The 56,966-nt window shown below is 41.1% G+C and carries 67 protein-coding genes, 1 pseudogene and 1 riboswitch (2 of these 69 cut by a window edge); of the genes and pseudogenes, 53 read left to right on the top strand and 15 right to left on the bottom strand.

The genetic code is table 11. The annotated features are described in order from the left end of the window. Positions 1-949 carry the 5' portion of an N-acetylglucosamine-specific PTS transporter subunit IIBC gene (gene nagE, locus HC179_RS17675; RefSeq protein ID WP_168865510.1) on the bottom strand. It extends 407 nt beyond the left edge of the window, so the window shows 949 of its 1,356 coding nt (coding positions 1-949); the start codon lies at positions 947-949; its stop codon lies beyond the left edge, outside the window. A gap of 204 nt (positions 950-1,153) precedes the next feature. Here nagE and nagA point away from each other — a divergent pair, with 204 nt between their 5' ends. The 28 genes and pseudogenes from nagA to HC179_RS17535 all read left to right on the top strand — a co-directional run bounded on the left by nagA (position 1,154) and on the right by HC179_RS17535 (position 25,008). Then, positions 1,154-2,344, top strand: a complete 1,191-nt coding sequence (gene nagA / locus HC179_RS17670; RefSeq protein WP_168865509.1) for an N-acetylglucosamine-6-phosphate deacetylase — start codon at positions 1,154-1,156, stop codon at positions 2,342-2,344. A 5-nt stretch (positions 2,345-2,349) separates the two neighbouring features. Next, positions 2,350-3,087 (top strand): glucosamine-6-phosphate deaminase, encoded by a 738-nt coding sequence (nagB, locus tag HC179_RS17665; RefSeq protein ID WP_168865508.1) that lies wholly within the window; start codon positions 2,350-2,352, stop codon positions 3,085-3,087. 19 nt (positions 3,088-3,106) lie between these two features. After that, positions 3,107-3,835 (top strand): GntR family transcriptional regulator, encoded by a 729-nt coding sequence (locus tag HC179_RS17660; RefSeq protein ID WP_148988908.1) that lies wholly within the window; start codon positions 3,107-3,109, stop codon positions 3,833-3,835. 15 nt (positions 3,836-3,850) lie between these two features. Then, the gene (locus HC179_RS17655; protein ID WP_168865507.1) at positions 3,851-4,585 is read left to right on the top strand and encodes a sugar isomerase domain-containing protein; all 735 of its coding nucleotides are present in this window, start codon (positions 3,851-3,853) and stop codon (positions 4,583-4,585) included. Between the two features lie 326 nt (positions 4,586-4,911). After that, entirely contained in the window at positions 4,912-5,448 is a 537-nt protein-coding gene (locus tag HC179_RS17650; protein ID WP_168865506.1) for a ribonuclease FAU-1 family protein, read from the top strand. Beyond that, positions 5,449-5,981 (top strand): annotated as a pseudogene (locus HC179_RS17645) (GNAT family N-acetyltransferase). 40 nt (positions 5,982-6,021) lie between these two features. Then, positions 6,022-6,858 (top strand): GNAT family N-acetyltransferase, encoded by an 837-nt coding sequence (locus HC179_RS17640; RefSeq protein ID WP_168865505.1) that lies wholly within the window; start codon positions 6,022-6,024, stop codon positions 6,856-6,858. A 25-nt stretch (positions 6,859-6,883) separates the two neighbouring features. Continuing rightward, positions 6,884-7,261, top strand: coding sequence for a hypothetical protein (locus tag HC179_RS17635; protein WP_168865504.1), 378 nt, complete (start codon positions 6,884-6,886; stop codon positions 7,259-7,261). Positions 7,262-7,329: 68 nt separating this feature from the next. Then, positions 7,330-8,058 carry a hypothetical protein gene (locus HC179_RS17630; RefSeq protein WP_168865503.1) on the top strand — a complete coding sequence of 243 codons (729 nt, stop codon included), beginning with the start codon at positions 7,330-7,332 and terminating at the stop codon, positions 8,056-8,058. A gap of 14 nt (positions 8,059-8,072) precedes the next feature. Further along, positions 8,073-8,651 (top strand): GNAT family N-acetyltransferase, encoded by a 579-nt coding sequence (locus HC179_RS17625; RefSeq protein WP_168865502.1) that lies wholly within the window; start codon positions 8,073-8,075, stop codon positions 8,649-8,651. A 161-nt stretch (positions 8,652-8,812) separates the two neighbouring features. After that, positions 8,813-9,289 (top strand): DUF2975 domain-containing protein, encoded by a 477-nt coding sequence (locus HC179_RS17620; protein ID WP_168865501.1) that lies wholly within the window; start codon positions 8,813-8,815, stop codon positions 9,287-9,289. Between the two features lie 10 nt (positions 9,290-9,299). Beyond that, positions 9,300-9,512, top strand: coding sequence for a helix-turn-helix domain-containing protein (locus HC179_RS17615; RefSeq protein WP_148988898.1), 213 nt, complete (start codon positions 9,300-9,302; stop codon positions 9,510-9,512). A 5-nt stretch (positions 9,513-9,517) separates the two neighbouring features. Next, the gene (locus HC179_RS17610) at positions 9,518-9,799 is read left to right on the top strand and encodes a hypothetical protein (RefSeq protein ID WP_168865500.1); all 282 of its coding nucleotides are present in this window, start codon (positions 9,518-9,520) and stop codon (positions 9,797-9,799) included. 500 nt (positions 9,800-10,299) lie between these two features. Beyond that, positions 10,300-11,667, top strand: coding sequence for a 23S rRNA (uracil(1939)-C(5))-methyltransferase RlmD (gene rlmD, locus HC179_RS17605; protein ID WP_168865499.1), 1,368 nt, complete (start codon positions 10,300-10,302; stop codon positions 11,665-11,667). Positions 11,668-12,045: 378 nt separating this feature from the next. After that, positions 12,046-12,795 (top strand): GNAT family N-acetyltransferase, encoded by a 750-nt coding sequence (locus HC179_RS17600; protein ID WP_168865498.1) that lies wholly within the window; start codon positions 12,046-12,048, stop codon positions 12,793-12,795. 171 nt (positions 12,796-12,966) lie between these two features. Beyond that, positions 12,967-13,746, top strand: a complete 780-nt coding sequence (locus HC179_RS17595; RefSeq protein WP_168865497.1) for an IclR family transcriptional regulator — start codon at positions 12,967-12,969, stop codon at positions 13,744-13,746. Between the two features lie 15 nt (positions 13,747-13,761). Further along, positions 13,762-14,715, top strand: coding sequence for a S66 peptidase family protein (locus HC179_RS17590; protein ID WP_168865496.1), 954 nt, complete (start codon positions 13,762-13,764; stop codon positions 14,713-14,715). Between the two features lie 71 nt (positions 14,716-14,786). Next, positions 14,787-16,580: an ABC transporter substrate-binding protein gene (locus HC179_RS17585; protein WP_168865495.1), complete on the top strand. Its 1,794-nt coding sequence runs from the start codon at positions 14,787-14,789 to the stop codon at positions 16,578-16,580. A gap of 63 nt (positions 16,581-16,643) precedes the next feature. Then, positions 16,644-17,618, top strand: coding sequence for an ABC transporter permease (locus HC179_RS17580; RefSeq protein WP_168865494.1), 975 nt, complete (start codon positions 16,644-16,646; stop codon positions 17,616-17,618). Positions 17,619-17,629: 11 nt separating this feature from the next. Beyond that, positions 17,630-18,502, top strand: a complete 873-nt coding sequence (locus HC179_RS17575) for an ABC transporter permease (protein WP_168865493.1) — start codon at positions 17,630-17,632, stop codon at positions 18,500-18,502. Further along, the gene (locus HC179_RS17570; RefSeq protein ID WP_205825377.1) at positions 18,503-19,462 is read left to right on the top strand and encodes an ABC transporter ATP-binding protein; all 960 of its coding nucleotides are present in this window, start codon (positions 18,503-18,505) and stop codon (positions 19,460-19,462) included. Between the two features lies 1 nt (position 19,463). Beyond that, the gene (locus HC179_RS17565) at positions 19,464-20,462 is read left to right on the top strand and encodes an ABC transporter ATP-binding protein (RefSeq protein WP_168865492.1); all 999 of its coding nucleotides are present in this window, start codon (positions 19,464-19,466) and stop codon (positions 20,460-20,462) included. Between the two features lie 7 nt (positions 20,463-20,469). Further along, complete coding sequence (locus tag HC179_RS17560; RefSeq protein ID WP_168865491.1) at positions 20,470-21,666, top strand: M20 family metallopeptidase; 1,197 nt, start codon at positions 20,470-20,472, stop codon at positions 21,664-21,666. Between the two features lie 118 nt (positions 21,667-21,784). After that, positions 21,785-22,609, top strand: coding sequence for a creatininase family protein (locus HC179_RS17555; protein WP_168865490.1), 825 nt, complete (start codon positions 21,785-21,787; stop codon positions 22,607-22,609). Positions 22,610-22,892: 283 nt separating this feature from the next. Further along, entirely contained in the window at positions 22,893-23,609 is a 717-nt protein-coding gene (locus HC179_RS17550) for an NAD(P)H-dependent oxidoreductase (RefSeq protein WP_168865489.1), read from the top strand. A gap of 61 nt (positions 23,610-23,670) precedes the next feature. Next, entirely contained in the window at positions 23,671-23,997 is a 327-nt protein-coding gene (locus tag HC179_RS17545) for a winged helix-turn-helix transcriptional regulator (protein WP_168865488.1), read from the top strand. A gap of 65 nt (positions 23,998-24,062) precedes the next feature. After that, positions 24,063-24,353, top strand: a complete 291-nt coding sequence (locus HC179_RS17540; protein ID WP_168865487.1) for a DUF6407 family protein — start codon at positions 24,063-24,065, stop codon at positions 24,351-24,353. 145 nt (positions 24,354-24,498) lie between these two features. Beyond that, positions 24,499-25,008, top strand: coding sequence for a hypothetical protein (locus HC179_RS17535; RefSeq protein WP_168865486.1), 510 nt, complete (start codon positions 24,499-24,501; stop codon positions 25,006-25,008). A 39-nt stretch (positions 25,009-25,047) separates the two neighbouring features. Here the strand turns inward: HC179_RS17535 and HC179_RS17530 are convergent, their stop codons facing one another. Continuing rightward, entirely contained in the window at positions 25,048-25,884 is an 837-nt protein-coding gene (locus tag HC179_RS17530; protein WP_168865485.1) for an LSm family protein, read from the bottom strand. 210 nt (positions 25,885-26,094) lie between these two features. Here HC179_RS17530 and HC179_RS17525 point away from each other — a divergent pair, with 210 nt between their 5' ends. From HC179_RS17525 to HC179_RS17480, 10 genes are all read left to right on the top strand, one after another. Next, on the top strand, positions 26,095-26,511 hold the full coding sequence (locus HC179_RS17525; protein WP_346775157.1) for a hypothetical protein: 417 nt from the start codon (positions 26,095-26,097) through the stop codon (positions 26,509-26,511). A gap of 50 nt (positions 26,512-26,561) precedes the next feature. Next, positions 26,562-27,026: a hypothetical protein gene (locus HC179_RS17520; RefSeq protein WP_168865484.1), complete on the top strand. Its 465-nt coding sequence runs from the start codon at positions 26,562-26,564 to the stop codon at positions 27,024-27,026. A 30-nt stretch (positions 27,027-27,056) separates the two neighbouring features. Further along, positions 27,057-27,857, top strand: coding sequence for a hypothetical protein (locus tag HC179_RS17515; protein WP_346775156.1), 801 nt, complete (start codon positions 27,057-27,059; stop codon positions 27,855-27,857). 14 nt (positions 27,858-27,871) lie between these two features. Beyond that, complete coding sequence (locus HC179_RS17510) at positions 27,872-28,219, top strand: hypothetical protein (RefSeq protein WP_240948571.1); 348 nt, start codon at positions 27,872-27,874, stop codon at positions 28,217-28,219. Positions 28,220-28,242: 23 nt separating this feature from the next. After that, a complete protein-coding gene (locus HC179_RS17505; protein WP_168865483.1) occupies positions 28,243-28,551 on the top strand; it encodes a hypothetical protein in 309 nt (102 codons plus the stop codon). A gap of 15 nt (positions 28,552-28,566) precedes the next feature. After that, positions 28,567-32,238, top strand: coding sequence for a multicopper oxidase domain-containing protein (locus HC179_RS17500; protein ID WP_168865482.1), 3,672 nt, complete (start codon positions 28,567-28,569; stop codon positions 32,236-32,238). Positions 32,239-32,251: 13 nt separating this feature from the next. Continuing rightward, complete coding sequence (locus HC179_RS17495; protein WP_168865481.1) at positions 32,252-32,866, top strand: SCO family protein; 615 nt, start codon at positions 32,252-32,254, stop codon at positions 32,864-32,866. Positions 32,867-33,133: 267 nt separating this feature from the next. Next, positions 33,134-34,102 carry a tRNA dihydrouridine synthase gene (locus tag HC179_RS17490; protein ID WP_168865631.1) on the top strand — a complete coding sequence of 323 codons (969 nt, stop codon included), beginning with the start codon at positions 33,134-33,136 and terminating at the stop codon, positions 34,100-34,102. Between the two features lie 188 nt (positions 34,103-34,290). Then, complete coding sequence (locus HC179_RS17485; RefSeq protein WP_168865480.1) at positions 34,291-34,479, top strand: hypothetical protein; 189 nt, start codon at positions 34,291-34,293, stop codon at positions 34,477-34,479. A gap of 72 nt (positions 34,480-34,551) precedes the next feature. Continuing rightward, the gene (locus tag HC179_RS17480; RefSeq protein ID WP_168865479.1) at positions 34,552-34,998 is read left to right on the top strand and encodes a staygreen family protein; all 447 of its coding nucleotides are present in this window, start codon (positions 34,552-34,554) and stop codon (positions 34,996-34,998) included. A gap of 91 nt (positions 34,999-35,089) precedes the next feature. On the opposite strand, the gene HC179_RS17475 is transcribed toward HC179_RS17480, so the two are convergent. From HC179_RS17475 to HC179_RS17465, 3 genes are all read right to left on the bottom strand, one after another. Further along, positions 35,090-36,289, bottom strand: a complete 1,200-nt coding sequence (locus tag HC179_RS17475) for an MFS transporter (RefSeq protein ID WP_168865478.1) — start codon at positions 36,287-36,289, stop codon at positions 35,090-35,092. Positions 36,290-36,454: 165 nt separating this feature from the next. Next, complete coding sequence (locus HC179_RS17470; RefSeq protein ID WP_168865477.1) at positions 36,455-36,760, bottom strand: ArsR/SmtB family transcription factor; 306 nt, start codon at positions 36,758-36,760, stop codon at positions 36,455-36,457. A 27-nt stretch (positions 36,761-36,787) separates the two neighbouring features. After that, positions 36,788-37,552 carry an SDR family NAD(P)-dependent oxidoreductase gene (locus tag HC179_RS17465; protein WP_168865476.1) on the bottom strand — a complete coding sequence of 255 codons (765 nt, stop codon included), beginning with the start codon at positions 37,550-37,552 and terminating at the stop codon, positions 36,788-36,790. Between the two features lie 443 nt (positions 37,553-37,995). Between HC179_RS17465 and helD the strand changes: the two genes are divergently transcribed. Further along, the gene (gene helD, locus HC179_RS17460; RefSeq protein ID WP_168865475.1) at positions 37,996-40,314 is read left to right on the top strand and encodes an RNA polymerase recycling motor HelD; all 2,319 of its coding nucleotides are present in this window, start codon (positions 37,996-37,998) and stop codon (positions 40,312-40,314) included. Positions 40,315-40,406: 92 nt separating this feature from the next. Here helD and HC179_RS17455 read toward each other — a convergent pair whose 3' ends face one another. Next, positions 40,407-40,841, bottom strand: a complete 435-nt coding sequence (locus HC179_RS17455) for a hypothetical protein (protein ID WP_168865474.1) — start codon at positions 40,839-40,841, stop codon at positions 40,407-40,409. A 188-nt stretch (positions 40,842-41,029) separates the two neighbouring features. On the opposite strand from HC179_RS17455, the gene HC179_RS17450 reads away from it, so the two are divergent. Then, complete coding sequence (locus HC179_RS17450; RefSeq protein ID WP_205825381.1) at positions 41,030-41,872, top strand: helix-turn-helix domain-containing protein; 843 nt, start codon at positions 41,030-41,032, stop codon at positions 41,870-41,872. A gap of 848 nt (positions 41,873-42,720) precedes the next feature. After that, a complete protein-coding gene (locus HC179_RS17445) occupies positions 42,721-43,221 on the top strand; it encodes a hypothetical protein (protein WP_168865472.1) in 501 nt (166 codons plus the stop codon). 49 nt (positions 43,222-43,270) lie between these two features. Here the strand turns inward: HC179_RS17445 and HC179_RS17440 are convergent, their stop codons facing one another. Continuing rightward, complete coding sequence (locus HC179_RS17440) at positions 43,271-43,795, bottom strand: GNAT family N-acetyltransferase (RefSeq protein WP_168865471.1); 525 nt, start codon at positions 43,793-43,795, stop codon at positions 43,271-43,273. 18 nt (positions 43,796-43,813) lie between these two features. Next, positions 43,814-44,236, bottom strand: coding sequence for a FosM family fosfomycin resistance protein (fosM, locus tag HC179_RS17435; protein ID WP_168865470.1), 423 nt, complete (start codon positions 44,234-44,236; stop codon positions 43,814-43,816). A gap of 285 nt (positions 44,237-44,521) precedes the next feature. Here fosM and HC179_RS17430 point away from each other — a divergent pair, with 285 nt between their 5' ends. Continuing rightward, a complete protein-coding gene (locus HC179_RS17430; protein ID WP_205825376.1) occupies positions 44,522-44,950 on the top strand; it encodes a hypothetical protein in 429 nt (142 codons plus the stop codon). Positions 44,951-44,970: 20 nt separating this feature from the next. Further along, complete coding sequence (locus HC179_RS17425) at positions 44,971-45,693, top strand: class I SAM-dependent methyltransferase (protein WP_168865468.1); 723 nt, start codon at positions 44,971-44,973, stop codon at positions 45,691-45,693. A 21-nt stretch (positions 45,694-45,714) separates the two neighbouring features. Here HC179_RS17425 and HC179_RS17420 read toward each other — a convergent pair whose 3' ends face one another. Together HC179_RS17420 and HC179_RS17415 are read right to left on the bottom strand one after the other, a co-directional pair. After that, positions 45,715-46,269, bottom strand: a complete 555-nt coding sequence (locus HC179_RS17420) for a DUF3231 family protein (RefSeq protein WP_168865467.1) — start codon at positions 46,267-46,269, stop codon at positions 45,715-45,717. 127 nt (positions 46,270-46,396) lie between these two features. Continuing rightward, positions 46,397-46,957, bottom strand: coding sequence for an AAA family ATPase (locus HC179_RS17415; RefSeq protein WP_168865466.1), 561 nt, complete (start codon positions 46,955-46,957; stop codon positions 46,397-46,399). Positions 46,958-47,595: 638 nt separating this feature from the next. On the opposite strand from HC179_RS17415, the gene HC179_RS17410 reads away from it, so the two are divergent. The 3 genes from HC179_RS17410 to HC179_RS17400 all read left to right on the top strand — a co-directional run bounded on the left by HC179_RS17410 (position 47,596) and on the right by HC179_RS17400 (position 49,542). Continuing rightward, entirely contained in the window at positions 47,596-47,955 is a 360-nt protein-coding gene (locus tag HC179_RS17410) for a DUF3221 domain-containing protein (RefSeq protein ID WP_168865465.1), read from the top strand. Between the two features lie 786 nt (positions 47,956-48,741). After that, a complete protein-coding gene (locus tag HC179_RS17405) occupies positions 48,742-49,173 on the top strand; it encodes a hypothetical protein (RefSeq protein WP_168865464.1) in 432 nt (143 codons plus the stop codon). A 96-nt stretch (positions 49,174-49,269) separates the two neighbouring features. Beyond that, positions 49,270-49,542 carry a spore coat protein gene (locus HC179_RS17400; protein ID WP_205825380.1) on the top strand — a complete coding sequence of 91 codons (273 nt, stop codon included), beginning with the start codon at positions 49,270-49,272 and terminating at the stop codon, positions 49,540-49,542. Between the two features lie 88 nt (positions 49,543-49,630). On the opposite strand, the gene HC179_RS17395 is transcribed toward HC179_RS17400, so the two are convergent. Beyond that, positions 49,631-50,464, bottom strand: coding sequence for an undecaprenyl-diphosphate phosphatase (locus HC179_RS17395; protein WP_168865630.1), 834 nt, complete (start codon positions 50,462-50,464; stop codon positions 49,631-49,633). 269 nt (positions 50,465-50,733) lie between these two features. After that, positions 50,734-51,162: a stage III sporulation protein AH gene (locus HC179_RS17390; protein ID WP_240948570.1), complete on the bottom strand. Its 429-nt coding sequence runs from the start codon at positions 51,160-51,162 to the stop codon at positions 50,734-50,736. 232 nt (positions 51,163-51,394) lie between these two features. Here HC179_RS17390 and HC179_RS17385 point away from each other — a divergent pair, with 232 nt between their 5' ends. The 4 genes from HC179_RS17385 (at position 51,395) to HC179_RS17370 (ending at position 54,263) form a co-directional block, all read left to right on the top strand. Continuing rightward, on the top strand, positions 51,395-51,751 hold the full coding sequence (locus HC179_RS17385; protein WP_168865462.1) for a YciI family protein: 357 nt from the start codon (positions 51,395-51,397) through the stop codon (positions 51,749-51,751). Positions 51,752-51,878: 127 nt separating this feature from the next. Further along, a complete protein-coding gene (locus tag HC179_RS17380) occupies positions 51,879-52,415 on the top strand; it encodes an isochorismatase family protein (protein WP_168865461.1) in 537 nt (178 codons plus the stop codon). Positions 52,416-52,779: 364 nt separating this feature from the next. Then, positions 52,780-53,073: a PadR family transcriptional regulator gene (locus HC179_RS17375; RefSeq protein WP_168865628.1), complete on the top strand. Its 294-nt coding sequence runs from the start codon at positions 52,780-52,782 to the stop codon at positions 53,071-53,073. After that, positions 53,070-54,263, top strand: a complete 1,194-nt coding sequence (locus HC179_RS17370) for a DUF2812 domain-containing protein (RefSeq protein WP_168865460.1) — start codon at positions 53,070-53,072, stop codon at positions 54,261-54,263. The genes HC179_RS17375 and HC179_RS17370 overlap by 4 nt, the downstream gene beginning before the upstream one ends. Positions 54,264-54,340: 77 nt before the next feature. On the opposite strand, the gene HC179_RS17365 is transcribed toward HC179_RS17370, so the two are convergent. Together HC179_RS17365 and HC179_RS17360 are read right to left on the bottom strand one after the other, a co-directional pair. Beyond that, a complete protein-coding gene (locus tag HC179_RS17365; protein WP_168865459.1) occupies positions 54,341-54,826 on the bottom strand; it encodes a hypothetical protein in 486 nt (161 codons plus the stop codon). Beyond that, entirely contained in the window at positions 54,826-55,032 is a 207-nt protein-coding gene (locus tag HC179_RS17360) for a helix-turn-helix transcriptional regulator (protein ID WP_168865458.1), read from the bottom strand. The genes HC179_RS17365 and HC179_RS17360 overlap by 1 nt, the downstream gene beginning before the upstream one ends. A 172-nt stretch (positions 55,033-55,204) precedes the next feature. Here HC179_RS17360 and HC179_RS21090 point away from each other — a divergent pair, with 172 nt between their 5' ends. After that, positions 55,205-55,537: a hypothetical protein gene (locus tag HC179_RS21090; protein ID WP_240948569.1), complete on the top strand. Its 333-nt coding sequence runs from the start codon at positions 55,205-55,207 to the stop codon at positions 55,535-55,537. Next, complete coding sequence (locus HC179_RS21085) at positions 55,521-55,910, top strand: hypothetical protein (protein ID WP_240948568.1); 390 nt, start codon at positions 55,521-55,523, stop codon at positions 55,908-55,910. The genes HC179_RS21090 and HC179_RS21085 overlap by 17 nt, the downstream gene beginning before the upstream one ends. A gap of 114 nt (positions 55,911-56,024) precedes the next feature. Here HC179_RS21085 and HC179_RS17350 read toward each other — a convergent pair whose 3' ends face one another. Then, positions 56,025-56,366, bottom strand: a complete 342-nt coding sequence (locus tag HC179_RS17350; protein ID WP_168865457.1) for a hypothetical protein — start codon at positions 56,364-56,366, stop codon at positions 56,025-56,027. 157 nt (positions 56,367-56,523) lie between these two features. Between HC179_RS17350 and HC179_RS17345 the strand changes: the two genes are divergently transcribed. Further along, complete coding sequence (locus HC179_RS17345; RefSeq protein WP_168865456.1) at positions 56,524-56,763, top strand: hypothetical protein; 240 nt, start codon at positions 56,524-56,526, stop codon at positions 56,761-56,763. Between the two features lie 128 nt (positions 56,764-56,891). Further along, a riboswitch (TPP riboswitch) is annotated at positions 56,892-56,966 on the top strand (it continues 29 nt past the right edge of the window).

Here is a 56,966-nt window from a genome sequence, read left to right as displayed (position 1 = left end):
AGTCAATGGCACCGGCAGAGAATCCAAAACCATGCTTTATATCCAATAAGTAAACAATAACCATGGAACTTGCTGTTAATAATGCATGTATGACGTATAAAAACGGAGCCAGGAACATGAAAGTAAACTCAATCGGCTCTGTAATACCAGTTAAAAATGATGTAAAGGCGATACCAATCAGCATTCCTGATACAGCTTTACGGCGGTGTTTTTTTGCTGTTGCAACCATCGCTAACGCTGCAGCAGGTAAACCGAACATCATGACAGGGAAGAAACCGGCCATAAAGATACCAGCTGTCGGGTCACCTGCAAAGAATCGATTTAAATCCCCAGTCGCACCATTATATTCTCCAAATACAAACCATACTAAACTATTGAGTACATGGTGCAACCCTATCGGAATGAGTAGGCGATTCAAGAATCCGAAGATACCAACACCGACTGCTCCTGCATCTATGATCCATTGGCCGATGTTGTTAATAAATTCTTGGATCGGTGCCCAAATGACTCCAAATATTCCAGCTAAGATTACCATTACAGTAGCGGTAATGATAGGAACAAATCGTCTACCTGCGAAAAAACCAAGCCAATCAGGCATTTTTATATCATGAAACCTGTTGTAAAGCAATCCTGCTACAACCCCTGATATTATCCCGCCTAGTACGGCCATATCAATATCTTCATTGATTGCTTGGGTGCCACTAACTAATACCAAGTATCCTATAGCAGCAGCCAATGCCGCAGATCCATTATTATCTTTGGCGAAACCAATCGCTATCCCAATAGCAAAAATAAGCGCAAGATTAGCAAATACTGCGTTCCCTGCGTTTGCAATAAATTCAATACCCAATAAGTCCTCTTGTCCAATTCTTAATAATATTGCTGCAGCAGGAAGCACAGCAATCGGCAACATTAGTGATTTCCCGATTCTTTGTAAAAAACCAATCATTTTTATCAATACTCCTTTATATTATGAAAGTGCTTGCAATGAAGTAATACTAGCACAACTTTCGTATAGTTGTCTATACCAATAAAATTGGGAATATCTTATACTTATGAGGAAACACATCAAGTAATATAGTTATAAGTGGTATATACAACTATACATTATTCTGTTAGAATTAACATACGATAATTGTGAAAGGAGACATCTATGAGTACTATCATAAATAGTTATGCCCTGCTTTCTGTCAATCTAATAAAAGAGAAAACAATTCAACAAAATGGATTTATCAAAGTTAAAGAAGGAAAAATTTTTGAAATAGGAGCCATGGATCAATACCAAAACACTGAAAATATCAAGGAAATTCGTTTTTCCTCCGATCTGTTTGCTTCCCCAGGTTTCATAGACATCCATATACACGGTTTAAACGGAGCTGACACAATGGATGCTTCTGAAGAATCCTTGAAAACAATGTGTGAAACACTGCCACAGGAAGGTACAACTAGCTTTTTAGCTACAACAATTACCCAAGAGCGATCTGATATTGAATCAGCCTTACGCACAGTAAATAACTATTTAAAAAAAGGTACGAATCAATCAATAGGCAGTGAATTACTTGGAATACATTTGGAAGGTCCATTTATATCCCCAAAACGCGCTGGCGCACAGCCATTGGAACATATTGTGAAGCCAGATATCCAACTTTTTGAAAGCTGGCAAGAGGAGTCCGGAAACCATATTAAAGTGGTTACCATGGCACCAGAGCAGCCAAACGGTGTAGAATTTGTCCATCATTTAACGAAAAATAAGATCATCACTTCCATTGGACACTCTGATGCTGTTTATCATGAGATGCTCGATGCTATGGAAGCAGGTGCAGAGCACGTTACACATTTTTACAACGGTATGCGAGGTAGCCATCATCGCGAACCAGGTGTTGTGGGTGCAGGTCTTGCCCATGAGGAGCTTTTAATCGAAATGATAGCTGACGGTATTCACGTTCACCCTGCTGTCGTAAAAGCAACCTATCTTGCAAAGGGACCAGATAGAATTCTGTTAATAACGGATTCCATGAGAGCAAAGTGGCTGGAGGATGGAGAATATGAATTGGGTGGACAAAAAGTCGCAGTGGCAAACAACACTGCACTACTTGAAAATGGCACACTTGCGGGTAGTGTTCTAAAAATGAATGAAGGCTTGAGAAATATGAAAGAATTCACAGGCTGTGCATTAGAGGAAGCCGTCAGAATGGCTTCAACCAACCCTGCTAAAAGGCTCAATGTTTGGGAAAGAAAAGGAAGTATCGAAGTTGGGAAAGATGCTGATATTGTAATCATGAATCAAAATTTTGAAGTGAAGATGACCTTTTGCAATGGTCAATTAGTTTATAAAGGAGAGTAGGCCTGATGGATATTATCACCGCTATTACCTATGACGACCTAAGTCAAATAGCTGCAGAAATCATTATTAAAAAAGTTAAAAAGAACCCAAACCTTGTAATAGGAATGGCAACAGGAAGCACACCAACAAAACTCTACGAATATTTGATAAAAGACTATAAGGAGAACAGTACCTCCTATGAAGGTATAACTACCTTTAATCTGGATGAATATGTTGGTTTAGATAAAAATGATGCGAACAGTTATTACGAATATATGAATAAAAACTTATTCAAACATATCAACATTAATAGAGAAAATACTCATATTCCGAACGGAAAAGCAGAAGATCTTGAAAAAGAATGCAGAAATTATGAACTGAAACTCCAAAACAAAGGTCCTGCAGATATCCAGATTTTAGGTTTGGGGGAAAATGGACATATTGGTTTCAATGAACCTGGAACCAGTTTTGACAGCAAAACTCATGTTGTGAAACTTACAGAATCGACTAGAAAAGCGAATGCCCGTTTTTTTGAAACAATGGAAAGTGTTCCACATCACGCTATCACAATGGGTATAAATTCCATTATGAATGCGAAAGAAATACTGCTATTAGTTTCTGGAAAGAACAAGGCAAAAGCTTATGACCAACTGATAAATGGCAGTGTTTCAGACTCATTTCCTGCATCTATCCTAAGAAAGCATCCTTGTGTTAAAATTATTGCAGACAATACGGTTCGTCAAAACTCTAGTATCATTGCTTGAAAGGAGATAAACAGGGTAAATGATTGATAAAAGTTCCCCCATACCATTTTATTACCAGCTAGAATCTTTCATTAAGGATCAAATTAACTCAGGTACTTTAGTTCCTGGAGAAACTATACCTTCAGAGAGAGAATATGCCAAAGCTTATGGAATAAGCAGAATGACCGTCAGGCAAGCCATTAATTCACTGGTAACCGAGGGGCTTCTCTATCGTAAAAAGGGAAGCGGCACTTTTGTAGCAAATAAAAAAATTGAACAGCCGCTTCAAGGGTTGACCTCTTTTACAGAGGATATGAAAAAACGGGGGATGAACCCCACAAGTGAATTGATCCATTTTGAAATAGTGCCAGCCTCCATTCATATAGCTGATGAACTTCATATTAAGGAACATGCACCTGTATATGAGATAAAAAGGATACGTTTGGCTGATGGTGAACCGATGGCACTTGAGACAAATTACCTCTCTGCCAATTTAGTAAAAGGACTAACGGAAGAAGTAGCAAACACTTCCCTTTATGCTTATATCGAAGAAAAGCTGAACCTTGAAATTGCCCATGCAGATCAAATGATTGAATCCATACAAGCTTCTAGTGAAGATGCCAAACTTTTAAAAATTAATAAAGATCATCCAATGTTATACATTAAGCGAAACACTTTTCTACAAGATGGGACTCCTCTAGAACTAGTAAAATCCCACTATAGGGGTGACAGATACAAATTCTACATCAAAATGAAGAGATTTGAATAGTAAGGGAGAGATATCATGGATACAAGTTATTTATCAGCTGTTCAACAGCTCCTGACAAAAGTGGAGGAAAAAAACAGTATTGAAATGGAGCAGTCATCCTCTCTCCTTGCTGACTGCTTTGGTAATGAAGGTATTCTACATGTTTTTGGATGCGGCCACTCCCACATGATCGCTGAAGAAGTATTTTATAGGGCAGGTGGAATTGTCCCAATTAGACCATTATTGGTGGAAAATCTCATGCTGCATAAGGGAGCGCTGCGTTCCTCTGATTTAGAGAAAGACCCCTTGTTCGCAAAAACCTTTCTACCCTCCCAACCATTCCAACCCAATGACGTTTTATTGGTTGTCTCCACATCTGGAAGAAATCCTGTTCCGATAGATGTTGCACAGTATGGGAAAAAGATGGGAATGAAAGTCATGACAATATCGTCCCATGCCTACCACACCCTTCCTTCTCGTCATTCTACGGATTTACATTTAGCGGCTGCAGCTGATATTGCACTTGATAATCTTATCCCTATAGGAGACGCCTTAATAACATTACATAATCATCATTCAACAAATAGGTTAGGGCCAGGGTCCACAATCATAAATGCAGCCATCCTGAATCAAATAATTGTGAATGCCGTTCAACTTCTTATTAAAAAAGGGATGAAGATTCCGATATTTAAAAGCGGGAATGTTGACGGTTCTGAGGAGCACAATAACGAATTGATAAATAAGTATGGCAAGAGAATTGAACTCTTCTGATGTAGTATTGCCCGCCTCTTCAGGTGCATAGAAAAAGAGCCTGCTGTCATGCTCAGGCTCTTTTCCATATAACAACTCAGAAAACTCACCCTATATCTCCAAGCGTACTAATCCCAAAGGCTTCTTTCTTTACTGAAGAAAAAAGCGAAGCTCCAACCGCTTCATTTTTTTGAGATAAACATCTGCGTCTAGTAAAGAAGCCGTAAGAGCCACCGAACGAAAAACCACCTAAAGTATACAAAAAACCATTTGAAATCGACGGCAATTCACATATTGTAAGTTGTGGGTGGGTCGCTGTACCCCTACAACCCACTAGGAGGATACCGATGCTGAAACGACGACACGGAGACCGCTCTGAATGGAAGCGAATTTTAAAAAGGGAATACTCACAGAAATTTTTGGATACAGATGCCTTTAGAGGGTATGTTACTTTAATTTATATACATAAAGTTATCAAGCCTTTAACTGTTAACTATGATGAAAAGAGTATTTGCATCGTCGATGATGGATATATGTGGCTTCAGCACTTTCCAAGCAATGAACATTACTCCTTAACGACCATGTTTGATGCGAGTGGCGAGGTCGTTCAATGGTATATCGATATCACGAATGAGAATGGAATAGAAAATAACCTTCCTTACACGGATGACCTGTTTTTAGACATTATTGTTCTTTCATCAGGAGAAGTAATCCAAAAAGATGCAGATGAGCTGGAGGAAGCATACACCAAAGGTACGATTAATCAGGCCCAATACCAGCTGGCATGGGCAGAAGCAAACAAAATTAATCAACAGATTGAAAATAATGACTTTGAGTTACTGGGGCTGACAAAATCCCACTTGAAGATTTTATTGGAGGAATAGATGTATATAACTATCAGGCAAGAAAGACAAGAAGATTATATAATCACAGAACATGTAGTGAAACGTCTTTTGAACAAGCAGAATACAGCGACCAAAAGGAACACTTCCTTGTACAGCGACTTAGAAGATCGGATGCATTTATACCTGAGCTGTCTTTAGTTGCGATAGATGAAAAGAAGGAGATAGTTGGCCATATTCTGTTGACTAAGATAAGAATAGTAAATCAGAGTGAAGAGAGTGCCTCTCTTGCTCTAGCTCCTGTTTCAGTTACCCCAGAGTATCAAAGAAAGGGAATTGGCAGTACCCTCATTCGTGAAGCTATTCAAAGAGCGTGTGAACTTGGGTATAAATCTATCATTGTCCTGGGTCATAAAGATTACTATCCTAATTTCGGCTTCAAAAGGGCGGATCTATGGGAAATTTCTGCACCATTTCCTGTGTCATCAGAATCTTTCATGGCACTTGAATTAAAAGAAGGAGCTCTTCAACATGTACATGGGACGGTTGTTTATCCGAAGGAATTTATGGAATAGAAAAAATCTATATTTAATACAAACTAAAGAGGTGTAAACCATGCTAACGAAAGAACAGCTTCAAGAAATTAAAGAACTCCAATCCGTATGTGAAAAAGAGGCCGGGTTCGATCTGAAACTGAATGAAGATATGCTTGAAACCCGCGATGAAAACAGCAAAGAAGACTTCTTTCATTATGAAGATGGGCAACTTGTTGGTTTTCTTGGGTGTTACGGGTTTGGGAATAAAATAGAGATGACTGGTATGGTTCATCCTGATTATCGTAGAAAAGGAATTTTTACAAAAATGTTTACTGAAGCAATGACAGAGGTGAAAAAGCGAGAGATCTCGACTGTTTTGCTAAATGCGCCTAGCTCCTCTCAAAGTGCGAAGGAGTTTCTAAAAAGTATCCCTTGTTCATTCGAAGTGGCTGAGTACCAAATGAAATGGGAAACAGGCGAATTAATGGATGATCCTGCTGTAAACATTAGACCATCTACTTCTCAAGAGGATTTTGATGCGGAAATTCAACTGGAAGTGGCCTGCTTTGGTTTTACAAAACAAGAAGCGCAGAGCTTTAATCAACGAATGAAAGAACTCAACTGCGAGGACATGTTTATCATAGAAGCGGAAGGTCGAACTGCAGGGAAAATCCGTGTATCCGAAACAAACGGGGAAGCGTGGATCTATGGTTTTGCTGTATTTCCAGAGCTACAAGGCAAAGGAATTGGACGGAAAGCTTTATCTAAAGTGGTGAAAATGAAGACAGAAAAAGGGCTGCCTGTCTTTTTGGAAGTAGAAGCGAGGAATGCACATGCGCTGAAACTCTATGAATCTTGTGGATTTAGGAGTTATCATTCGCAGGATTATTATAAGTACCAGGCGGAGTCTTTATAATTTGCTAGCCCTTAGGAGGAAAATCATGTTAAAACGACTCACCATCATTAGTCTTATAGCAGTCATCCTAGGAATATACGCATACAGTAGCAAGTTTTATTTACCGACTCTGCCAATAGAATCCGTAAGTAAAAAGGAAGTCGTGCAATCTATCAATGAAGCTTCAGACCCCATCGTGAAAATTGCAAATGAGGATGGGTATGATTGGTTTATTACACGAGCAGGTCCGGGAGAATACAGGGAACCCCTTAAAGAAATGATAGGTGACCATGGATGGGAGTTTGTGACCCAAGATGGCAGTGGGTACTTTTTTGAAAAAGGGGACGAGAAGTTGATCGTTACCACCAAAATGTGGACAGGAAATTATGTGATGGTGAAGGTGCCTCAAGGATGGGAAGAGTGATGGATTCTATTTTATAAATGGGCCAGTGTGCCTGTCCTCTCAGTCCCAAAAAGAAAGGAGGCCAACCAGTGGGAAAATTACTCTTCCTCTTTATCTTAGGAACAATTGGCATGACCCTACGCTTTTTAATTGTGGGAGAGTTTGAATGGAATCAGGTATTTATTCTATTTATATTTCCAATTGGAGCTTTCGTGGTTTGGTTTATACATAGATGGATGGTAAGCAGAGATGTTAACTATATTCCGTCAAATACGGATGAAACTTGGAATACGCACATGGGTGAACGGTATTCGACTGGCGTGAAACAACTTTATAAACGAAAGAAGAAAGTTGCGGTATACCGCCGCTTCTACCAACATCGTTGGCAGCATTGGGTCAATGAAGTGGTGGAAGGTGACGGTAATTGGTATATGAATCTTTCCTTTGAACTGGCTGTAGGGGGTAAAGTCGAATTTGTGGAGAAGCGAAGCAGTTTATTCAAAAATAACACCAATTGGATAATGGTGCGCGATGGCGAGCCGGTTGGAAAAGTGAAAACTGAATTCTCCATGAAGAATGCCGCAAAGCTTAAAGAAGCATTAACAGTAGAAATAGAAGATAAAGTGATATACTATCAATCTTTTGGAATCGGGTCGGCAACAGATGTGCTGATAGATGACCATGTGATTGCGAAAGGAATACGGTCTGAAGTGTTACGGTCGAAATACCACTTTGAATTAGTCGATGATGACTATACAAAACTGGAAGAGATATTAGTAATGGGTTTTATTTTATTTAATTATGTCCATAAACAGTAGGAGGGAGAATACAAATGACCAACACAAAACCAATCTTGAAAGACTTCCCATCTGAATTCACTACAGACAGACTCTTAATTAGAATGCCTTTGCCGGGAGACGGTCCTGCGGTACATGAGGCTATCAATCATTCTCTTCCTGAGCTGAAGCCGTGGATGATTTTCGCGCAACAAGAACAGAGAGTGGAGGATGTGGAAGCAAATATAAGGGAGAGCCATGCTCAGTTTTTACAACGAAAGGATCTAAGGCTCATGGTTTTCTTAAAAGAAACCGGTGAATTCGTGGCATCGTCGGGGTTGCATCGGATCGACTGGTCCATTCCGAAGTTTGAGATTGGCTATTGGATCGATTCCAGGCACAGTGGCAAGGGCTACATAACGGAAGCGGTGGAAGGAATCAGCCAGTTTGCATTTGAACAGCTGGGGGCCAATCGTGTGGAAATCCGCTGCGATTCTAAGAACGTGAAAAGCCGCGCGGTGGCTGAAAGAGCAGGATATACATTAGAGGGGATATTAGAAAACAGTGAGCGCGATGTAAACGGGGAATTGCGGGATACGTGTGTGTTTGCGAAAGTGAAATCCCAAGTCATTTAGGAGAGACAAGCGAGTAAAGAGCTTGTCTTTTTTTTGGGAGAAATGGGTCACGGTGTGCCTTTCCCTTCTGATCAAGAATATTAAATAATAATATATTTTTATTGAAAAACAATAAATAAAGTGGTAAATTCTATTTATAATGATGAAGCGAGGTGCTTTTGATGAAGCATGGTTCTACACTTTTTTTGAAAATAGCGGTATTTCTTATTGGGTCGCCGGTTTTTATTTTAAGTATAATTGGTTTGGTATCGTTGGTAAAAGATCCGGCAAATCCTGAATACGCGTATATTCTTTACCCAATTGTAACGGGGATGTTCTTGACCACAATCCCTTTTTATTTTGCATTGTATCAGGCGCTGAAGCTTTTGGGGTATATTGATAAAAACGACGCTTTCTCGCAATTTTCGGTGGAAGCATTGAAGAAAATCAAATTTTGTGCGATAACAATCAGTTGTGTGTATGTTGTCATCATGCCATTTATTTTTCTATTAGCAGATAAAGATGATGCGCCTGGAGCAATCATCATGGGCGCGGTTCCGATCTTTGCCTCTATCGTAATTGCCGTGTTCGCTGCGGTCCTTCAAAGGCTATTACAAGTAGCCATCGACATAAAATCCGAAAATGATTTAACAGTGTGAGGTGAAGACAATGGCTATAATCATAAATATTGATGTCATGTTGGCAAAAAGAAAAATGAGCGTCACCGAACTCTCTGAAAGAGTCGGAATAACCATGGCAAACCTCTCCATCCTCAAGAATGGCAAGGCCAAAGCCATCCGTTTCTCCACCCTCGAGGCAGTCTGCAAAGCTCTCGACTGCCAACCGGGAGACATATTGGAATATAGGCCCGAGGAGGAGTAGTTAATTTGGGGAGCATTCTGAGAATTATTACAATTCCGTTGGTTGTTGTGCACCTTTTAATAGCGTATTTTTGGATTTTCGACTGGGAGAAGTTAGTGACAGAAGTTGGTCGGATTAGTTGGGTCGGGTCTATTATTATAGGGATTGTGATTGTTATCATCAATCGAAAATCAATGACCACTGACCAGAAGGTAAGCAAAAGAATAGTCGCTGCAACTACTTTTATGACTATATTATTGGGGATATTTGCATTGATGATTGAGTTAATAACTAGTTCAATGCCTTAGCATTGAAATGTGGTTTGCGAATGGAGGTTTCTATCGCTTGAGCGGAGCGGTTGAAACCTCTTTTTTAGTGTGAAGTTGTAGAAGGTTGCCGTGGAAAGGTAGAAGGTCGTTTGGGAAATATAGAAGTAGACATGGGAAATGTAGAAGGTCGCCGGAAAAAGGTAGAAGGTGAAGGTTAAAAGGTAGAATACACGGAAACCAAAGAGTACATCTAAGGACCTTTTTATCAAAATCTAGAGGAAGCACTGCGAACCATCTTTCTTTGCGAAGTTGTAGAAGGTTTGGATAAAAAGGTAGAACATCGGTTGGGAAATGTAGAAGAAAACCTAGGAAATGTAGAAGCTCCCCTGAACAAGGTAGAAGGTGAAGCTAAAAAGGTAGAAGGGTGTTTCAGCAAAAAATAAACCCCAGCAGAAGTAACCCACCACCCTAACTGGCAAGCCCAACCTCCATATGGTACAATCGGAACAGCGATTTTAACGTGAAGGAAGAGAAATCAAATGACAGTACCTGTTCAAAAAAACGAATACTACGATGTCACCGTCCAGGGCTTAACGCATGACGGTGCCGGCGTAGCAAAAATAGATGGCTTTCCTATTTTCGTCCAAAATGCCCTACCGGATGAGCAAATCAAAGTCAAAATAATCAAAGTGAAAAAAGGCTACGCATTCGGTCGACTCGAGGAAATCCACAAGACAAGCCCTTATCGTGTCGATGCACCGTGCCCGATTTACAAGCAATGTGGAGGCTGTCAGCTTCAGCACCTTAGCTATGAAGGTCAGCTTGTCGCCAAGCAAAAGCAAGTCAAAGATGTCCTCGAACGCATTGGACACCTAAAAAACGTGCCGGTTCATCCTGTACTTGGCATGGACCACAACCCTTGGCGCTACCGAAACAAAGCGCAGGTTCCAATTGGGGAGCGCGAAGGCGGACTGATTGCAGGCTTCTACCAACAGCGCAGCCACGAAATCATCGATATGAAGGAATGTTTAATCCAGCAGGAAATTAACGACCACGTCGTTCAGACGGTCCGTGAAATCTGTGACAAGCATGGCGTGCGTGCTTATAACGAAAAAACTCACAAAGGCGTGCTCCGACATGTGATGGCCCGTTATGGATTAGTGACTGGCGAAGTGATGGTTGTGCTTATCACCCGCACTCCAGACATCCCAAACCGCAAAGCAATTGTGGAAGAAATAACAGCGGCCCTACCGGAAGTGAAATCCGTTGTGCAGAACGTAAACACCAAGAAAACGAACGTGATTTTCGGCGAGGAAACTCGTGTACTTTGGGGGAATGAATATATCTATGACTTCATTGGCGACATCAAGTTTGCCATATCCGCTAGGTCCTTCTACCAGGTCAACCCGGAGCAAACGAAAGTGCTGTATGAAAAAGCCCTGGAATATGCAGACTTAAGCGGTGAAGAGAGTGTCATAGACGCTTACTGTGGGATCGGGACCATCTCCTTGTTCCTGGCCCAAAAAGCGAAAAAAGTGTTCGGAGTCGAAATCGTCCCAGAAGCGATTGAGGATGCAAAACGCAACGCAGAGCTGAACGGAATTACCAATGCAGAATTCAAAGTTGGAGAAGCGGAAGTCGTTATCCCGAAATGGTATAAGGAAGGCAACACAGCCGATGTGTTAGTTGTGGATCCACCGCGCAAAGGCTGTGATGAAGCATTACTCCAAACCATTTTGGAAATGAAGCCGAAGAAGGTAGTATATGTATCCTGTAATCCGGCAACACTTGCGAGAGATTTAAGAGTGTTGGAGGATGGGGGATTTAAGACGGTTGAGGTGCAGCCGGTAGACATGTTCCCTCATACGGTACACGTTGAGGCTGTCGCATTAATGGAGTTAAATTAGATTGCGTCAAAAGCTATAACAACAGGCATTGGTTGAAGTTGATACAATCTTTACGCCCCTTGGTCCAATAGGATCAAGGGGTTTTTTCAAGTGGTGGTTCCTTGGTTCTGCCTTCGTTAAATAGTGAAAAGGGAACTGTCCCCAAAAAATTAACCAAAAATTTTTGCATCCTCCCAAAACCCTATCCCTCTAGGGGTTGACCTCCATAAAAAGTCCCGAAAACCGGACTAAAAAACCATTAAAATTATTAGAAAATTTGAAATATATCGTTAATCTATGTATAATGAATTTTAACAACAAAAACGGAAACGCATTTCCACCTAATGGAAACACGGGAAAGCGAAGCAGGAGTGATGGGATATCTTTGAAAAAAGGGTATTGAACACAGTTAATCAACGAGAACTTGTCGAACTAATAGAGAAAGATCGAAGGAACAATTTACAGTTCTACGAGTATTTGGAGTACTTACATAACGAAGACAAACGTTTTGGATTTTATGGGTATTATGACCACCACAAGCTAGTAGCCGTACAGTATTTTAGTCCATTGAATACTGGCATTTCCTTAATGGACAAACACTATCTTTCACTCCTCAAGCAACATCTAATTAAAACTTCATCCACTTATTTATATGGCAGAGCGGATATACTTTCATATCTGGGTGACATGCCAAATCGAAAAACGCATCCCTATTGTTACGGTTTTCTAAGTAGAACCAATCAATCACCTGTACCAACCAACTCAACGGTCAACCAGGCAACATTTGACCATATACCTGCCATTAAGGAATTTTATGCAGACAAGGACATTATGATTGAAGTTCCGGAGCGGCTGCCAAACATTATTAGAAATGGTTCGGCTTTTATCGTAAAAGAAGGAAGTAAGGTTGTTTCCATTGCAATGGCACATTCCGAAACCTCCCAATATGCCTTAATCGGTGGGATCTATACCGATAAGGATTCTCGTGGAAAAGGGTATGGATTGGCATGCACAAGGGCATTAGCGAATCATTTACATAAAAAACAGAAGACACCGTTTTTATTCTACGATGCCACACTTCCACATCTGCATTTGTTTTATGAAGCATTGGGATTCACCCATACGGATGATTATGTAATGTTGTATTAAAACTAGGCACTTTTCTGCACATTTATGTATTTAGAATATATAAAATATTAAGAAGGTTGTACTACTTATTCTGATAACAGAATAAATTTTTATAACAAAGAAACGGAAACGCGTTTCCACCAAGCGGAAACAAAAGCGCTAATTTCTTTATTGAAAGGAGGGATCAAAAACATGACACCATCTGTAGATAAAAAAACAGGCGTGCGGGCTGTAGACCGTGCACTTGATATTATTGAGACGTTCTCCTTAAGAGAACGCGAACTTACACTAGTAGACATTTCTAAAAAAACCGGACTGCCACTGACAACCGTTCACAGAAATGTCCAGTCGCTATTGGGGCGAGGATACTTGGAGCAGGATGAAATATCAGGAAAATTCCGCCCAGGGATGCAATTCGTTCGAATTGCAGGAATCCTTATCCAAGGGCTTGACCTGGTGCAAAAGGCGTCTCCTTATTTGCATAGACTGGCGAAAAAGACGGAAATGAACGTCAATTTAAGCATTTATGATGATGGAGAGGCGCTGTGCTTAGTCAACATAGAATCATTCCATAACTTCGGATTTGAAATTAAGGTCGGGCAAAAGCTACCCATTTATGCAGGTGCCTTGTCTAAATTAATCTTGGCTTATTTACCAGAAAGAGAGTTTGAGCGATTATCAGACACGTTCAAAACCTTTACGCCAATTACCATCTCGCAAAGGCAAGAATTGAAAAATGACATCGAGTCCATTCGTCAGCACGGTTATGCCAAGTCAGAAGGAGAGCTACAATTAGGCGCCGTTGCTTATGCTGCCCCGGTCTTTAACTACGAAGGCAAGCTTGAGGCGGGGATTGCCATTACTGGCCCTGAGCACTTTTTCAGCGAAGATAAACGACAAGCATACATTAAAACGTTGCTTCTTGCCGCAGAAGAAATCTCTAGGGACTTGGGCTATAAGAAAGTTTACTAGAAAGGAGACTTCCAGATGGAAAAAATTAAACCAAAACGTCTCCAGAAAGGAGATACGATTGGCATTGTTGCCCCCGCGAGTCCGCACTACAACCGGAGCGATATCACTCGCGGCATCGAGACGCTCGAGGAGTGGGGCTTCCGTGTCGTGGTCGGGAAAAATGTCCATAACAAGCACGAGTACTTAGCGGGAACGGACGAGGAGCGGGCTCATGATTTCAATGAGATGTTCCGGAATGATCAGGTTGATGCCGTCTTTGTCACACAGGGTGGATATGGCTCAGCACGAATGCTCAGGTACATAGATTTCGAGCTTGTGAGGAACAATCCGAAGATTTTTATTGGCTATAGTGACATCACATCCATCCACCTTGCGCTCCAAAAATATACAGGCTTGGTGTCCTTTCATGGGCCTGGGATGGCGGGTTTTAACTCGGAGGACCTGACCGACTATCGTAGGGAGTTCCTTTTTAAAGCTTTAATGGAAACGGATCCAATTGGGGAAATACGCAAAGCAAATGAGAAGAAGTGGATCAATCAGATTAACAAGGGGCAAGCAGAAGGAGAGCTGGTAGGAGGAAACCTGACGCTCGTCTGTGCTTCACTTGGCACCCCATATGAGATTGACACGAAAGGGAAGATTCTTTTCCTGGAAGAGGTATGGTCAGAACCGTGGAATATCGACCATATGTTCACACACCTACTTCATGCTGGCAAGCTACAGGAGGCTGCGGGAATTGTCATTGGCGAATGTACCTTGTGTGAGCCAAAGAAAATGGATCCGGGCTTCCACGTGACCTTTAGCTTGGAAGATATCTTATATGACTTTATTGAACCGTTAGGAATTCCAGCAATTCATGGACTTCCAATTGGCCATACCGCAGATCTCGCAACCTTGCCAATGGGCGTGAATGCGTATCTAGATGCAACGAACAAAAAGCTATTTGTAACAGAATCTGGTGTGAAGTAAGGCTCTTTTCGTATTAAGGGGGTTATTTTATGCGAAAGCAGCTTTTCTATAAAAAAATAGGGGGAAAAAGGATGAAAAAGCTTGGAAGTATATTATTAACGGTCATCTTGATGTTCAGTTACCTGGTACTACCAATGAGCAAGGCGAATGCGGAGGAGGCAGCCACCTTGAAAATTGGATGGACTGCAGAGGCAGATAGTCTGAGTCCGTTTCTGGCGTGGACGATTTCAGCTACTGAAATCTTTAAGTTAATCTATGATCCATTAGTTGCCTTTGATGATGATGTCGAGCCGGTTGGGAGATTGGCAAAAGATTGGCAGGTAAGTGATGATAATTTAACTTGGACGTTCAACCTGCAAGAGGGAGTCAAATGGCATGATGGGACGCCATTCACTTCTGCAGACGTAAAGTTCACCTATGAAACGTTACAAGAAAGCGGCTTAGGCTTATACGCTGGATACTTGGATGGAATCACCTCCATTGAAACGCCGGATGAGCTGACGGTCGTTATAAAAACAGAGGAACCGAAAGCGAATATGCTACAAAGCACGACGCCGATTTTACCAAAGCATATCTGGGAAGGAATCTCGATGGCCGACCTGGAAACATGGCCAAATGAAAACCCAATTGGAACGGGTGCTTTTAAGTTTAGTGAATTCAAGAAAGATGAGTTCATCAAGCTGGAAAAGAATCCAGACTACTTCTACAAACCAGCCAACATCGATAGCCTCGTATTCGTGCTTTATGCTAACACAGATACCTTGACGCAATCCTTAAAAATAGGCGAGATCGATGCAGCCATCAACATTGGAGCAAACCAAGTGAAAGTGCTGGATGCAGAGGAAAGCATGGAAGTGATTTCGGCGACCACACACGGATTTACGGAGCTTTCCATTAACACCTGGCCAGATGACAATTCAAAAGGAAATCCACTTCTTCGTGAAAAAGACATTCGTCATGCGATGAGCTATGCAATTGATAAACAGAAAATCATTGATGTTGCTTATGCCGGTCAAGCAGCACCTGGATCGACATTAATCCCACCAAGCCTAGATTTCTGGCACTACAAACCAGAAAACCTGCGTTCCTTTGATCCGGCAAAAGCAATGGAAATCTTGGATAATGCCGGATACAAGGACGAAGATGGCGATGGAATCAGAGAAGCAGATGGGGAGCCGCTAGAGTTTGAATTAATGGTTCGTTCGAAAACTTCTGAAGAGGTCCGCGCTGGGGAAATGATTAGCAGCATGCTAGAAGATGTGGGAATTGGTGTGAAGCTTGAAACAGTCGACGATGGACTTCTAGTTGACCGAATCTATGATAATGCCGATTTTGATATGTTCATCTGGGGCTGGGGAACAGACGCCGACCCAACTACGATCCTAAATGTCATGTCCTCAGAAGAGATAGGAAACTTAAGTGACTCTTACTATGCCAACGAAGCATACGACAAGCTACTGGCTAAACAAGAAACGATCATAGATAAAGAGGAAAGACAAACGGTCGTTCATGACATGCAGGAGATGTTATACGAGGATGCCCCATATATCATTCTTTTGTATGATAACGCCCTTCAAGCGGTAAATACCGACAAATGGGAAGGCTGGACAAAAGTAGCTGGGGTGTACTTCTATTCTTTCAATCACGAAAACTATTTAAATGTAAAACTAGCATCAGCTGGGGAAGTAGCTGCTGATACGGAGGATGGCACCGAAGCTACTGCATCGGACACTACGGAAAATGAAGAAGCAGCCGGTAACGCTGGAGCGATCATTGCCGTTGTCATTGTGGGAGCCGCGATTATGACTGGGATCTTCCTTGTAAAACGCAAGAAAAAAGATATGTCAATCGACGACGATATGTAAGAAAAATAAAGGGCAAAGTGCGAAGCTACTTTGCCCTTTGTTACAAAGGCGAAGGTGAAAACGATGAATAAATACTATCTAATGAAGAAACTCTTTCAGTCCATGGTGACAATTTTCCTCGTGTTAATCATTAATTTCTTTCTTTTTCGCGTCATGCCGGGAGACCCGTTAGCCATGATTGTGAGGAACCCGAATGCTTCCGAGGAAGCGATTGAAAAAATCAAAGTGTTATTTGGAGTCGACCAGCCCATGTATGTCCAGCTCTGGCTCTATTTTAAGCAGCTGGCCCAGGGCGATCTCGGAATGTCCTTTATGACCAAGGAGCCAGTCATTCAAGTCATTGGCGAAAAGCTGGTCCCAACGCTTTTACTGGTGGGATTATCAACAATCGTCGCAATCATAGCTGGTATGTTCATTGGGATTGTGGCGGCTTCTAAACGAGGGAAGAAAATTGATATTACCTCTTTAACCTTTTCTCTGATTACCTACGCGATGCCTACCTTTTGGCTTGGAATCATGCTGGTTGTCTTTTTTAGCGTCACACTGAATCTATTTCCAACAAGCGGAATGAGTACAGCAGGTGCGGTATTTGCCAATTCTTTTGAGAAGGCACTGGACGTGTCCAAGCATTTATTTTTACCAACCTTAACATTGGCCCTAGTCTTAATTGGGCAATTCGTTTTGATCATGCGTAATTCTTTACTTGAGGTTTTGACAGAGGATTATATCACCACCGCGAAAGCAAAAGGCTTCTCGGAGAAATTAATTATCAGAAGACATGCGCTGCCAAATGCGATGCTCCCCATGGTGACCATCATCGCGATCAACATCGGTTTTATGATTGCAGGCGCGATTCAAATTGAAACGGTATTTTCGTGGCCAGGCTTGGGACGCTTGATGTATGAAGCATTAAACAACAGAGACTACCCGTTACTGCAAGGGATTTTCCTGATTGTCAGTGTCTGTGTCGTGCTTGCCAATCTTTGTGCGGACATCATATATGGTTACCTGGATCCACGAATAAATAATAAAGCCTAGGGTGAAGGAAGATGAAACAAAAACATACCATTGCTGCAAAGAAAACAAAAGAATTTCTCGGAACATTTATCCGTAACAAAATGGGATACTCAGGAGCAATTATTCTCGGGTTCTTCGTGCTGATTGCGATCTTTGGCCCATTGTTAACGGACTATGATCCAAAGGAATACGGGGTAGCGGACGTGCTAAGCCCCCCTACCTGGGCCAACTTGCTCGGAACAGATGACCTTGGCAGAGATGTGTTGGGCGGCGTCATCTTAGGTGCCAGAATCTCAATCATGGTCGGATTCATCTCCACCTTAATTTCAATGTTTGTCGGAACTGTGGTCGGGATCGCTTCTGGCTATTATGGAAGAAAAGTAGATACCTTGTTAATGAGAATAACTGACGTGTTTTTGGTGCTACCTTGGTTGCCGCTTGCCCTCGTCTTAACAGCGATTCTTGGAGCAAGCCTCTGGAACATTATATTGGTCATTGGCTTAACGAGTTGGCCGGGAACAGCCCGTATTGTTCGCTCCCAGACCCTTTCAATCAAAGAAAGGCAGTTCATCGAGCGTGCCCGCTCCATCGGGGCCAATCACTTCTATATTATGAGAAAACATATTTTACCGAACGTATTTCCCTTGATTTTCGCCAACACCGTATTAGTTTCGGCTGTTGCAATTTTATCCGAAACAACCCTGAGCTTCTTAGGGATGGGAGATACAACACAGCCAAGCTGGGGCATGATGCTACATTATGCCTTTGAATCAGGGGCGGCAAGTCTTGGGGCGTACTGGTACTTGATGGCGCCAGGATTATGTGTCGTGCTGGTGGTACTTGGCTTTACCTTCATCGGGTATGCCTTTGATGAAATTTTGAACCCAAAGCTAAAAAGGAGATAGATGATGAGTCTTCTAGAAGTTAAAAACCTAAAAACCTATTTTCATACAAAAGACGGAATCGTCAAAGCAGTGGACGATGTTAGCTTCACGCTTGAAAAGGGGGAAGCGATTGGCCTCGTTGGCGAATCCGGCTGTGGGAAAACCACCACTGCCCTATCCATCACCAGCCTTCTTCCACAGGAAGGGGAGATCGCTGGCGGGGAGATCAACTTTAATGGAAAAAATTTAGCAGCGTTAAATGACAATCAAATTAGGCGCTATCGCTGGAATGAAATTGCGATTGCGTTTCAGGGAGCTATGAATGCCTTAAATCCTGTCAAAAAAATTGGTGAACAGCTTACGGATGTAATGATGTACCACAATAAATTGGATTACAAGGCAGCCAGAAAAAAAGCCAAGGGGCTTCTGGAATTAGTCGAAATCGATCCAGAGAGAATCGATCAATATCCTCATGAATTTAGTGGCGGAATGAAGCAACGGGTTATGATTGCCATGGCTCTTGCCTGCGATCCGAAAATATTAATAGGCGACGAGCCGACAACAGCGCTTGATGTCATGGTGCAAGCACAGATTTTGGAATTACTAGAAAAGCTGCGGGCAGAGCTTGGGATGTCGCTCATTCTCATTACTCATGACCTGTCGGTGATGGCGGAAACGTGTGACAAAGCCGTGGTGATGTATGCCGGGAAAATCGTGGAGACGGGAACGGTGGAAAACGTAATTAAGCACAGCTCTCACCCTTACACACAAAAGCTTGTCAAAGCGTTTCCAGATATTCACGGAAAACGGGAAATGACGGAATCAATTCCCGGATCTCCACCTAATTTAATCAACCCGCCAACAGGCTGCTATTTTCATCCGCGATGCGAGCATGCAACGGAGGAATGCAAGCGGACAACGCCAGCACTCAGAAAAATAGCCGAAGATCATTATGTCGCCTGTCACTTAAGGGGGGAGTAAAATGAATAGTCTCATTAAAACAAAGGATTTGCGCGTCCACTTCGATTTACAGACTGGCTTTTTAAAAGGGCTACTCTCAAAGGAAAAAAAACGCGTCAAAGCGGTGGACGGCATTGATATTGATATTAATAAAGGAGAGATCTTGTCGCTCGTTGGGGAGAGTGGCAGCGGGAAAACCACAACAGGAAAAGCAATTCTGCAATTGCTTGAGAATGTAGAAGGGGACATTACCTACGACGGCAAGCCGATCTTGCAAAAGGATAAGAAGCAGATTCAAGCATTCCGGCAAAAAGCCCAGATGATTTTCCAGGATCCATATGAGTCACTGAACTCCAAGTTTCTGATCATCGACATCGTGGCAGAGCCGTTAGAAATCAATGGTCTTATCAAAAATGAACAACAAAAAAAGGAAAAGGTCAAAGAGGCGTTAGAGTGGGCCGGATTAAGACCAGCAGAGCAGTATTTGTACCGTTATCCTCATGAACTAAGCGGTGGACAGCGCCAACGGGTGGTCATTGCCGCAGCCCTGATATTGAACCCGGAATTTATCGTGGCGGATGAACCGGTGTCGATGCTTGATGTTTCGGTCCGGGCCGATATTTTGCGACTAATGGTAAATCTCCGTGATGAAAAAGGCATTTCTTACTTGTTCATCACCCATGATATTTCGCTTGCCTGGTTGATTTCTGACCGGATCGCCATCATGTATTTAGGGAAAATCGTGGAGATTGGTGATGTTGATAAGGTGATTTCCGCAAGCCTCCATCCATACACGAAAGCATTGATCAATGTCATGCCAAAACCAACCGTGGCCGGTGAAAAACGGAAGCGGATGATTCTAAAAGGAGAAACACCGAACCCAAGCAATGTTCCAAGTGGATGCCGGTTCCATACAAGATGTCCTTTTGCCGAGCAAAAATGCAAAGTTGAGGAACCACCACTAGTGGAATACAGCGAGAATCATTTTGCAGCCTGTCATTTTGCAGAAGAGCTTAACTAAGGAGTGAATGTTTGTGTCAAAAGAACAAATAGATGCCATCCTAGAACGGGAAAAAGAAGGCTTAGTCGCATTAAGTACCTATATCCAGCAAAACCCGGAGCTAGGAGGAGAAGAGTATATATCCTCTAAAGCCTTATGTGATTACTTAGAGGAAAAAGGCTTCACGGTTCAACGAGGAGTGGGACCTTTTGATACCGCGTTTATTGCTAACAAGAAAAAAGGAGAAGGCGGACCCCATATTGCGTTCTGCGCAGAATACGATGCCCTGCCAGATGTAGGCCATGCGTGTGGGCACCATCTTATCGGTGTCGCCAGTGTCGCGGCCGGTTTGGCACTTGCACAGCTGGAGGCTGATGAGCCGTTCGAAGTGTCCGTAATTGGTACCCACGACGAAGAAGGCGTCGGTGGGAAAATCGATCTCATCAACGAAGGTGCCTTTAAAGGTGTGGATGTCGCGATGATGTTCCACCCAGGCTATTCTACGATTATTGATGTAAAATCATTGGCTTTTCACAGCTATGACTTCATCTTCCACGGAAAAAATGCGCACGCAGCTTCTGAGCCATGGGAAGGGAAGAATGCATTAGATGGTGTGATTCAGCTGTTTAACGGGGTGAGCGCCTTACGCCAACACATAAAACCAGATGTACGCATCCACGGCATCATTAAAGAAGGCGGGAAGGCAACGAACATCATCCCCCATCGCGCGGTGGCAGAATTCTGTGTTCGTTCCATTGATAATGACTATCTAGAGGAAATCTGTGCGCAAGTCTTGGACATTGCAAAAGGTGCCGCGCTCATGAGTGGAACAGAGGTAGAAATTAACGAAATTGGTCACCCTTATGCCGCGATGGTGAGCAATCAAACACTAGTAGGCCTGTACCAGGAAAGTCTCGATGAATTTGACTATGTCGATCTATCCAAGCATCACGAAGGAATGGGCTCAATCGATATGGGCAATGTGAGTCTGAACGTGCCATCGATCCACCCAGTTTTATCCTTAACGGACCAACTTGTTCCAGGCCACACAAAGGAATTTGCCGATATGTGTAATACTCCCCTCGCCTATGACACGATGCTGCTGGCCGGAAAAACAATGGCCCATACCTGCTGGAAGGTAATTCAAAGCAAGGAGCTGCAACAAAAAATAAAAGAAGAGTTCATGAAGTCAATGATGGGAGACAGAACACGAATCCCGAATTAAAAGTATGGGTAGTAAATCGGTAAAACAACGGCTCGATTAAACCAAAAATAATAACTGAAAATTAAAATAAAAAAACCATAAAAAGTTAAAACAATAAGGAAAGAAGGGTTTTATCTACATGACAAAAAAACATCTTTTTGGAGAAATGACGTGGCCAGAGGTAAAGGAAGCGGTAAAACAAGAACGAGTAGCGGTTGTCCCTGTGGCGATGATTGAGGAGCACGGTCACCACTTACCAATTGATACCGACCTTGTCCTAGCATCAGAGATCTGCTACCGCGCAGGTGCGAAATCACCGGAAAAGATGGTGATCATTCCACCTATCAACCATGGCTATGCCCCTCACCAAATGGACTTTCCAGGTGTCATTTCCATCAGTAGCGAAACGTTCATCAATTATGTGGTGGATGTCTGCAATAGCCTTGCACATCAAGGCTTTAAAAAAATCTTACTCATGAATGGGCATGGCAGTAATGTGTCACTCTTAAAAGTAGCCGCAAGACAGACAATGCTCCATTATCCAGACGTACAATGTACCTCCATCTCCCATTGGGACTTCGAGCCCGTCGTCCAGCTAACCGAACAAATCCGCGACTCCGAAAGCCCTGGAGGCATCAACCACGCTTGTGAGCTTGAAACCTCGATGTACCTCGCCGTCAAAGAAGACCTGGTCCAAATGGAGAAAGCAGTCCGCGACATCGACAAATACCAGATGTCCAAATACTTCTGGCTAGACCTCGTGGGAAAAGGAGAAGGAAGACCGGTTGTCATGGTCCCTCACTGGAGTTCTATTTCGGAAACGGGAACGTTGGGTGATCCGACACAGGCGACAAGGGAAAAAGGCGAGAAGTTAATGAGCGCGGCAGTAGAAGGATTAGTGGAGTTTGTGCAGATTTTTAAAGATAGAGAGGGGAATCACCCTAGGGTGAATCATCATTTGTGAGAGAGGAGAGGGCTGGCGTCCCTCCCATCGTTTAATCAGACATGCTTGCGTGGCTAGTGCGGACATCAAGTAGCGAGAGTGGTGGAGTCTTAATCTTAAAAATCCATTTAAACTTACGAATACTAAAAGCATCGGGCCGTCCCCGATGCTTTTAGTATGTAACCGGAAGAGTTTTAATAGGCTGCTGGTAACCAAAATGTAACCCAGCTACCGAAAAGTGCCTAATTGTCAGTGTTTCTGGAATCCGCTATCGTAAAGTTATCAATGAATAGGGGGATTTAATATGAATATTTTGATAGTCTATGCACACCCAGAGCCCACATCCTTAAATGGGAGCTTAAAGGATTTCGCCTGTAATCAGTTGGAAACGCAAGGACATGACGTGCGGGTATCTGATTTGTATGCCATGAGTTTTAAGGCGGTAGCGGATGGAAATGATTTTAGTGTAAGGAAAAACCCTAACCAATTAAACTATTTGATGGAACAAATGAATGCTTCCAAAGAAAAGTCTTTTTCACCAGACATCCTTTTGGAACAGGAAAAATTGGAGTGGGCAGACCTCATCATTTTCCAATATCCAATATGGTGGACAGAGACGCCGGCAATTTTGAAAGGGTGGTTTGACCGAGTGTTTGCTTTTGGATTTGCTTATGGTCCAGGGGCTTATGATAAAGGGAACTTGAGCGGGAAAAAGGCGTTGCTCTCTGTTACACATGGGGCGCCCAACTTAAATAACTACGGAGAATTTGGATTAAAGGGAAAACTGGAGGAAAGATTATTCAATATTCAGCATGAAAAATTATTTTTTAGCGGAATAGAAGTATTGGAACCATTTATCTTCCCTTCCTCAGCTTCTTTGGACGTTAGGAATGCCTACTTTGAAAAATATAAAAGCAGGCTACTTACTATTTTTGAAGAATCAACCATTCCGTTCCATCCCTTATCTCACTATCAGAACGGTCAGCTGGTGGAGGATTATCGCACGGATAATACGATGTAGCATGGTGTTGAAATAATAAAAATATGGTATTATTTCATTATTCTTTCTCTTTGGAGGATATATGGAAAATACGAATATTTGCCCAGTGGATTATGTTGTAGATTTAATTAGCGGAAAATGGAAGGTATTGATCATCTGGAATCTCAAATTTGGCAAGAAACGATTTGGCCAATTGCAAAGGATTCTTAGTGGCATCAGTAAAAAAGTATTGAGTCAGCATTTAAGAGAATTAGAGAACAGTGGACTTATCTTAAGAGAAGTCATTCCTTCTACACCTGTTCAAGTAGAATATTCCTTAACAGAAAGAGGTATAGAACTTTCTGGGATTCTGGAAGAAATCAATCAATTTGGAACTATATTATTAAAAAGGCCTTCATTATCTAAATAGCTCCTCTCACTACACATTTTATCAGCATGGATAATCCTCAGGAAAATACTATAAGGAGAATGTAAATGAGCGCAAATTTAAAAGACTTTGTACAAAATACATTGAAAGATATGGGGCATTTTGATAAAAAGAATACAGAGTGCATGAAAGAATTAGTAAGAGAAGCCATTTATTTTTATAAACTAAATTCTTATGAAGAAGACGAGGAAACAAATGAAGGTACAATGAAATATTTGTATATACACTCCATGATGGAGGAAAATCTTTTATCTAAAGTAGTGGGACTCTCCATGGGAATCGACAGGGGCTTTGATTTAGAAGAAGTATATCAAGGGTGTGTGATAAGAGAATATTAGGTAGAATTAATGATACACTACAGCACTTTTCTGAGTATAGGGGAGCCGCTGTAGTGTATTTTTTGTTGTCTTACCAATTATCCTTCTTAGAGCACCTCAATCTAGCTGGTTTCATATGTTACAGTAACTGGAAAGGAGGATGGAAATGTATTCTAAACAAGTGATGAAGATGGACTATTCTACAAATAGTATAAACACAGCAAAGTTTAAGTTTGTTTCTGAAAAAAATGACTTCACTCCAACATGTCATGTTGAAGGGAAGATTTATCAAGTTGGGATTGATTATGTAAATTTGGTCTTGGATAATAATGAAATAATCACCTTACTGACGGATCGGATTTCAAGGATTGTTTGGCTAGATCCCGATTGTACTGGTATCTGCAGGAAGTGTCACCATCATAAGTGTCGTTGTGTAAGATTTAACGGATGGCATGACGACTTTAAAAATGATAAACATTGTGAGGAATGTGGAGAAGATCATGACCATGAGCATGACGATTGTTTCCCTAAATGCACATGCTATTGTGACTTTGCTATCCCTTTTTGTGATGACAAGTTTGAATTAAGACTGGCTGGGTTAACTCATGGAGTAAACTGGGAGCTGTTTCGTCATATAGGGTGTAGAGTCAAGCTTGAGATTAATGCTGAAGGATAATGTGAAAAAGGAATTCCCCACTATCGGGGGATTCCTTTTCTAGTGTGGATGGTTAATGTGACATTCGAATAATCTATTCGTCAGTGCTTCCTGTTCGATTTCAATGGTAAGTATGTCACTGAAATTAATTCCTTGTTCTTTCCCATCAATACTTATTTCTATTCTTCGTTTATCAGTGGATAGCAAGGTTCCCTCGACTTCACGTTCCTCGTCTATCTTCTTTACATAGACTAAGCATCCAACGTAACTTTCAAGGAATAGCCATAGTTCAATGCCGTAAAAAAGGTTGAGCAAAAAAGGGCTTTTTGAAACAACTTCACTAAAATGGAGCGTGATACATCTTCTTAGGCATAAGGAGATATCAAGTAATTCTTGTTCTTCCATAAAGTTTTCATCATTTTCTAACTGATTAATCCATACAATTCTTTCGAAAGGGATTAGTAACAAATTTCCAACGTTGGTTTGTAAAATCAGGAAGTTAACTCCTGCATCCACTATTGCACCTTTTAATGGTGTAGTTTCTTCTTTTTCGCATGAAACAGTCACACTAACATAACTCATTCGAAGTCCTCGAAGGTATGCCTGAAAAGCTCTTAAGTTTTCTTCATCTCTTTCCAAACCAAGAGCTAACAGGAGTTGATTAGCCTCTTGAATACACTCCTGCAAATCTTCTAATTCCTCAGGTTGCAGGGAACTGTTTGGGGAAGGGAATTTAGGTTGGGGAATCCTGTCGGGACATTTATATGGTGTACAAAAAAGACTGTCATCGTGATCGGCTGGAACACAATCAGGACATGTCAACCGACTAGATTCCTTCCTTTTCCAGTCAGAATGATGCCAGTACTTTTGTGGTTTTGCACGCTTAATTGTAGCCACACTCCTTTTCTAGTATATAGACCTAGTATATGGGAGCGATAAAATTTGGAATGGGCGTTTATAACGGGAAATTTGAAATTCCAACCAGGAACCATGAAACCCATTGGGATTTCCACACCAGAAAATGTAAAATTTATTGAGGTGTGCATACAAGAAGAAAATTCTACATATTTGTAAAATATATGGGGCGAAATATGAGGTGAATGGTTGGTGATAGAACATCTAGGATTATTATTCTATGTAAATATCATGATTACATTATTAGCCTATCTCTACGTATTTAGGATACGAAAGCTTATTGGTTTTCAACTTGGCATGAACTTATCCACAATGCTAGGCGGATTTTTAGCCATCATTTCGGGTGTTGTATTAATCTATCAATTTCCATTGATGTATGTGTGGATTACCATTATTACGACTTTTATTGGCATGATTTTTGGAGCATTAATTGGCGGGTTATTTGATTATCAGACCCTTTTAACTGGTTATGTGAATGGCATGATGATGGGGATCATGGCACCAATGGTGGGAGCTGCAGCGAAGGGAGATCCTTTATTTCTTCTATTTTTAGAGGGTATCTTTGTTTTTTCTCTCCTTTTGTTCGTCTCATCCACTAGACAAACATAATGTAAGGCTGCTTTCTTTGAAAAGCCATCCTTGAGTAAAGAGGGAGTCAGATGACTTTTTTTCTTGTTGGCATGATTGTATTACATGTCTTGATTGTGGTAACCATTTATAAGATTCTGTATAGCAAAAGAAAACTATTTAGCGATCGTTTTGGCATGGTTATGGCCATGAGTTGCAGTGGTATCTTAAGTTTAGTGATGGCCATGTTGTTGCATTTTCTCCTACCAATTCAGCTTTCCTTCATCCTTTTTCTCTCTTCCGTAGTAGGAGGAACTATTGGGTTATTACTGGGTGCACTCGTTAACTTTCAATCTCTTTTATCCGGTTTTACACATGGAGTAGTTGGGAGCATTATGGGGACAATGTTGAGTGCTGTTATTCAAGATCCTTCGTTATGTAGTCTTCCACCCTCCTATACGATGAGTCTCGAGCAAAGTATCGTTACATTTAGCCTGTTCGTAACCAGTCTTGTAGTACTAACCATAAGTTTAGTTTATTACTCGCTACGAGTTTAGGAGGAATATTCCCAAACAGGAGATGGAGATGTGGAAAAAACCAACCAAGAAAACAAGAGAAAGATATTCTTAGACGATTATAGAAAAGATTTGATGGAAAAACGCCAACAAGAAATGGTGAAAGAAGATATTATTAATGAATTTAACGTGAAGAAGGGGCTTGGCAGTACATCTCCAACTACAGGAACAACAACGGAAGAAACTCGACTCTTAATGGAGTATATCGATCGTGCGAACATGTTTACTATTTCTAAGCATAATGAACTAAAGGGGAAAATGTTAACATACCGAAAATTCTTCAAGTCCAGAAGGAATCAACAGGTAGAAGTGTATTTTAAATGTGGCTCTATGTCCATCTATAAAGAGGGGAAGGTTAGTACTATTGGTCGTGATTTTGTTATGCTCACAAATTTAAGAGAAAGAATATGGATTCCCTATACGGTAATAAAGTCTGCAAATATTCCGTATGGGATACCTAATTACTCCAATACCCACCAGCACTTTATTTTTGATAACAATTTAAGAAAAAAACTGCTATATCAATTTGGAGAAACCGTCTCCAAGCGCGATTTATTAAAGCAACAGTTTTTTGAAGAATCACTTACTACCAATTTAGAAACATGGAAAGAAACATGGGTAGTTGTCTTTTTAGATGAAGGTTTAAAGAGGGTGGGCAAAATAAAGAAAATAAAAGAACAGCTCCTTCAGTTGGAATTTTTGGGGAAGTCGATGGAAATTCCAGTCAAGGAGATTCAATACATAGAGACGATAAGGGCTCTAACTGTCATTTCTGAAATATGGAAATCATTATCTATTACTAGAAGGACATAAGGGAGGTTCTATAAATGTCTCATGAAGACCATCAAATAAAAGAAAGCAAACAAACAGAAGAAAGTGGACAACAAAAAGTAAGGGAAGATCGATTGTTAAAGGAGTTAAAGGATTTAAAGGGAAAGGATATTCTCCTTGTGACAGAGTCTGACCAATTGAATCTTTTTGGTCAAACGTTTAGACCTGTCTTTACTGGAACCATATTCGATGTTCAACAAGGGCATATAACGCTGTATCCAGTTATCATAAAAATTGTGAATGCTCCATTCTTTGAATTTCCAACACCACTTAGCTTCCCACTAGAAAAAATTTCACATTTCACTCCAAACTTCGACCCAAGAGAACGCTTTCCATTAACGTAAATTCAATAACAAGGGGGATACTTATGACACATGCCGAGGATAAAAATCGGATTCATTTTCCTTCCATAAATGATCTTCATGATGAAGGAATAATTCAAGATTTCATAAATGGAATTGGAAAGAAAGTTTTTATTATGACACCTTCTTTTCCATTTGTTTTTATTGGAAAAATTGCGGAGGTAATTGAAGATTATGTGTTACTAGATACACAGGTAACAACAATAGGTGAATTAGAAAAACGAAATTGGTTTATTCATGTTCATAGCATTGAAGCTTACTATATAGAAACGAAAGGGTTACCAAGGATTCCTAAATTGATGGAAGATTTTTAACGAAGGGGGAAACGGATGAAAAGACTCTATCATGTCGTTGCCATCCCAATCAGAATTGTACTGAATAACTTTGGTGATTATGCTCCCGATGGAATGATGTATGTACTAAAAGAAAATGAAAAAAAGGTAAAAGAATTAGTCAAGAAAAATCCCTTTACCCCAGTAGATCTAGTAGAGCCGCTGTGTATACGAGCCAATAAAGGGGACACGGTGGAAATATTGTTTGAAAATCAAATTTGTTATGCTACTGGGATGCATTTTTTAGAAGCCGACTACAACGTATTAGACTCCGATGGTGCAAACGTGGGATATAACCCAAATACACTAGCTGAGCCGGGGAAAAAAATTCTCTATCAATTAACGGTAAATCATGAAGGTGTCTACTACTTCCATGACTTAGGGAACCCTGAGAGTGGGGATGAGGGGACCAATATTAATGGTTTATTCGGATGTTTATTTGTGCAACGCAGAGGTTCGTGGTGGACCGACCCTGTTACTGGAGGAACGATAAACAGCGGATTATATGCGGATGTTCATCACCCTTTTTCTCCATCCTTCAGGGAATATGCCTGGATATTTCATGATGAAATGTCAACTTTAGATATGACAGGGAACAAGCCGCTTGATCCTGTTACAAATCAAGAAAGAGAGTCAACACATGCAATTAACTATCGATATGAGCCGATTCAAAATCGAAGGAAACTGTTAGAGGAAGGGGTTGTTTGCCCTGATTGTGATGGAGAAGAAGTTCATCATGATTCATGGGTATTCGGTGACCCGGCCACTCCTATCCTGAGAGGCTATAAGGGAGATCCTGTAAAGATCCGATTGGTTCACGGTGGGGTCAAGGAAACACATGTTTTTCATTATCATGTACATCAGTGGTTTAAAGACACGAACAATACGGATTCAGATGTCATCGATTCGATAGCGGTAAGCCCACAAACATGGTATACCGTAGAGCCTCTTTATGGACTTGGTTCGCTGCAGGAGGCAATGGGGGATGTCATCGTTCATTGCCATCTCTACCCTCACTTTGCAGTAGGAATGTGGGGGATGAATCGAATCTTTGACACCCTTCAGGACGGAAGTCAATGCTATCCGAATGGCCTCCCAATTAAAGCATTGCAGCCATTGCCTGACAGGCCATGTCCACCAAAGCCGACAAAGGAACGTCCTGGTTTTCCAAATTTCATTCCAGGAAAAGTTGGCTGTAAGGCACCAAGGCCACCACTAGGCATTGTAGGTGGTCGGGACATGACGGAGCTAGAACGGAATGCAGCAGTCCCTTTTGCAAGACCTGGAGCTGTGTTTGCTGATCCTTGTGCCATTGTAGAAAACCCAGTTGTCCAAGAGTTTAATATTTCTCTCATTGAATGTCCATTAGTTTATAATCGTCAAGGCTGGAATGACCCTAAAGGGAGAATATACGTGCTTGATGAAGAGGTAGACGATGTATTATCAGGCAAGAAAGAACCAGAACCGTTAATCATTCATATGAATGCCGGAACGTGTATCCGTGTTAATTTTACAAACCGTCTTCCTGAAGTTGCCGGAGGAGATGCTTTCCAGTTAGTAACAAGAACCTATGAAACTGGCATTCATGTACACTTCGTAAAATTTGATGTGCTTGTCAGTGATGGATCAAATGTAGGGTGGAATTACGATTCCAGTGTCCTGTCTGGAGAGACGATCCGTTATGAATATTTTGCAGATGTAGAATTAAAAGCTTGGTTTTTCCATGACCACTTATTTGCCAACTATCATCAGCAGCATGGGGTGTTTGGTTCAGGAGTCATTCATGCCAGATTTTCAGAGGTTCTAGATTCCAAAACAGGAGAAGAGGTCATCAGTGGTGCTCAAGTAACCGTTACCCACCCATTAATTCCTGATTATCGTGATATCGCGTTGATGGTTCAGGACTTCTCCTTACTATATGATAAAAACGGGTGTCCATTAAATCCACCAAAATTTCCAGGATCAGATGATGACCCAGGTTTGTTTGGAGTGAACTATAAGAACGAACCATTACAATTCCGTTTAGGCAAGGATAAGGATCCTGCCTATTCGTTTAGCTCCTTTGTAAAAGGGGACCCGGTGACACCAATCCTCCATTGTTATGAGGGTGATCCGATAAGAGTAAGGTTATTACAAGGAGCACATGAGGAATCACATAGCTTTAATATACACGGACTTCGCTGGAAATCAGAACGCCCCGATGTGGAAACTAGCTTTAATGCTCAACAACATATCGGATTATCAGAATCGTTCACATTTGAAATGGAAGTACCAAGATCCGGGGATTACTTATGGACGTTTGAAACGGAGGAAGACTTATGGAATGGGTTGTGGGGACTAATACGAGCCTTTGATGAAGAAGTCGATTTCTTAATCCCGCTCCCAGACCGGGAGAATCCACCCAAACGAACACGGCCACTACCTGAATGTGATGGAAAACCACCAGCTCCAGCTAGAAAATTGGAACCGATTGGACCGAAAGATGCTCCAATAAAACGGTTTGATGTGGTGGCGTTTCATACACCGATTATATATAGCAAATGGGGAGAGAAAGATCCATTTGGTATTATTTTTGCCCTAAAAGAAGATATGGATGATATTTTATGTGGAAGGAAAAATCCAAAACCTTTAATACTAAGGGCAAATCAAGGCGATGTCGTGGAAGTGACACTGACTAGTTTCCTAAAGTTTGATCAATTCCCATTTCCAGATGGTATATGGCCATATCCACCTGTAAAGGAGCAGGCTTTTTATCCTCCTTCCATCAGGATATCGTTACACCCGCAATTGATTCAATATGATGTTAAAACTTCATCAGGGGAAACAGTAGGCTTCAATCCAGATCAAACGGTCGGACCTAGTGAAACGATTACGTATAAATGGTATGTCGATGTAGAAGTAGGCTCCTGCGGAATGTGGGATATGGCGGATATACGAAATCACCGTTCATTAGGGACTTTTGGGGCATTCATTGCCGAACCCCGAGGAACGCAATTCCTCCATCCCAAAACATTAAAGCCAGTCCTAACAGCAGATAACGTCGTTTTAGTGAATCCCTTCTTACCAGAAACGAGAGAATTTGTCTTAGTCATGTATGATGGAGCTCGATTAGTTGATAGGAAAGGAAAACTTATCGTAGATCCTGTAGATGGAATTATAGGGGGAGTTGACCCAGAAGAGGCAGAGGACTTAGTGGATACCTATGATAATGGGTCAAGAGGCTTTAATTATCGTACAGAACGATTAATTAATCGGTTCAATAAACATCCTGTCTTAAAGGATTTGTTCAGCTCAAAAGTGCATGGAGATCCATCTACGCCAGTTTTTGAAGCATATGCCGGAGAACCAATTACAATTCGATTAGTCAATCCTTCCGAGCGTAGGCGCAGCCATGGGTTTCACTTGCATGGACACTATTGGAACTTGGATGCGAAAGACCTCTCGTCAGAAATCCGTTCCTTGGAGGGGAGAATTGTAACTGGTTTTACGGGTGACTTTAAAATAAATTATGGTGCAGGAAGTTTTTATAACTTTCCAGGTGACTATATGTACCGTTCTGGAAATATTCGCTGGGATATCGAGCAAGGAATGTGGGGAATCCTTCGTGTTCACAAAAATAGACAAAAGAACTTACGGCCTATCAAAAAGGTCACCGGGAAAGATTATTAAGGTGTGGATCTAGATGACAAAAAAAGCAGGAGGGTTGTTTCTTTCCTTTACTGTCATTGGATTCTTAATGATATACTTTTTTTGGCCAAAATATGAAAAGCTTCCCGTCTTGGGGAGTGTATCCGACTTTCAATTACAAGATGTCCAAGGAAGTACGTATCAATTAAACAACAAAAAAGTAAAGATCGTGACCTTTTTTTATACCCGCTGTCCCGATATTTGCCCCATGACAATCGTGGACTTAACAAAGCTACAAGCCCAGCTTCAAAAAGAGGGAGTATTTGGTGAAAAGGTCGAGCTTGTAACTATCTCCCTTGATCCTGAACATGATACACCAGAAGCTATTTTAAAGTACTCGCAAGCTTTTAACACCGATCCTTCAGGATGGGAATGGTTAAGAGGGACAGAAGAAGAAACAAAAGAAATTGCAACCCGCTTTAACATGCAATACCAAAAGCTTGAAGGTGATTTCTTCTCCCACTCCATCACCATGTATCTTCTCGATGAAAAAAACCAGATACGGGCACTATATGACATGGCCAATGCCAATGACCCACTTGATACAACTCAAATACTAGGAGATATCTCAGTTTTGATACCAAGTGGTTTTCAGGGAAAGGCACCTTGACCCAGAACCCACATAAACAAAAGAAACAAGCCGAGAGCACCTACTGTTCTCGGCTTTCCTGCGCTTCATTTAGGCAAGAAAAACGACTCTACATTTTAAGTGTTGAGTCGTTTTTGTTTTTAATAAGAGGCGTAATATGGTATTTTTTAATTTATCCAATTTCTAGTGTTTGAAAATGAGTTGGTAAGCATGTTATAAAGTTATAAGTGTAAAATTTTTGAACGGGTTTGAGAAATGGCATTACTAATGAGAGGATTTGAGTTTGAAATGATAGATAATTTTTGGCGTGATTTACCGAAGCCGTTTTTTGTGTTGGCGCCGATGGAAGATGTGACAGATGTAGTTTTTCGCACGGTGGTAAGAAAAGCTGGGCGTCCGGATGTGTTCTTTACCGAGTTCACAAATTCGGATAGCTACTGTCATCCTGAGGGCAAGGACAGTGTGCGCGGGCGTTTACTTTTTACAGAGGAAGAACAGCCGATGGTGGCGCATATTTGGGGAGACAACCCTGAGTATTTCCGTCAGATGAGTATCGGGATGGCGGAGCTTGGTTTTAAAGGAATCGACATTAATATGGGTTGTCCTGTGCCGAATGTGGCGACAAGAGGGAAAGGGAGCGGCCTGATCCAGCGTCCAGATGTTGCGGCAGAATTGATCCAAGCAGCGAAAGCAGGCGGACTTCCTGTCAGCGTGAAAACGCGACTTGGCTTTACGGAAGTAGACGAGTGGAAGGAATGGTTGAAGCATATTCTAGAACAAGACATCGCGAACCTTTCTATTCATCTACGTACGCGAAAAGAAATGAGTGAAGTCGATGCGCATTGGGAGCTGATTCCGGAAATCAAGGAATTGCGTGACCGCATCGCGCCGGACACGCTGCTAACCATTAATGGAGATATTCCTGATCGTCAAGTTGGGCAGGAGCTTGCTGGAAAATATGGCATTGACGGTGTGATGATTGGAAGAGGTATCTTCAAAAATCCTTTTGCTTTTGAAAAAGAGCCGAAGGAACACACCAGCAAGGAGTATCTAGATCTCCTAAGGTTGCAACTGGACCTTCAAGATTATTATGCGGAAATAGTACCGCGCAACATGTCTAAGCTTCATCGCTTTTTCAAAATCTATGTCAAAGGCTTCCGTGGAGCCGGAGAACTGAGAAATCAACTCATGAACACGAAATCAACGGATGAAGTACGGGCGTTGCTGGATGCGTTTGAGAAAGAGAATGAGCTGTAGGGAACACCGTTATCTAATAAAAAATAGACAATGTGAAAAGCCGAGAATAGTTGCTATTCTCGGCTTTCTTGCGTCTGTTTACAAGGAGATGAGTGACGGGCCTATCCTTTCAACTCCCCCCATGAAACATATTCAACCCCTCCTCCGTAATATAAATATAGAAGTAACGGAGGGAGGAACCAACCGTCATGGATGTATCCTTATTTTTATTCATCATTCCATTATTATATTTACTGAGTTATGTGATTTTATTTTGGGTTTTCGTGGACGCCAAAGAAAAGCATGGAACCAACATTGGTTGCTTGTGGGCATTAATTGTATTCGCCACTGGTCCGCTAGGTTTAATCGCTTACCTGATTGTTCGAAATGCGGATTGATTGCAACTGCACATAGAAAATAATAGTGGCTGGAGGTACCTTTCCGCCTTACCCGAGGAATGGAGCTGAAATATGGGAAAATTAGATCCTGAAAAGCTTAGTCTGGATTTTAAACCTGGTGTGACAACGACAAATCCAATGATAGGACGAAAATATACATTGACGCACTCTGATAAAACAGCTGAGCTTTTTTTGACGGTAGGCTTACAATTTGCATATGACAAGATTACTAGTATAAGGGATGAGGTTTTAGCAGAATGGAAAATTTCTAGCTGGGGCATATTTCTTTATGTCTACGTTTATGTAGGAAATTATGGTCCTACAATAAACGCGATGCGGAATACTATCTTTAGACGCGAATTGCCATTGGCCCTTGAAGCGATCATCTATGGCGATGGTAAATTCTTTAAAGTACATCCCCAATTAATGAATTCCCCCATATGGATACAGTTTGATTCAACGGAACCTACCTACAACCGATTTGAGTACTGGGGTACTGTTATGGATTATCGGCTATAAGGCACCGCTTTCTCCACTATTTCCAACCAACAAAAAAGCCGAGAATACCAGCTATTCTCGGCTCTATTATGTGCTTGAACAAGAAAATGAGTCAGTGTGCCTGTCCCCTTAAACTCTCTTTCTGATCTAAATAATAACTCAAAAACGTCAGAAGACTCGCACCGACCGCAACAACACCGCCTACCCAAGTGACATGTATGAGGCCCACATTATGGTACACTACTCCCCCTAACGCTGAACCAAATGCGATGCCGACGTTACTTGCCACTGGCATGAGGGAAGCAGCCAGTCCTGTTGCTGTTGGTTGATAAATTTTGGCTAAATCAATCAGGTAAAGCTGGGTGGATGTAGTTAAAAGTATCGCCATCAACGACATCAATCCAATGTTGACAAGTCCCAGTCCAAAATGATTAATGGTCCAAAATAAGCTGATCAATACAGCTGCCTGTACAAGAAACACAAATCGAAGGCGACCGATTGCATTATGACTGGCTATTTTACCTGCCAGGATGTTACTGAAAATCGAAATGAAACCGTACACGAAAAGAATCAAGCTGATGGAATAGCTTGGTGCGCCCATTCCCTCCAGGATAGGAACAAGATAGGTGAAAACGACATAGGTCGCCCCAAATCCGAGCGCGGGAATGAAAAAGGCGATCAGAATTCGCGGGTTGGTCAGCAACGAGAACTGATCTTTGATTGAGCTTCGAACTTGGCTGAGCTTGCTTGGCAGGACGAAATAGGAAGCCAGGAACGCCAACACTCCCAGTATGGTCGTCAGCATGAAAGTGGAATTCCACCCAAACCAAGATGCCACGACCGTCCCGATTGGCACTCCGATGACGTTCGCAAGGGTAAAACCACCGAACACAAATGATATTGCAAGCCCACGCTTTGCTGGCGGCATCGTTTCACTTGCTACAATCATCGCCAAAGAAATCAGAACTCCTGTGACAATGGCCGTTAAAATCCGAAAGGCAAGCAGCATTGTGTAGGACGTGGAAATGGCGCATAAAGCATTAAATATAATGAACGCTCCAATCAACACCAACATCCATTTGCGTTTTGGAAAATGACTGGTTGCGGACATCACAATCGGCGTGGCGATGGCAAACGTAATGGCAAACGCAGAAACGAGTGTACCAGCTTTTGCATTAGACATATCAAGACTTGAGGAAATGTCCGTCAAGATCCCGACTATAACAAACTCGCTTGTACCAAGAACAAATGTTAATAATGAAAGGGTGAAAATGAGCAACCAATGTTGCCTCGTTAATTTCGCAGATTGCATAAATACCTCTTTTCTAAGCTGTATAGGCATGTGTAGGATGTAGATAAATAACCTAAATATCATAACATAAGGAATGGACTTTTAAGAAATTTTCTAGCATGAGAAAAAGCCGAGAATCTCTGCGATTCTCGGCTTTCTTGCGAATGGGTCGGCGTGCCTGTCCCCTCATCCCATGCAATCACTCTCCACAATGTCTACTAAAGCTTTCAACTGGCTCACACTAGTCTCCAAGGTTAAGGAATAATAGCGCATGGTTCCTTTTTGTTCCATCTGCACCAGTCGGTTGTCTTTTAGAATTTTTAAATGGTGAGAAATGGCCGGTCGAGAAAGGGAGGACGTGTTTGCAATTTCTCCAACACTAAGGCTTTCGTGTTCTGCCAATAGTAAAATGATATCCTGCCTGGCAGGGTCACTTAATGTGGTAAACAACGGAATACAGGACCGAAAAACATCTATTGCTTTTTGTGTCATGGCTGTAACCTCGTTTATGAGTATAGTTTAGTTTTCTTTCATGACAAGCTTCGCAACTTTAGCTGCCGTTCGCCTTGGTAAAAATTTGGCGGCCAAAGCCCCAACCTTATTAAATCCGCCCGTTATCACTACACCTTTTCCTTGCATTAAAGCATGATACCCTTGTTGTGCTACAACATCTGATGACATAGCATTGCTAAACATTTTCGTGTTCTCCACTTTCGCGACAGAGCTGAAGTTTGTTTTGGTTGCACCAGGGCATAGAGTGGTCACCGTGATGTTATCATCTTGTAACTCCTCAGCCAATGCTTCTGAAAAGGATAGAACATAAGCTTTTGTAGCATAGTAGACGGCCATGTTAGGTCCTGGTTGGAATGCTGCAGTACTTGCTACGTTTAATATTTTCCCGGATTTACTCTTTTTCAGATCTGGCAGCAAACGATACGTTAATTCGGTTAAGGAGGAAACATTGAGCTGAATCATATTTAATTGCTGCTCAATATTCAGGCTTTCAAAGGATCCCAATAATCCAAAACCAGCATTATTTACTAGTACATCCACTGAGATTTTCTGAGTTTTCATTTCATCCACTATTTCTTTGATTGCATCAGGCTTGCTTAAGTCCTTAGAAATTACTGTAACGTTAATGTTTGGAAAATCTCTCTTTATTTCTAGAAGCTTTTCTTCATTGCGTGCTATTACTACCAAGTTGTAGCCGTCATTCGCAAATAATTTTACAAAGTCCAATCCAAGTCCGCTAGATGCGCCTGTGATTACAGCTGTTTTCGTCATATATAAATTACCTTCCTTTTCGTTAAAGTATTTAAATGTTTAAGTGTTTAAACACATAATACAAAACACATTTTACTTCTGTCAATCATTTTTATATTTTTTCCTTAAAGCAATATTGTATTAATGTTTTTAGGTGGATCGTTTTTTCATGTAGTTGTCGGTGATCTTAACAAGGTGGGGAAGGAGGTTGTGGAAAATAAAAAAAGCCAAAATACATAGTATTCTCGGCTTTCCTGCGTATATAAACATAAAAATGGGTCGAGGTGCCTGTCCCCTCGACCCAAAAAAAACACTTGAATCCCCCACAAATTCATGGTAAATTCAAATAGATTGTATTGTATTATCTTTGATATGTATATAATTTTCCCTATTATAATCATACAATACAAACCGCCCCGAAGTCAACCCCCTAAATATCCATTTTCAAAAAAAGGAGTGTTTGCATGAGTAAGGAATTTCAGTTGGAGCAAAAACGTGTGGACGATGTGATGGAGACCATTACAGAGGAGATCGGGAAGCTGGAAAAGGAGACTTCCAGACGTAAGGATGAAGTCATTCATATTCGCAAACACTTTTGGGATGAAGTCAAGGTTAGTACAGATTCGTTTGATGATTATTTGGAAACGATCATTGGCTTGAGGCAGGAGGCACAAGCGTTGTCGGTGAGTCAGAGCTCGCATAGGCATGCCTCGAAACGGTTAAGTACGCTGCGCAAAATGCAGGAGATTCCTTATTTCGGCCGGATTGACTTTAAGGAGGACGGAACCTCGGAAGAAGAACAAATCTATATAGGAATCTCAGCCCTTATGGATCAGAGTGGGGAGGACTTTCTTATTTATGATTGGCGGGCTCCGATCTCGAGCGTCTACTATGATTACCAACCGGGTCGTGCAAAATATACAACTCCAGGTGGAGAAATAGAGGGGATTTTAGAAAAGAAGTGGCAGTATTTAATCCGAAATGGTCAGCTGGAATCCATGTTTGATACAAGTCTCACCATTGGGGATGAAATTTTACAAAAGGTACTAGGTAAAGCGACTGCAGATAACTATATGCATAATATCGTCGCCACCATTCAGCAAGAACAGAATCGGATTATCCGTCATGACAGCGGTAGACTCTTGATTGTTCACGGTGCGGCAGGTAGCTGGAAGACATCAGCAGCCCTGCAACGGATCGCTTATTTACTTTATAAATATAGAGAAAACCTGGATGCCGACCAAATACTTTTATTTTCCCCTAACTCCATGTTCAAGAGCTATGTCTCCAATGTCCTGCCTGAGCTTGGCGAGGAAAGCATGGAACAGGTTACCTTTCAAGAGTATCTCGATCACCGTCTTTCTAAAACGTTCCAGGTGGAAAACCCTTATGAACAGTTGGAATATGTATTGACCGAGAATGATTCACCTGGCTATAGCGCAAGGCTTGCAGGTATAAAATTTAAGGCGTCGCTTCGTTTTTACGATGCAATCCAATCTTATATAGAATCGTTAGCCACCGAAGGAATGACGTTTAAGGATATTACTTTTAGAGGGGAAACGATTGTAACGGCTCAGCAAATTTCGGATCGATTTTACCAGCATGAATCGTCCCTTCGCTTGTCCAACCGACTGGAAAATTTGAAGGATTGGCTGATCAAAGAGTTAACATTCATTCAGAAGACGGAAAGTGATAAAGCCTGGGTTCAAGAGGAGATGGAGCTTCTTAGTAACGAAGAATACCACGAAGCACGGGCGTTTTTGGCGAAAAAGAAAGGCTTTGAGAGGGAAGAAGTTGCGGATTATGAAGTGGATCCGAGGGCACTTGCGCGTTTGCTGGTACACAAGAAGATGAAGCCTTTGCGGCAACGGGTTCGAAGCTACCAATTTATCGATTTCAAAAGTCTATATCAGCAGATTTTTGCGGAGCCAGCTAGGATTGGACAGTGGCTAGAAGGGGAGCCGCCTGGAGAGTGGTCTGAGATCTGCCGGGGAACAATTGAAGCGCTGACGGCAGATAAACTGTGGTATGAGGATGCGACGCCGTTTTTACTTTTAAAAGAATTGATTCTTGGCTTTCAAATCAACAGTTCCATCAAGCATATTGTGGTGGACGAAGCGCAGGATTATTCTCCGTTTCAATTTGAGTTTATGAAGCGCCTTTTTCCCGCTGCCAGAATGACCGTCCTGGGTGACTTTAATCAGGCGATCTTTGCCCATGCAAGTGAAGCGGTTAACTTTGACGTGCTGGAAGGCCTTTATGGACCGGAGAAAACGGAGATCATTAATATTACGCGGAGTTACCGATCTACCCGACCGATTATCGAGTTTACGAAAAAGCTTGTTCCAAATGGTGATAAAATAATTCCGTTTGACCGAGATGGCGAGGAGCCGGTGGTGACGGAAGTGGAGAATTTTGAATGCTTGCATGCTAGTATCGCGGAGAGAGTGGAGGAGTTAAAGGCTCAGGGATATCAAAGCATTGCCATCATCTGCAAGTCGAGTGAAGAGAGTGGGAGGGCGTTTGAAGCACTTTCTCCAAGGGTTGATAATTTGAAGCTGTTGAAAATGAACTCGATGGAGTATGAACAAGGCGTGGTCATTGTGCCGTCTTACTTGTCCAAGGGTGTGGAGTTTGATGCTGTCATAGTTTATAATGCGTCAGATGAAGTGTATGGCGATGAGAGCTTGAGAAGGGTGTTTTATACAGCTTGTACTAGGGCTATGCATTATTTGGAAATCTGTAGTGTAGGCTCATTGACCCGTGTGTTCGTCAATGGATAGGAATTTTAATAGGGAGCCCAAATAGGACCATCCAATCTGGATGGTCCTTTGTTATTCTCGTAAAACTATCTTTTCTATAATGATGGAATTCTTCATATCTCATTATCTAATTCAGCTAACAGTTCAAACATTTCATCGTAATAACCATTTTCGAAAACTAATATTGATTCTACTCTGTCATTTAACATATATAAGCTAATACCCAATTTTTTTGATATATGGGTATCCGCAACTTCAATGACCGAACGATCAAGTTCCCTTAATGTCTCTAAGGCTTTTTCTTCTGTCATTTCTAGAAAGCAAATACCATTTATTTCGGGATTGCTCTTACCTACAAATTCAAAAGCATTACTTGTTAAACCATCTTCACTATAATAGACTAATAAGCCAGCATTCACATAATGTTCTGCTGGTTCATCTTCATCAGTCATGAAAGCTTTTGGTTCTTCTTTTATTACCTTCTGTATTTCGTCCTTCTTCATGTTTATCTTTAAAGGTCCAACCGATAAATACGGAATAATCTTCATCTAACCACCTCTATTGTTATTGTACCATTTCTTTTTTTCTATCTCTTTCTTGGCAAAAATGTACCTTGATGGACTTGGTTTTCTTTTTAACAGAATGGAATCAACTCAAGCACCACTTGATATACATATTGGCAGAAAAATCTTACAATTAATCTATCAAAAGCGAAGAGGTGATGGAAGTGTTTGATATGAAGAGGATTGGAGTGCAGATTGGCAATTGGCGCAAAACGAAAAAGCTGACCCAGATGAATTTGGCGGATCAGTTGGGGGTAAGTTATCAGGCGGTAAGTAATTGGGAGCGTGGCGAGACGATGCCAGATATTGCAAAGCTACCTGAACTTGCGACCATCTTAGAGGTAAGTATTGATGAACTATTGAATCATGAAAAAGGAAGTGCCCTGATTCAGCAGATTATAGCTGGGGAAGAGAAGGATTATATAGCTTCTGCTGAGGAGTTTTCCAATGTGGCACCTTTACTTGATTCAGAAAAAGCGGATGGAGTTTTTAAAAGTCTATCAGATACTCTCACCATGAAAGATTTGGCGACATTTGCCCCGTTTATCAGTCAAGATGTGCTTGATGAGTGTGCCAAAAAGAAATTCGAGGAAGAAGGAATAAAACCATTAGCAGGCATCGCTCCATTTGTAAGTCGTGAACTATTGGATGAATTCGCGGAAAAATCAGTGATGGAACAGGGGGTTAAATCCATCGGTCCGGTTGCTCCGTTCATAAGCCGAGACAAGCTGGGCCACTTTGCAGAAAGGGAGTATGAAGCACAAGGATTAAAACAAATAAGCGTAATTGCTCCTTTTTTAAAACAAGAAGTGCTAACTACATTGGCAAAGCAAAGTTTTGAAAAAGAGGGAATCCGGTCTATTGTACCGCTCTGCCCATTTATAGATAAAGAAGTGTTGAGTGAATTAGCTCTAAAGGCAATTTCAGAAAAAGGATTAAAAGAAATCATACCAGTCATGCCTTTTATTGATCAGGGAGTACTTAATGATTATGTGAAGGAAAGTGCCGGTGTGTAAAGTTTTCAGGGGATAGGGGGGAGTTCGGTGAATTCCCCCTTGTCGTGCGATCTACTTGGTGTCAGTCAGTTTCTGAATCGTGCCTCTAAACTTTACCGATTCCCTCTAAATTCCCCTATCCAATGCTCCTCTCAATTTAGGAATGCTAGTGGGTCGGCGTGCCTGTTCCCTTGACGACCTTAGTGACGAGAAAAAAGGAGTAGATAGGTCCTCATCGCCGTTATGAGGACCTCAGTGACGAAGAAAAATGAGGAGGTAGGTCCTCATCGGTGTGATGAAGACCTCTTTGACGAGGAAAAAAGAGGAGAGAGGTCCTCATGGGCGTGATGAAGACCTCAGTGACGAAGAAAGACGAGTAGAGAAGTCTTCATCCCCGATATGAAGACCTCAGTAATGAGGAAAAAGGAGGAGAGAAGTCCTCATGGGCGTGATGAAGACCTCAGTGACGAAGAAAAAGGAGAAGGTAGGTCCTCATCCCCGATATGAAGACCTCAGTGACGAGGAAAAGGGAGTAGAGAGGACCTCATCCTCGTTATGAAGACCTCAGTGACGGGGAAAAAGGAGTAGAGAGGACCTCATCCCCGTTATGAGGACCTCAGTGACGAGGAAAAAGGAGTAGAGAGGACCTCATCCCCGTGATGAGGACCTCAGTGACGAGGAAAAAGGAGTAGAGAGGACCTCATCCCCGTTATGAAGACCTCAGTGACGAGGAAAAAGGAAGAGAGAGGACCTCATTACCGTTATCGCCTGTCCCCTCGAACTCAGTGAAACTTTTCTTCTCCCAAGTCGTAAGTAGTAGTAGGAGGCGATAATATGCAACAAAAGATGTGGTCCTTGGTGAAAGCCTCATGAAATTCTATTGGCTGAAACAGTCCTTGGTAATTCTATTTCTTGTTTTATTTGCATTCATATCAAATTTCAATCTGGTTAACCCTTATTTGACTATGGAAAATCCATTTTTGAAACAACTGTTAGTCCTAGTGTCCGTTTCACTGATCTTGTTTGCGTGTAATCAATTGCTCTATAACCATGCAAAAATGAAAAAAGAATTCATGCAGCATCCGCTATGGGATAAAATGTTCATCATCATCCTAGTTTGGCTTATGATTTCATTTGTCCTGTTTATCGTGTTATTTTTCTTCAAGCCATTACAAGACTTACTCAGTCAACACGCATGGCTGATGTTTCTAGTTGTCTATTACTTTTTGTTTTTCACAAATCTCTTCATTCTGTCAATTGTACATAAAGTGATGGACTCATCAGTAAAAGTAGAGAAGAAACTCGTCATTACGTGGACCAGCTCAACTCTATTAATTGCGATAACTTTATTTGTATTACCGAGTATTTGAAGGGTTGGAGGGATAGGCCAAATAATAATGAATGCCTGTCCCCTCAGCTCTAAAATACGCTCTTAACATTCTCCCAACCATATACAACTTCCGTAAGCTTCTTTCCCGCAATTTGAACTTCAAGATCCTCAATTTTCTTGCCCCCCAGCGCTTCATAAAACAAACACGAAGCATTGTCTTTTAAAACAAGAACAACCATGGTGTTTAGTCCCATCCCTATGAGTTCGTCTATTATCGGTTGAACCAGTGCTTTTCCAATACCTTGCCCCTGATACTCCTTTAAAATATAGATGGCGTATAATTCCCCATCGAAACCAACATATTTACCACTTCGTTCTTTACCACCAGAAGAAAAACCAACTATTTCGCCTTCATTATTTTCGGCTACATATACACCCCCATTAGGAATGCTGTTTAACCATATTTGTTCCCGACTTTCATAAGTTAATTTGTTCAAATATTCATCTGGCACAATGTTGGCATATGTTGTTTTCCAACTCTCGACATGTACTTTAGCTATCCCTTTTGTATCTGATAAAATTGCTTTTCTGATTTTAATAGACTCTTTATCCATTTGCGAACCTCCATAATTCTAGTTGAAAAATTCCATATGTGTTTTCTCTTTTGCGTAATAATCCAATCTATCCTGTAGTGTCCCTGTATGGAATTCAAATTTATGACCATCTGGATCCGTAAAATAAATGGACTTTTTATCTCGTTCATCTCTTGGGCGACCTGATAAAATGTTCACATTCAATTTCCTTAGTTTCTCGTAGATTTCATCAAACGCTACTTCTTCAATGGAAAATGCAATGTGTGTATAAGATTGGTGTATTTCATTACGAGGTATATCTTCCTCTACATTAAGAGCTAGCCACATTCCATTTAAATCAAAGTATGCAGTGTTTCTGCCTTTTACCAACAATTTAGCATCAAATACTTCTTTATAAAATTTAATAGAAACTTCTAAATCAGAAACGGAAAATAAAAAATGATTGAGTCCCTTTAATTGCATGGTTTCACCTCTATGAAAATGATTCTGATAGTTCTTTGCTGGATATCAGTCTGTTCCTTCGGGCAAATTCTGTGCCTCGGCACTATGTACATTCTCGGCTATCCATATCAAATTCCTTTCTCAAGTCCCAGATTGTTTTACTAGCTTCTACGTTTTTTAGTCGGTTTAGTTTCACAATAGTCGTGAAATATTGGTAAAATAATACTCATTAATTAACGAAATACTAGCAATCTTAAAGAAGCTCTCAGGAAGGAATATGAAAATATCATGAAGAGGAAGAGAATATTGATAAAAAAACTATCCATTTACATAGGTCTCTTAGCTCTCTTAGCTCTCTTAGCTTCTTGTTCAGCGCAAAACTCAATGGTGGACCCAATGAGCGTAGAAGAAGTGGTAGAAGTATTAACGGAGCAAGGTTTTATATTAGAGAAAAATGAAGACTTATCAATTAAGAGTGTTTTCGCACAAGAATTAAATGGTGTTACACCTGAAGTGTACCTGCTAGAAGGTAACATGTTATCCTTATATGTTTTTCCTACTTCAAAAGAAAGAGCAGAGGGAATTGTAGAATTTGGAGAAAAAACCGCTACAATGAATTTGATAGACCACCAAATATATGGAATAAATAACATATTGGTGTTTTATGTGAGTGCAGATGAAAAATTGCAAGAGGATTTGTTTGAAGCATTAATTTTATTGGATAATCCAGAGTAAATAAAGAAGGAGGGGAAAAAATGACCGACCTCACAAAAGAAACCTACAACAAACTAGCTCAAACCTACCAAAAGGATACAGATGAAGGAAGCCCTTATAACGCTTACTACGAAAGACCGGCAATGATGGCTGCTTTACCTTCCGACCTGAAAGGTAAAAAAGTGCTGGACGCCGGTTGCTCGGCTGGCTGGTATAGTGCTCAATTGGTGCAGCGGGGTGCGGAGGTTACAGGAATTGACCTTAGTCCGGAAATGATAAAAGCGGCGAAGGAAAGGGTAGGCGAAGCAGCGACATTTCTTTGTCATGATCTCCAAAAGCCCCTGCCTTTCGAGGATAATTCCTTTGATGTGATTGCCAGCTCCCTTACACTTCACTATTTGAAGGATTGGACCTCGACATTCAAGGAATTTAGCCGTGTTTTGAAGGCAGGCGGGACCTTGTTATTTTCCGTTCATCATCCGTTTATGGACTATACGAGCTTCCAATGTAAAGATTACTTCGAGACACAACTGTTAACAGACACTTGGAAAAAGCCAACCATCACCATTGAGGTCAGCTTTTTCAGAAGGCCGATGGAGGATATCGTCAATCCAACTACTCAATTTTTCATGCTTGATAAACTGATGGAACCCAAACCGCTCGAGAAGATGAGAGAGATAAAAGAAGAGGCTTATCACTATCTCATGACAAGCCCACATTTTCTTATAGTAAAAGCAATGTCTAAAAAAATGCCCAGAGAATAGGATCTCTAGGCATTTTTGCATTTAACTAGGTGGATGGGGAGCCCCAGGTGGATTGTATGGTGGGGGAACTCTTAACCAACCTCTGGCTTTCATTAAATTTTTCAGTGGTGCAGCAAATTTCATTAAATTAACCTGAATGGAAAAAAACAAAAGCCCCACATCGGTTCGAACTGTTTTTGACATAGCTTGGGCACAGAAAGTTACGGAGGCCGCAACTTTTACAGAAATAAGATTGGCAATCTCATCATCGGTTAATCTAACACCTTCGGGAACAGCACTTGGTTCGGAGGCTGGTTTATTTGGATAAATAAGAGGCAATGGAACTCCTTCTTTAATGAGCAACTCCTCTATCCGTTTCGTATCAGCGAAACTACCTTTCAACGCCTCTTCTAAAACGGGCTTTAAGTCAGTGTCATTGGTAGTGTTGAGTGCAATCTGATAAAGGGTATGGGCTTCCTTAAAAGCTGTAAAAGCTGTCCAAAGATCCATTACTTCGCCAACATGTAAAGGGAATTTTGGCTCTTCATCTGTGAAATTTTTAATGATGGCTGCTATGGCTTCTATTGCGCTAGTCATTGTGAAACCTCCATATTCCGTTTACTTTTACTTGAAAAGTAGTTTCTCTAATCATTTAGTATGGGGTTTTATGTTAAATTTATTACATTTTTTGAATTTATAGGGAAAGGAGGAGAGGTCTGGACCCTTAAAAATCAAAGCGATTCTTAATAGACCTTGCGACATCCTCCGCGCTCATATTCGTATTATCAATCTTAATGTAATTCTCAAATGGTATTTCCCCATCCAATGAGTTCAACCGATGCTTCTCCAGCGTCTCCAACAAATCGTTCTCCGACCATTCCAAATCTCGCTTTTTCGGCTTGTGTTCCAGACGGTTTGGCGTTTTGTTTCGCTCCAGTCGCTCGTCTAGATCTGCTTCCAATTCGACGTAGTAAACCGTGGCACCTCTGGATTCAAACAACTGAGTGAGGTTCTTCACATACTCCCAATCCGACTCCTTATCAAACATCCAGACATAGGTGAAAATCATGCCGTACAGATCGCTTTTTGAAACCTCTTCAAATATCTCCTGGCGAAACAAGTTCACTAACCGCTTTGCTTCCTTTGTGCTGTAGTCAAAAAAATGCCCAACCAAGTCGATTGTCATATGGTTATGGAAAAGCTTTAAATCAGTTATTTTCGCTAACTCCTGCCCGACGGTCATTTTTCCGACTGCTTGGGGGCCGAATATATGTACAAATTTCATAGAGATCGCTCCTTTCAAATATAATAAAAAATCTAGGTTGTCAGCCGGATAATCCCCGCGTCCAACCAGTGTCAGAAGAGAATTAGGAATATTTTAACATAATAAAAGGTGTTTTTTTGTGATTGGTTTGAAAAATATAATATTTCTGAAAAAACACCGTAATTATGGATATATATGTTAAATTAAAAGTGGAGTATTTTTTCAAAAAGAGGTACTTGGCAAAAGAGGGGGAGTCAATTTGTTGTACGAAAACTTTAGTACTTTCATGTATGGATTTTTATTTTGGTGGGCTATTCTCCTTGTTTTTAAAAGGTTTCCTGGTAGCTATCCGGACAAAAACACTTGGAAAAAAGACATATCTGTAACGTTTATTCAAAGTTTAGTCTTGCTTGCGGCTTTTCAAATTGTTATTTACTTTCAAAATAGTTGAACAAGATTATTAAGTGAAGAAGAAGGTGTATAGATGATATACAAAGTGCTCTTATTTATGGCAGTTGCTATTTTCATAGTGAATTACTTAGTCGGACCGGCGTTTTTAAATATGGATAGTAGTGATACGGGATTATTTGTGGGCTTAATGTTGTTGTGTGTAGTTATTGGGCATATCTTGAGACGAGACAAATGAGGTGAGAGATAAAATGGATCGGCGTGCCTGTCACTTCATGCATGTTTTATTCATAAGTTTAATTGTTGTTTTGGTTGGTTGTACATCAATAGAAGAAAAAGCAAATCCTAGTTTGATTATTGATGCCTTAATTCTTGAGGTGAAAGACGGAAGAATGTTAGTTGCAGAGAATGTAACCAGAAGCGAGTACGCTGCGGTTAGTAAAAAAACAATTCAAGAATTAGATGAAGAAAGAATCTCACTGATTTATTTGAGTTTTGATAAATTAGCTGATGTAAAAGTAGGAGATGAAGTGCAAATTTGGATCGACGGTGGGCTGGATCACTCCTATCCCGCAAAAGGTCATGCGAAAAGGGTTGAAGTGAAGGAATAATGAATGATAATGGGCCGGCGTGTCTGTTCCTTCAACCACAGGGAGGTTTCTATCGCTTGAGCGGAGCGGTAGAAATCTCTTTTTTTTCGTAAAATTGTAGAACGTTGGCGTGGAAAGGTAGAAGCTCGTTTGGGAAATGTAGAAGGTAACTCGGGAAATGTAGAAGCTGACCGTAAAAAGGTCGAAGCTGACGGCGAAAAGGTATAAGTGTAAGTAAGCAACAAAATGGAGCAACCAGGAAGGATGAGAATCCTCCATAAAAGTTCCTTCCGTTCTGCATCCTTTTTGTGGACTTATTCCTAAAACTAAAATCCTACCCTCTCTTGCTACTAGGTAAAATACAACTATCATGAAAATCGTGTTGGCAGGTAGCTGTGTTTGTTTTTGGTAACGATTGAATAGAATGTCCTTTGAGATAGGCAAATTCAAAGTAGAAAAATTAGCTGTTTGATTGTACATTGAATCGACGCACGCCCAGAGATAAAACCTCTGGGTATTTTTGTGTGATTTAAAATATGTTGCAATACCATTATTTAAACAATCGTTTGTTCAAAAATAAATCGCGTATTTTGAGCTAAGGGTTGAAAAGCATTCGTGATTTTTCAACCATTTTCGCAAGGTATATTAGGATAAGAAATAATGGAGAATTGTTCTGCCCTCTTTTAAAAACTAATGGTAAATATTACGCTTATAGTGTAAAATTACACAAAAGAGGAAGAGGAGGATGATTATGTCATTTCTAACAATGGCGTGCCTGTCCCCTCAACACAAGGAGGGAAACGTTCGTTGAAATTCAGAGTCCTTGCATGTTTAATTCTGCCCATCCCTAATATTGCCTTTGGAGTAACGTTCAACTTAATTGATTCTTTTAAAGGAAGCCCAGCAACTATCGAAAATTTACTTGTATCTTTGGTACACTTAGCTGTTTGGATTATCTGTTTTGGATTGGCATATAAAGCCAAAAATAAAGCTGTGCTAAAGTTATATGCTATTTTTTTGGCACTATCTTCAGCTATTTCTGCTTTAACGGCTTATATTAACTATGTGGATACAACAATTAATTTTGGATGGGCTATTCCTTTTGCTATCTTACTCTTGCCGCAATGGCATGGATTTAACTACTTCATAGAGAGTTATTTTGTTTCATCCATTATACTACTGTCCATATCTCTAGTAATGTTCAGCACCACGGTTTGGAGATGGAGGAAAATAATCTAAGAACAATGGGTGGCCTGCCTTTCCCCATCAACCCGCCACTAGGCATTCGCACATCTTTCTAGGTACAAGTTTATAGACTCCTGTCGCTTGAATAGGATGGTATGGAATAACTTGAGGGAGTGTAGTCTAGTGAACTTTAATTATCATGATCAAAGAAGAATCGTTGGTCCGGGCTTTGGTTTAGGTGGATTCGGTTCTGGCTTTGGTGTCCGTCCGGGTCTAGGATACGGCCGTCCAGGCTTTGGGTTTGGTTTTGGGCTGCCGTTTATCACAGGATTGGCAGCAGGTGCCCTATTAACACCAAGACCAAGACCATATCCGTACTATCCATATCCGCCGTATCCGTATCAACCGTATCCATATTATTAAAATAGGAACATAATAAAAACCACTCCCTAGCTCAGGAAGTGGTTTTATATGTTTATTAAAAAGTGGGTAGGCATGCCTGTCCCTCGACTCAAAAATAAACCAAGTAAATAACCAGTGCCAGCACAATGCGATAAATAGCAAATGGCACAAGCTTGATTTTATTAATTAATTGCAAGAAGAACTTTATTGATATTAAAGCGAAAATAAATGAAGTAATAAAACCGGCAGCAAAGAACGGTAAAGCTTCGATAGTGAAATACTGCCAATTTTTTAGTAGGGAGAGTCCGCTCGCTCCAACCATGATAGGCACTGCCATAATAAATGTAAAATCAGCAGCAGCCCTATGACTCATACCTAGGAGGACTCCTCCAGAAATGGTGGAACCCGATCTTGAAAATCCTGGCCATAAAGATAAGCACTGAATCAGTCCGATGGAAAATGCCTGCTTATAGGTCATTTGATCAACACTCTGCATTTTCGGCTCTTTTGGACCGAATAGGTCGGCGGCAATCATCAACACAGCGCCGATAACAAGTCCAATCAGAACAGTCTCCAGTGAAAATAAGTGTTCGTCAATATAGTCTTCGAACAATAGCCCCAAGACACCTGCCGGAATCAGCCCCACCATAACATGGGTAAGTTTAAGTCGCTTGGAACCTTGTGAGGTAGATGCACCTCTGAATTTATTTCCCCCAAGCAGCTCAATAAATCGGTTCCTGAAAATCACCACTACTGCCAGGATGGACCCTAGCTGTATGACAATTTTAAATGTGTTGGCTACATACTTACCAAGAAACTCGTTTGATTGTAGAAGCATATCGTCCACAATAATCATGTGCCCTGTTGAGGAAACAGGAGCAAACTCCGTCAAACCTTCGACAATCCCTAATATGACTGCTTTTAATATGGTAATAAAGTCCATCATCTAGCTCCTTTTTATTTGTGCGATAATCTCATTACTATATTACAAATCAATAGTTTTGGAAATATGAAAAATTCAATAGTTTAAGAGAATATAACCTGTCTTAGATAGGCGAGCCTGTTTTTGCGACTCCATGTCTAAAAAAGATGAAAGATAAGCATGTTTTTATTTGAAAGGCTCTGTTATATTTTAATGTTGATAAAGAAGTAAAATTAAAGGAAACCTTAATAATAAATGGGTTTCCTCTATTTTTGTTCAACTTAGGCTGATTAACTTAATAAGAAACTGTTCCATAAGGTTTCATCAACCATAAAAAACCCTTCGTGTGAACATCCAGCCAACATACATTTATCATTATGATAAAACATTAAGTCTTCTGGTAGTTCTGGGCTAATCCAACCAAAAAGAGAACTGCTATATTCCTTCAAAAATAGCCTTGTAGCATTATTCATCTGAAAATAATAAACGTATGCTGTACCACCAGAAAGTTTAGTGGTTTCCCATTTTCGTTGAATTTTCCTTTCGATTAAATGCCCTTTAATATCGTTTATCAAATTATCGACATAGGCAAGACGTTCTTCTTCAATATCCATCATCTGTCTATTCTCAACAAACGCGAAACGATTACAATGCTTTGATAAAAGGTCTATTAATTGCTTATAGCGTTTACCCTTAACATTTTCCGTTATCATCAGCATATTAATTCCTCCTCATAGTCCTTTAACTATCTTACTACACATTGGATTATGACAATCGTAAACCTGTCATATGTGTCAATCATTTCAAAAACAACCATGGGTTCGGTCAAAAAATGAAAATCTTTGTTCAACTTTGGACAATTGCAAAATCTAACCAACAATACATCACTTATTTTCAACTTAATTTGGTATGATTTATTGTACCGAGGACATGAAAAAGGGGAGAACTTATATGTTATTCATGCTAATCGTCAAAGCCTCAACAAATTCAGAAACTGGAAACCGCCCAAATCCAGAGCTTAATGCAGCAATGGACCAGTATAACGATGAATTAGTGAAAGCAGGCGTGCGAGTAATGGCGAAAGGACTACATCCAAGTTCAAATGGAATGCGCATTTCGTATCCGGAGCCCGGTGGAGAGCCAGTAGTGAAGGAGGGTCCGTTTTCTGACCCGAATAATTTGGTTGCCGGGTTCATTTTGATTGATGTGAAGTCGAAAGAAGAAGCTGTCGAGTGGGCGATGCGGATGCCGGATCCTCAAGGATATGGAGAAGGACAGATTGAATTACGTCAGGTGTTCGAATTTTAAGTTAAGGAAGAGGGGGAGGCGACAGTGGGTCACCGTGCCTGCCCCTCAACACATGTTTGCGGGAAGGAGGACTTTACATCCACCTTCTAGAAGTATATCCCTATTAACAAAATAGGTAGGTGATAATATGAAAGCATTATTAGTCATTGATGTTCAAAATGGTATTGTTAATTTTGGTGATTTTAAAGAAGAACTTTTAATGATGGAAAATGTGATAAAAGATTTCAAGGATAGCAAAAGCCCTGTCATCTTTATGAGACATGTGGATGACATGGAAGAGAGCCCTTTATATAAAGATTCCGTTGGTTCTGAACTGCATGCTTCATTAAAGGACTATGCTGACCAGGTAATAGAGAAGCTAACTCCAAGTTCATTCGTGAATACTAGCCTCTCTGAAACACTAGAAAAGTTAGGTGTTGAGCATCTTTTCATTACAGGCTTCAACACAGAGTACTGTTGTATGTTTACCGCCATCGCAGCCTTTGATAGAGGATATAAAGTGACATTCATTGAGGAGGCCACTGGAACGGTCAATAACGATGAAACTTACGAAATGCCAGGCTTGGACATAAAGGACTTTGTTGGAACTGTTTTGCATTGGTCCAACGCCATTGAAGTATTAGATTATGAAGAGTACGTGAAAGAATATAAAGTGTTGAGATAACAAAATGCAGGTAATCACATAGATTACCTGCATTTTGTTTGTTTTACTGCTTTCTTAGAATAACTAAAATTAAACAAACGTTTGTAGAAACGAAAATTAAAGGTTGTATTGTAAGCTCTCAAAACCATACGACAAACCTCAACCATTTTCGCATTCTATATCAAAATAACTTCTGTCCAACAACAGAAGTGAAGCCGCGCGAAAAACTGGGTCACTGTGCCTGTCCCCTAAGCACAAACCCCCTTGCACAACTATGTCACACCATGATATAGTCATACTATGACATATATCACGTCGCGACATACTCGTAAGAACTGGGGTGCCCACATTGGAACTATCTAAAATCATAAAAAAATACATACCCATGACAGAAACCGCATTCTATATCTTGCTCTCATTAACAGAACCACGCCATGGCTATGGCATCATCAAACACGTCGAAGAAATTTCAAACAATAGAATCCGTCTTGGTTCGGGAACCATCTACGGAACGCTGACAAAAATGCAAAAGGATGGAGTCATTACGGTGTTTGCAGACGCAGAACGTAAAACAGTATACGAAATTACCGATAGCGGGAAAGAGCTGATTACCGCAGAGATCGAACGATTGAAGGAGCTTCACGGAAATGCATTGAAGTACGAGGGGGAATTTAAATGAAAACCTACACGAAACCACTATGGAGCTATGATGTGCAGAAAACAGAGCAATGGCTCACCAACCAGGCAAAGGCAGGCTATTATCTAAAAGAGCTGCACCGTTTTAAACGAGGCTTCACATTTGAAAAGGGCCAGCCAAAGGATGTCACCTACCGAATTGCCTACGATAAAATAAAACCTGCAATCCTTTCCAACACGATGCGCAATGACGGTTGGGAAAAAGTAACCCAAAGCGGCAAGTGGTATGTGATTGCAAACGAAAGACCGCAGGCAGAAGTGACCACTTCCACCAGCCGCGACGCCATCATCAAGCGCAACAATTTTATCTTTTACGCATTTATGGCCATACTCATCTACATAACAGGCGCAACCTTGGCAAATGTGGCTCTCTTCACTACCGCCACCATCGCAAGCGACGGCAACGTGGAAGTAGTGGAAAGCCCGCTTTGGATCATCACTTACACTGGCGCAGCACTAGTAACCGCCTTTTACCTATTCATGATCTACTCTGTTTGGAAAATAAAGAAGACAAACAAAGCGCTCTCAACTGAGAATCCATCAACATACATGGCACCATACACCCTAGAAAAGAAAAACATGACCAAAGCAGAAGAAAAACAACTGAAGCGTGAAGGCATCCTCATCAAACGCCGCAAGTTCGGCTGGATGTACTCACCGGACAAACTAGAAAAATGGCTGGAACAAATGGCAGCAGAAGGGAACCGCCTCCACCGCGTTAACAAACTTGGCACCACTTTCTACTTCCTAAAAGGAGAACCACAAAATATTAAGTACAGCGCGGACTATCAAAATCTATCGAATGACAGCTATTTCGAGATTCATAGACAAGCAGGTTGGAAGGAAGAATTCAGTTCAAAGGGAGCCCTCCAAAAATGGACGATTTGGAGCAAGGAATACGAAGCTGGCGAAACAGCACCGGCCCTGTACAGCGAACAAACGCATAAGCTCAAGCAAGCCAAGAAAGTGGCCCTTTCCTATACCGCCTTGTTCTTACCACTGGTTCTTATGTACATCTACATTGCGAGCCTTAACACCTTCTATATTTTCAGAAATGGTGGGGAGTGGTCCATCGTGAATTCTAACACCATTATGTTTTTCATCTGTATCCTCCTATTCGGGACATTCATCACGAAAACTTGGATGTATTATTTTAGGTTGCGCAGGGCTTGAGGCTTTTAAATGAAAAAAGGACCATTAGAACCCAGACGGTTTTAATGGTCATTTTTATAGAGGCTATTTCTTTTTCATCAAAATTCCTCACTGCCTTTTTCCGGAGTCAACGCCCATATCAACCCAATCAAGATTGGGGGAACGCTAGCAAGCAGGAACCACCAGTTGCCGGTAGTGGTAGAAAGAATAATAAAGATAAGTAGGGACACGGCCACAATCGCTATCCCAAATTTCACTCTAGAGGGTTTCAAAGGCTCTTCCATATTCATATTGATGGACAAGATCACGCCTGTAATTCCCCAGCTGGCAAAATGAACAAGCATGATGACGCCCAATACCATGGCTGCCTTTAGTTCCATTCCGAACATGATCAAAGTGAAAAGAATGTACATGGAAGCAAGGCTGAAAAACCAAGAAATGGACCGAGCCTTCTGCCAAATATGGTCATGCAGTTCATCTAACCCACCTTGCTTTTTGGCCATACGGCGGCCAAACCACCAAGCTAATATACCTATGACAGCTCCTCCATATAATCCGACCAACCCGCCAATTTGCACTGCCATTATTCTTCTCCCCCTTCTTCTAAAATAAAGACCTCTTCAATGATGCAATTGAATACTTTTGAGATGTTGTATGCTAGTTCAAGTGATGGATTGTACTTTCCTGATTCAATCGCAATGATGGACTGTCTCGAGACGCCTACCTGCACGGCCAGGTCCTCTTGCGTCATCTTCGCAGCCTTGCGCAGATCCTTAATCCGATTTTTCAACTTTTCCACACCTCCGATTAATTTTGTAAAGCTAGCTTTACAATCGGTTGTAAGTAAAGCGTACTTTACATTTGGTGGAATGTCAAGGATGCTTTACAAAAAAGGGCGTTGACGAAAAAGAAGACTCCGCTATAATTATGGTTATTATTGGATATAGAATAGGGGGGACAATATGAAGAAAAAATTCATCATCGGACTTTTATTGGTAGCCGTCATTTCCGTCGTATCTTTTAAACTATTTCAGAACTCTACAAGCAACATAAATGAAGACGTATTAACAGATTTAGAAGGAACGATTTATTTTACCAAAAGGGTGGATGGGGTTCTTACCTTATTTAAATCAGACGCAAGCCTGCAAAATAAAACATTAGTATATAGCCATAAAGGGAAGGGGAATGACGGGTTAGGAAACTATAATGATAATATTATAAACTTTTATTATTATAAGGCCGAGGAAACAGTCTACTTCATCGCGATGGATAACGAGTTTGTTCTCCTTAAGTGAAGGGGAAGAGACACCGACCGTATTGCAAAAAGAAGTGATGGAAATAGAGACGGATTATATACAGAACGAAACGGAAAATGGGACGGCTTCCTCGAAAAAAGGTTCTCTGTATTTGTTGCGCGAAGGAAACGAAAAAATAATTAAGAAATTCCATGGGCTGTATGACGAGAAGTTCACCGGATACCGCCCAACTGGATTCTCCCCAGACGGACAACACTTAGTCTATCATTCCATGGAACACGAAACCCCACCCGGAACGATCTTGAAGGGGCTGGTTGCAGATTCAATTGGGAACACGTATGTGATGGATTTGTCGACTTTGGAGAGTGCGGAGTATGTTGATGCTCATAATATTCAATGGGTGGAGGAGTAGACTCGACCAGTTTTTGTGTGAGAGGTACGAGCAAACAAACAAAAAACAGTGGCGGATAAACTTACCTCCGTCACTGTCTAAGTCTTATTCAATGGGAAACCGTGCCTGTCTCCTCTACTCCCTCGAAAACACATGCTTAAAAACAGACCGAAGTACTAACACAACCACTACTAACACAACCCCGGTTAATACAATCGCAGAATTCATCCCAATAGGTTTAAACCAACCTTCATTAGGAGGAGTAATAAAAGTTGTCCCCAACCAAACGGAAACAATAATAGTGATTACGTTTACTAGAATTATAAGCCCAACCTTAACTTTTATAGACAAGAAACCAACCAATCCAGCAAATAATAAGGTACCTACGAACAAGAAATCAGCACGCTCTGGATGCTGTGAAGTTTCGAAGTAATGAAACAGAAACGGCATAGGAATTAACGAAACAACAATCCACAAATGTCTAATAAAAACTCCTCCTCTTAATTGAAGAAAGTGGGTCGGCGTGCCTGTCCGCTCAGCCCAATTCATAAAAATACATTAGCATAAATTTCCTTTTTATTATACGATTAATACTTAATATTTACAGATACATAGAATAAAAGGGGGCTTCATATTGTATTTATTACTGTCGATTTTATTGTCTACCATATTAGGTTATCTATTACTCATGATGGGACCTTTGGTTGGCGGTTTCCTGGCTTTTGGAATATTCGCAGGCATCTTGTTTAGAGGACTGTATCTCCTAAACGACATCCACAAAAGGCTCACAAAAGATGAACCCAAATACGATCCAGTCAAAGAGGCTTATGAAAACTATTTGAAAGAGAAAGAAAGCGAAGTTCAAGGGAATTAATCTCAGAAGGTATCGCCGTGTATGTCCCGATGGATTAAAGCTTGGACTTCCAACTTAGATGTAGGTCCTCGCCTCCAAAACAAAAGTCACTTGGAATAAATATCTATTTGTTGTAAAATATTCATATGGATATCCACTAGGGGAGCCAATTGGCTGAGACGGAGCTTTACGCGACGGACCCTTTGAACCTGATCTGGGTGATA

The organism is Bacillus sp. RO1, from assembly GCF_012524115.1.
GTDB lineage: Bacteria > Bacillota > Bacilli > Bacillales > Bacillaceae_I > Sutcliffiella_A.
This window is presented reverse-complemented; position numbering and strand designations above follow the sequence as displayed.

Bases quoted from the DNA above. Each gene is read 5' to 3' on its own strand.
- nagA (WP_168865509.1), top strand. From the start codon at position 1,154: ATGAGTACTATCATAAATAGTTATGCCCTGCTTTCTGTCAATCTAATA.
- nagB (WP_168865508.1), top strand. From the start codon at position 2,350: ATGGATATTATCACCGCTATTACCTATGACGACCTAAGTCAAATAGCT.
- HC179_RS17660 (WP_148988908.1), top strand. From the start codon at position 3,107: ATGATTGATAAAAGTTCCCCCATACCATTTTATTACCAGCTAGAATCT.
- HC179_RS17655 (WP_168865507.1), top strand. From the start codon at position 3,851: ATGGATACAAGTTATTTATCAGCTGTTCAACAGCTCCTGACAAAAGTG.
- HC179_RS17650 (WP_168865506.1), top strand. From the start codon at position 4,912: ATGCTGAAACGACGACACGGAGACCGCTCTGAATGGAAGCGAATTTTA.
- HC179_RS17640 (WP_168865505.1), top strand. From the start codon at position 6,022: ATGCTAACGAAAGAACAGCTTCAAGAAATTAAAGAACTCCAATCCGTA.
- HC179_RS17635 (WP_168865504.1), top strand. From the start codon at position 6,884: ATGTTAAAACGACTCACCATCATTAGTCTTATAGCAGTCATCCTAGGA.
- HC179_RS17625 (WP_168865502.1), top strand. From the start codon at position 8,073: ATGACCAACACAAAACCAATCTTGAAAGACTTCCCATCTGAATTCACT.
- HC179_RS17620 (WP_168865501.1), top strand. From the start codon at position 8,813: ATGAAGCATGGTTCTACACTTTTTTTGAAAATAGCGGTATTTCTTATT.
- HC179_RS17615 (WP_148988898.1), top strand. From the start codon at position 9,300: ATGGCTATAATCATAAATATTGATGTCATGTTGGCAAAAAGAAAAATG.
- rlmD (WP_168865499.1), top strand. From the start codon at position 10,300: ATGACAGTACCTGTTCAAAAAAACGAATACTACGATGTCACCGTCCAG.
- HC179_RS17595 (WP_168865497.1), top strand. From the start codon at position 12,967: ATGACACCATCTGTAGATAAAAAAACAGGCGTGCGGGCTGTAGACCGT.
- HC179_RS17590 (WP_168865496.1), top strand. From the start codon at position 13,762: ATGGAAAAAATTAAACCAAAACGTCTCCAGAAAGGAGATACGATTGGC.
- HC179_RS17585 (WP_168865495.1), top strand. From the start codon at position 14,787: ATGAAAAAGCTTGGAAGTATATTATTAACGGTCATCTTGATGTTCAGT.
- HC179_RS17580 (WP_168865494.1), top strand. From the start codon at position 16,644: ATGAATAAATACTATCTAATGAAGAAACTCTTTCAGTCCATGGTGACA.
- HC179_RS17575 (WP_168865493.1), top strand. From the start codon at position 17,630: ATGAAACAAAAACATACCATTGCTGCAAAGAAAACAAAAGAATTTCTC.
- HC179_RS17570 (WP_205825377.1), top strand. From the start codon at position 18,503: ATGATGAGTCTTCTAGAAGTTAAAAACCTAAAAACCTATTTTCATACA.
- HC179_RS17565 (WP_168865492.1), top strand. From the start codon at position 19,464: ATGAATAGTCTCATTAAAACAAAGGATTTGCGCGTCCACTTCGATTTA.
- HC179_RS17560 (WP_168865491.1), top strand. From the start codon at position 20,470: ATGTTTGTGTCAAAAGAACAAATAGATGCCATCCTAGAACGGGAAAAA.
- HC179_RS17555 (WP_168865490.1), top strand. From the start codon at position 21,785: ATGACAAAAAAACATCTTTTTGGAGAAATGACGTGGCCAGAGGTAAAG.
- HC179_RS17550 (WP_168865489.1), top strand. From the start codon at position 22,893: ATGAATATTTTGATAGTCTATGCACACCCAGAGCCCACATCCTTAAAT.
- HC179_RS17545 (WP_168865488.1), top strand. From the start codon at position 23,671: ATGGAAAATACGAATATTTGCCCAGTGGATTATGTTGTAGATTTAATT.
- HC179_RS17540 (WP_168865487.1), top strand. From the start codon at position 24,063: ATGAGCGCAAATTTAAAAGACTTTGTACAAAATACATTGAAAGATATG.
- HC179_RS17535 (WP_168865486.1), top strand. From the start codon at position 24,499: ATGTATTCTAAACAAGTGATGAAGATGGACTATTCTACAAATAGTATA.
- HC179_RS17520 (WP_168865484.1), top strand. From the start codon at position 26,562: ATGACTTTTTTTCTTGTTGGCATGATTGTATTACATGTCTTGATTGTG.
- HC179_RS17510 (WP_240948571.1), top strand. From the start codon at position 27,872: ATGTCTCATGAAGACCATCAAATAAAAGAAAGCAAACAAACAGAAGAA.
- HC179_RS17505 (WP_168865483.1), top strand. From the start codon at position 28,243: ATGACACATGCCGAGGATAAAAATCGGATTCATTTTCCTTCCATAAAT.
- HC179_RS17500 (WP_168865482.1), top strand. From the start codon at position 28,567: ATGAAAAGACTCTATCATGTCGTTGCCATCCCAATCAGAATTGTACTG.
- HC179_RS17495 (WP_168865481.1), top strand. From the start codon at position 32,252: ATGACAAAAAAAGCAGGAGGGTTGTTTCTTTCCTTTACTGTCATTGGA.
- HC179_RS17490 (WP_168865631.1), top strand. From the start codon at position 33,134: ATGATAGATAATTTTTGGCGTGATTTACCGAAGCCGTTTTTTGTGTTG.
- HC179_RS17485 (WP_168865480.1), top strand. From the start codon at position 34,291: ATGGATGTATCCTTATTTTTATTCATCATTCCATTATTATATTTACTG.
- HC179_RS17480 (WP_168865479.1), top strand. From the start codon at position 34,552: ATGGGAAAATTAGATCCTGAAAAGCTTAGTCTGGATTTTAAACCTGGT.
- HC179_RS17475 (WP_168865478.1), bottom strand. From the start codon at position 36,289: ATGCAATCTGCGAAATTAACGAGGCAACATTGGTTGCTCATTTTCACC.
- HC179_RS17470 (WP_168865477.1), bottom strand. From the start codon at position 36,760: ATGACACAAAAAGCAATAGATGTTTTTCGGTCCTGTATTCCGTTGTTT.
- HC179_RS17465 (WP_168865476.1), bottom strand. From the start codon at position 37,552: ATGACGAAAACAGCTGTAATCACAGGCGCATCTAGCGGACTTGGATTG.
- helD (WP_168865475.1), top strand. From the start codon at position 37,996: ATGAGTAAGGAATTTCAGTTGGAGCAAAAACGTGTGGACGATGTGATG.
- HC179_RS17455 (WP_168865474.1), bottom strand. From the start codon at position 40,841: ATGAAGATTATTCCGTATTTATCGGTTGGACCTTTAAAGATAAACATG.
- HC179_RS17450 (WP_205825381.1), top strand. From the start codon at position 41,030: ATGAAGAGGATTGGAGTGCAGATTGGCAATTGGCGCAAAACGAAAAAG.
- HC179_RS17445 (WP_168865472.1), top strand. From the start codon at position 42,721: ATGAAATTCTATTGGCTGAAACAGTCCTTGGTAATTCTATTTCTTGTT.
- HC179_RS17440 (WP_168865471.1), bottom strand. From the start codon at position 43,795: ATGGATAAAGAGTCTATTAAAATCAGAAAAGCAATTTTATCAGATACA.
- fosM (WP_168865470.1), bottom strand. From the start codon at position 44,236: ATGCAATTAAAGGGACTCAATCATTTTTTATTTTCCGTTTCTGATTTA.
- HC179_RS17425 (WP_168865468.1), top strand. From the start codon at position 44,971: ATGACCGACCTCACAAAAGAAACCTACAACAAACTAGCTCAAACCTAC.
- HC179_RS17420 (WP_168865467.1), bottom strand. From the start codon at position 46,269: ATGACTAGCGCAATAGAAGCCATAGCAGCCATCATTAAAAATTTCACA.
- HC179_RS17415 (WP_168865466.1), bottom strand. From the start codon at position 46,957: ATGAAATTTGTACATATATTCGGCCCCCAAGCAGTCGGAAAAATGACC.
- HC179_RS17410 (WP_168865465.1), top strand. From the start codon at position 47,596: ATGGATCGGCGTGCCTGTCACTTCATGCATGTTTTATTCATAAGTTTA.
- HC179_RS17400 (WP_205825380.1), top strand. From the start codon at position 49,270: ATGGTATGGAATAACTTGAGGGAGTGTAGTCTAGTGAACTTTAATTAT.
- HC179_RS17395 (WP_168865630.1), bottom strand. From the start codon at position 50,464: ATGGACTTTATTACCATATTAAAAGCAGTCATATTAGGGATTGTCGAA.
- HC179_RS17390 (WP_240948570.1), bottom strand. From the start codon at position 51,162: ATGCTGATGATAACGGAAAATGTTAAGGGTAAACGCTATAAGCAATTA.
- HC179_RS17385 (WP_168865462.1), top strand. From the start codon at position 51,395: ATGTTATTCATGCTAATCGTCAAAGCCTCAACAAATTCAGAAACTGGA.
- HC179_RS17380 (WP_168865461.1), top strand. From the start codon at position 51,879: ATGAAAGCATTATTAGTCATTGATGTTCAAAATGGTATTGTTAATTTT.
- HC179_RS17375 (WP_168865628.1), top strand. From the start codon at position 52,780: ATGACAGAAACCGCATTCTATATCTTGCTCTCATTAACAGAACCACGC.
- HC179_RS17370 (WP_168865460.1), top strand. From the start codon at position 53,070: ATGAAAACCTACACGAAACCACTATGGAGCTATGATGTGCAGAAAACA.
- HC179_RS17365 (WP_168865459.1), bottom strand. From the start codon at position 54,826: ATGGCAGTGCAAATTGGCGGGTTGGTCGGATTATATGGAGGAGCTGTC.
- HC179_RS21090 (WP_240948569.1), top strand. From the start codon at position 55,205: ATGAAGAAAAAATTCATCATCGGACTTTTATTGGTAGCCGTCATTTCC.